The sequence below is a fragment of the Mycobacterium sp. NGS49 genome (genome assembly GCF_059812565.1).
In genome coordinates this window covers 1-54,731 of the sequence record NZ_JCALCX010000036.1, presented here as the reverse complement: position 1 = coordinate 54,731, position 54,731 = coordinate 1, and the positions used below count along the sequence as shown (strand labels likewise).

Sequence of the window (54,731 nt, the reverse complement as noted above, 5' to 3'; positions counted from 1 at the left end):
TGATCGGCGGCACTGTCACCGATGGAATGCTCAGAGCAGGCAGGTTGAAGGCCGGAATAGATATACCGGGGACCTCAAGAGGGGGAAGGGTCAAGTCGGGCGACATGACCGCGATATGCAGGGCGCCCTGGTTCACACCGCGGTAGAAGACACCGTTGTTGGCTTGGCCTGTGTTGAACAGCCCGTTGTTCATATCGCCGAAGTTGAACAGGCCGGTGTTCACATTGCCAGGATTGAGGAAACCGGTGTTGGAGCTTCCGATGTTGAACGAACCGGTATTCGAAGAGCCGGGGTTGAAGCCGCCCATATTGAAGCTGCCGACATTGAAATTGCCGGTGTTGGCATTACCGATGTTGAAGATGCCCGTGTTGAAAGAGCCGCTGTTGAATAAGCCCGTATTGCCCGACCCGGAACTCCAGAAACCGGTGTTGGAGTCGCCGGAGTTTCCGATACCGAAGTTGCCGCTTCCGGAATTGAAGAAGCCGATGTTCCCATTGCCCGAGTTGAAGAAGCCCAAGTTGCCGGCGCCCGAGTTCAGCCCTCCGATGCCGATCTGACCATTGCCGCTCAGTCCGAAACCGATGTTGTTGTTACCGCTGTTACCGAAGCCGATGTTGCCGTTACCGGCGTTGCCGAAGCCAAAGTTGCCACTACCGAGGTTGCCCAGGCCGAAATTATTGCTACCCAGATTCGCTGAACCGAAATTCGTCCCGCCCGAGTTGGCCCAACCAAAATTCAGCTCGCCGAGGTTGCCCCCGCCAAAGTTGGTGTAGCCGACGTTGCCGTTACCGACGTTGCCGCCGCCGATGTTTGCCAGGCCCAGGCTGACGGTGAGGACCCTGTTCGCTGCCGCCGCGGGGGTCGCGGCAGCTGCCGGAACACCGACGGCTGCGGACGCCAGTTGGCCGGCCAGCCCCTGCAGCGGCTGAACAAACGGCGTCAGCGCCGACGCGATCGCCGAGGCACCCGCGTGATAGGCGGACATCGCCGAAACATCCAGCGCCCACATCTCCTCGTAGAGCGCCTCGGTACCCGCGATCGCCGGAGCGTTCTGCCCGAAGATGTTCGACAGCACCAACGAGACAAATTGATTGCGGTTGGCCGCCACCAACTCCGGAAGCACCATCGACAACCGCACCGCGTCGAACTCGGCCGCCATCGCGCCGGCCTGCGTCGCCGATTGTCTGGCCTGTGCCGCCGCTGCGCTTAACCATCCCGCGTAGGGCAGGGCCGCCGATGTCATTGCGGCCGCCGCCGGACCCTGCCATGAACCGTTGACCAGCCCGGACGTCACCGCGCTGAAAGACTCGGCCGCCGAGGACAATTCCGCCGCCAAGCCGTCCCAGGCCGCCGCAGCCGCCAGCATCGGCTCCGGCCCCGCACCGGCGTGGATCAGAGCCGAGTTGATCTCCGGCGGCAGCACTGAATAGTTCATCGTTCCAGACCTTTCCCAGGTGACGTATCGCAAGCCCGTGGCAGCTAGAACTGGGTCCGACTCACGGTCGCCATCGAAGCTGATGTCGTAGCGGACAAGTTACGCGGACACATCGGACCCTAACGGTCGGATTTATCGAAACGAGATATAACCGTTATGCAACTGTGATACTTCCGGCGATCCGCTGACAATGTACTTTACAAAGGCGCTACGGAGCATTGGTTCCATCGCTTTTGTCAACCATGGCGAAGCACTGCCCAGCCTGAAGTAAATAGCGCTGCAGAGGATTTCGGCTCTTGTCCCGATCGACATCGCCTCAGGCGCAAATTGATCTTGAACGATTTGGAGTTATCTGAAGCCAGGAATTCCGCTGAACGCCCGAATCGGGAGAAAGAGTTCGCATGCCGTCGCCGCCGTCGCAAATTAACGCAGCTGACAACCGCGGCCGAGCCGGGTCGATTGCGTCATATTGCCGCCTGTGTACAAGATCCAGGCCCAGCCGCACAGTTGCCGCGCGATATCAGCTGCGGCCGGGTGCCCAACCAGTTTCAGGTAGGCTCATCCTGCCCGATAGGTCCAAACCTGTTGCGTCGCAACCTTTATCGTCCTCAAGCCTGCAGGTGCCGACGCACGAGTTCAGCAATCGCCCTCACTTTAGTTTGGTTCGCAGGCGAAGGGGTAATCGGCCCAAGCATCATGCGAGACCCCTGCGAGACCAGAGTGGAGATTGGTGAGGCTGATGAAAACTGGAGCTAGGACTGCCTTCGCGGTTTTCGGCGGCGGGGCCATGCTTGTCATGGCCGTCGCCTGTGGCGGCGGAGACAATAAGGGACCGAGTAGCAGCACCACCCCGAGCACGACTCAGACGACCGTGTCAAGCACTGTCCCGTCCAGCGGCGCAGCTACCTCGGAGACCCAACCCGGCGGCGCACCCGGGCCGAGCGGTACCGGCGGGCCCGGCGGCGGTGGCGGCACCGTTCCCGGTGGCCCGACCGGCGGCGGCGGGCCCGGCGGCGGTGGCGGCAGCGTTCCCGGTGGCCCGACCGGCGGCGGCGGACCGGGCGGCGGCGGCGGCACGATTCCCGGTGTCGGCGGGGGCGGCGGCGGACCGGGTGGCGGCGGCGGTTGCGTCGGCAACGTCTGCGGCAGCATTCCGTGATCGCACGCCACAACTGAATTCTCCAGACGAGGACCGGGACCAACCCGGTCCTCGTTTGTTGTTCGGCGGGGTTATGGTTCGGACAGCGCCGATCGCAAGGGAGCCCCAAATGGCGAAGCTCAGGTTCGGGTACTTCATCGCTCCATTCCACCGCGCGGGCACCAACCCGACGCTCGCCCTTCAGCGCGACCTCGAGTTCGTCGAGCATCTCGACGCACTCGGTTACGACGAAGCGTGGATTGGCGAGCATCATTCGGCCGGCAGCGAAATCATCAGTTCACCGGAGGTGTTCATCGGCGCAGCGGCTCAGCGCGCCAAGCGAATCCGGTTCGGCACCGGCGTCATCTCGCTGTCCTACCACAACCCGCTGTGGGTCGCCGACCGGTTGATGCTGCTCGATCACCTCACCCACGGTCGCATCATCGGCGGATTCGGGCCGGGCTCACTGCCCACCGATTCGTCCATGATCGGGCTGACTCCCACCGACACCCGAGAGTTGCTGGAAACCAACCTCGACATCGTGGTGCGCTTGCTCGCCGGGGAGACCGTCTCCGCCAAGACCGCAACCCACCAGCTGCACGACGCACAATTGCAGCTCGCTCCGTACTCGGACGGAGGCATTCCGCTGGCGGTTGCGGCGGTCGCCTCACCGACCGGTGCGCGACTGGCCGGCAAGCACGGCATCGGTCTGCTCTCCATCGGCGCGACGCTGACGATCGAAGGTTTCGACGCGCTGGCCTACCACTGGGGCATCGTCGAGGAACGGGCCAAAGCCTTCGGCAGCCGGGTCGATCGCAGCAACTGGAGCCTGGTAGGTCCGATGCACATCGCCGAAACCGACGAACAGGCCCGCGCCGACGTCAAATTCGGCATCGAACCATGGTTCCGCTACTTCCAGAAGGTCGCCGCCTTCCCGCAGATGACGATGCCGGGGGAGCGGCTCGACGAGATGATCGACATGATCAACGAGAACGGTGCCGGAGTCATCGGCACGCCCGATCGCGCCCGCGAGCAGGTGCAGCGGTTGTGGGATCAGTCCGGCGGTTTCGGCTGCATGCTGCAGATGGGTCACGAGTGGGCCAACCCGGCCGCGACCAGACGATCCGCCGAACTGTTCGCCGCCGAAGTCATTCCGCATTTCCAAGGGCAGGCGCAGCCGACGGTGGACGCGGCCACGCGTGCGGGCCAGATGCGCGACGGACTGGCGGCGACGCAGTTGCAGGCGATCGAGCACATGACGAAGAAGTACGAAAGCGAAAAGCAGGGCTGAATGTCTTTGGCCGGCTTAATCGTTGTCCGTGGCCAGGGGGTTGGGATTGGCCGGATTCGTCACGCTTGGTAAAAATTCTCCTGGCTAAGCCGGGGACCTGACATTCGGTAGCCTCACCGCACGGCCACGTATGTGGTGACGGGAGGTGACCTATGGACCGGCCGAACGTCGAAAGCGTTGCGCAACAACGCTATCGAGCAGTAGCCGATTCCCGTTCAGCGGCCTTCACCAGCTGGCCGGCGAAGAATTTGACCGCGCCACCCATCGCCGCGCGGACCACCGGACCGGTGCCGCGGGCCTTCTCCGTGAACGAGCCGCTCCAGCGAATGTCGGTGCCCCCCGACGAAGTGGGCGTGAGAACCACCTCGCCACGGTAGTCCTTGGCGGGCTGCGGCGAGCCGACCAGCTTGTAGACGTGGCGGCGGTCCTGCTCGTACTCGACGGTTTCCTCCTGCACGAACACCGGGAACATTCCCAGCTTGCGTACCGCCCCGACTCCGCCGGGGGCCGGGTCACCCTGTCGCACCCAGCTCGACGAGACGACGATCGGCTTCGCCCAGGACGACCAGTTGCCACCATCGGCCACCAGCCGGAACACCGTCGCGGGAGGCGCGCTGGTGGTCTTGTTGACCTCGAACGTGAACTTGCGACCCGACATGTGCGACTCCCCACCGTGACGACTGCCCGAGAATGTGTTGCCGGGTACCCTACCGGGCCACGACGGGTCGAACCCGCCGGGGATGTGACCGGCAAAAATGATTCCGCAAGACCGTTGACGGAGGCATACTCTCGGTGTGCCAAACGCCGACACCGTTTCCGTTCCGCCCACGCCCACCGAGGCTGACGTCGCAGCGGCGCTGAGCCTGATCAAACCGCTGCGCAAACTGATCAAGCCCAAGGTCTACGGCATAGACAATGTGCCCACCGAGCGCGCCCTGCTGGTCGGCAACCACAACACGCTCGGCATGGTGGATGCGCCGTTGCTGGCCGCCGAATTGTGGGACCGGGGCAGGATGGTCCGATCCCTTGGCGACCATGCGCACTTCAAGGTTCCGGGCTGGGGTGACGCCCTGATGCGCATGGGCGTCGTGGACGGCACCCGGGAAAACGCATCCGAACTGATGCGACGCGGTGAACTGGTCATGGTGTTCCCGGGTGGCGGCCGGGAAGTGAACAAGCGCAAGAACGAGCAATACAAGTTGGTATGGAAGAATCGGCTCGGCTTCGCGCGCTTGGCAATTCAACACGGTTATCCGATCATCCCGTTTGCTTCGGTGGGTGCCGAACACGGCATCGACATCGTGCTGGACAACGAATCGGTGCTGATGGCGCCGGTGCAGTTTCTGGCGGAGAAGGTGCTCGGCACGCCCGACGGGCCGCCACTGGTACGCGGTGTCGGGTTGACCCCGGTCCCACGCCCCGAGCGGCAGTACTACTGGTTCGGCGAACCGATCGACACCTCGGAGTTCAGCGGACAGGAAGCCAACGACAATGCGGCACGCAAGGTGCGGGAGCGCACCGCCGCGGCGGTGGAACAAGGCATCGAGTTGATGCTGGCCGAGCGCGAGGCCGACCCGAACCGGTCGCTGGTCGGCCGATTGCTGCGTTCCGACAGTTAACCCGCCGTCGTTAGGCAGCCGGCGATCGAAGTGCAGATGCCTCGGACAGGGGAGGGTCCCCACCACGTGCAGCAGGTAGGCGAAAGGAATGCGCCGACGTAATGCGCGCCAAAGCTCACGATGGGACGTTGCCGCCGACGATGGCTGCATTCCTGACACGTCCGACCCGGCGCAGGCAATCGACGTTGCGGTGGGCGACACTGCCGATGCTGGCGACGCTGACGCTCGGCGCGTGCACCGGCCCCCCTACCGTGCACACCCCCGCGAGCGGCACCGCCACCCACGCCAGCTCGACCGTTAAAGCAAGCAGCAGCCAGAACGTGCTGGATATCGCCGTGAAAGGTGACGGACCGGGGTGCTCGGCGGCGGTCGGCGTGGAGGGCAAGGTTGCCTGGACCGGAGTGGCCGGGCTGGCAGCCATCACCAACAGCGCGAAGATCACCGCGGACACGGTGTTCGACATCGGCTCGGTGTCCAAGCAATTCACCGCCACCGCCGTCCTGTTGCTGGCTGCCGCGGGAAATCTGGCGATGGACGACTCGCTCGCTCAGTACGTGCCGGAGATGCCGCCGTGGGCCACCAATGTGACTCTCGCGCAACTGATGCACCACACCAGCGGAATCCCCGACTACATCGGCCTCCTGCAGGAACAGGGTTTCAGCTACGCCGACCGCACCACCGAAGCCCAGGCTTTGCAGGCGTTGGTGACCGCCCCGGAACTGGTGTTCAGGCCCGGCAGCCGCTTTCAGTACTCCAATTCGAACTACCTGTTGCTCGGCGAGGTCGTGCACCGGGTGTCGGGTAAGCCACTTCCGGACTACCTGAGCGCCGAGCTCTTCACGCCGTTGAACCTGGCCATGGTGATGGACCCGGTCGCGAGCTTGCCCGATAAAGCGTTGTCCTACAACGAAACTGACGGCCGTGCCGACTACCGGGTCGCGGACTCGAAATGGGAGCAAGTCGGCGACGGCGGCATCCAGACCACACCGAGCCAGCTGGTGCGCTGGGCCGACAACTACCGCACCGGCAAGATAGGCGGGCCGGCGCTGCTCAATGCCCAACTGGAAGGCGCTGTCCCGACCGAGCCGGGCGGCGGCGACCGCTATGGCGCGGGAATCTTCTCCCTCGCCAGCGGCATGCTCGACCACGACGGCGCCTGGGCCGGCTTCGTCACTGCTTTCCGCGTCAGCAGCGACCGGCGCACTTCCGTGGCGATCAGCTGCAACCTGGACAAACAGGATCCCGAAGCCATGGCCGACGCACTCGGCCGCATCTGGATGTAGCGACGCGAGGCAGAAAATTCGCATTCCTGTGCACCGGGCGCCCCCGAGGCTGTAATCATGCACGGTATGGCGAAACCGACCGTCCTCACCACCGGCAATGGCCTTCCGTCCGGCGTGCAGGGGGCCTGCGATTCACACTTCCTCAACGTCATCCGCGCATTTGCCGGACTTTATCCCGGGAAGATGTTCGGTGGCGGCGGCCTCTCGGTGTTCATCGACGGCAAGCCGGTCGTCGACGTCTGGACCGGTTACTCCGACCGCAAGGGCCAGGTGCCCTGGACCGAAGACACCGGCGCCATGGTGTTCTCCGCGACAAAAGGGTTGGCCGCCACGATCATTCACATCCTCGTCGACCGCGGACTGCTCGCCTACGACGTGCCGGTTGCCGAGTATTGGCCCGAGTTCGGCGCCAACGGCAAGTCCGAGATCACGGTCAGCGACGTGCTGCGCCATCGTGCCGGCCTGTCCCACCTCAAGGGCGTGGACAGACACACCATCATGGATCACCTGCAAATGGAGGAGCGGCTGGCCGCTGCTCCGGTCGACCACTCCCACGGCAAGACGGCCTATCACGCGATCACCTACGGATGGCTGCTCTCGGGTCTGGCCCGCGCCGTCACCGGCAAAGGCATGCGCGAGTTGTTCCGCGAAGAACTCGCCCGCCCCCTGAACACCGACGGGCTGCACCTGGGTCGTCCACCCGCCGATGCCCCGACGAAGGCGGCCCTGACATTGCTCCCGCAATCCAAGATTCCTACGCCGCTACTCGACTTCATCGCACCGAAGGTGGCCGGCCTGTCGTTCTCGGGACTACTCGGCTCGATTTATTTCCCGGGCATCATGGGGATGCTGCAGGACGACATGCCCTTTCTGGATGGTGAGTTGCCGGCCGTCAATGGCGTGGTGACGGCGCGGGCGCTGGCCAAGGCGTACGCGGTGCTCGCCAACGACGGTGTCATCGACGGCACTCGGCTGCTGTCGCCCGAGGCGGTGGCGGGCATGAAAGGCAAGGCCGAGCTGTGGCCTGACCTGAACCTCGGCCTGCCCTTCACCTACCACCAGGGCTACCAGTCCTCCCCGGTCCCGGGGTTCTTGGAGGGCTACGGACATATCGGTCTCGGCGGCACGGTCGGATGGGCGGATCCGGAATCCGGCAGTTCGTTCGGTTATGTGCACAACCGCCTGTTGACGCTGTTGCTGTTCGACGTGGGTTCGTTCGCGGGACTGGCCCCGCTGCTGACCAGCGCCGTCAACGCCGCCAAGAAGGACGGCCCGCTCGAGGTACCGCATTTCGGCGCGTCGTACCAGGAGTCCGGCGAGCACGAACCCGCCGCCGGTCAGTGAGGCACGTTTCAGAAGCTCGCCCGGGCAAGAAATCGCCGCAAAGCCGCGGGATCGCCATCGACGTGCACCCGCTGCGGGGGACGACGTCCCCACAACAGCAACACCAGGTCCGACGCGCTCGCGTGCACCGTGGCGTCGACGGGGCCATCTGACGCCAGCCTGCATGTACCGCCGCCGACCTGAACGGACCACTCGGCATCAACGTCGTTGCACCGCAGACAGATCGACTGAGCCGTCCCACTCAGGTCGCGCGACATCCCCGGAAGCACCTCCTCGAGGAACTCCGCAACACCATCAGCGGCCAGCCCCGGTTCGACCGGCTCATCGCGCCCCAGCGCGCCGACGGCATCCCAGCCGTGGATGGCTGTCTCATGCGCGACGCGGCGTTGAATGAAGCCCACGTCCTTTCGGCGCCCCCATGTCCACGCGGGCGTGCCTGCGTCGATCCCGTCGAGCGTGGCAGCGGTCTCGTCCAGGCCGTCGCGAAACCACGCCACAACGGCGCGTTCGTCCGGCCGCGCGGGCTCGCGGTAACTGTCGGGCCCGTCGACGATGCCCGCCGCGACCTGACGCCAGAAGGTGTGGACATTGCCTACGTGCCACACCAATTCGGCGACGTTCCAACCGGTGCAGCTCGGTACCACACTGCCGAGGCCGGCCTCGGCCACCGCGATGATCCGGGCGCCGTCGCGTCGCAGCGCCCGCATGTAGTGAGCCGATTCCATCGCCACCTCAGATCACCGCCGGGGCGATGAGGGTGGCGGCGCCGAGAACGATAAGCCCGATCACGAAAGCGATCACGGTGAATCCCATCACCTGACGGACGTTGAGCCGGGCGATGGCCAGCAGTGGCAGCAGCCAAAACGGCTGGATCATGTTCGCGACGGCCTCGCCGACCGCGACGGACATCGAGATCAGCCCCAGGTACGCCGGCGAGCGCTGCCCGAGGGCGAGCGCGGAGCCCACCGCGACGGGTCCCTGGACCGCCCAATGTCCGCCGCCGGACGGCACGAACAGCGAGATGACGACCGAACCCAGGAACGTCAGGAACGGCAGCGTGTACTGATTGGCACCGGTCACCAGCGCCTGCGCCAGGACGGTCTGCAACGCTTTGCCCGATTGTGTTGGCAGATAAGCCAATAGGCCGACTATGCCGCCGTAGAGCGGGTACTGCAGTAGCAAGGGTCCGGACACCTTCGCACCCCCGGAGAACGCACGGATGAACCGGATCGGCGTGCGATGCAGCAGCGCGCTGGTGACGGTGAACAGCATCACTATGGACGAGATGTTGAGCGCGAATCCGCTGAGCCAGAAATACGCCATCCCCGCGCCGAACACCGCGACATTGAGGATCCACAGATTTTCCAGCCACTCGGCGAAGCTGTGCTTTCCATCGGCGGTCCCGACCGCTTCGTCGTCAGCGAAGATCGCGGCATCCGGTGCCAGGGAGTCCGGCGGTTCCATGCGGCGGATCGCGGCGGCGAGCAGCACGAGCACCACGATGACGGCCACCCAGCTGTAGGGCTGGAATATCGTGAGCGAAAGCCGCACGTTCTGGCCAGTCAGCTTGTGAATCACGTTGATCGGGCTGCTCGCATCGGTGTTCGCCAACGCGATCGACGACGACAAACCCTGCGTCCAGACAATGAACCCCATGAACGCAGCCGCGATGAGATAGCCGAAATGCGTTGTGGTCAAACGCTTCGCGACTTGACGCGCCACCAGAGCCCCGGCCACCAACCCCAGTCCCCAGTTCAACAACGACAGCGCTGCACTGACGCCGAAGCACAGCAGCGCACCCTGTACCTGGTTCTTGGGCCGGCCGGCGACGCGCACGATGGCCCGTTTGACTATCGGCGCCTCGGCCAGGGTGTAGCCGGTGACCAGGATCAGCACCATCTGGAACGCGAAGGTGAAGATGTTCTGCGATCCCCAGACTCCGCCATACCAGGCCGTGACCATTCCGGAGGCCGTCGCGCCCTGGACCAGAAGCGCAACCAGCACAGCCACCACAAGCGTGAGGATCACCGCGAACAGGTAGGGGTCTGGCATGAAGCGTTCGACGTACCGCACACACAGGGCGGTGAGGCGCTGCACGAAGCCGCGTGACCTGACCTCCGGGGTTTCTTCGGTCGTCATCTCCGATCACCTCACAGCTCGTAGATCAACAGCCACACCAGGGCCGCCGCGGCCAGCAACAGGACGGCCATGATTGTCCAGCGAGCGAGGCATGACCGCCGGTGAAACCAGTGGCGCAGTTGCGCGAAGCGCCAATCGGTCCATGCGTACCCCCTTGCGGCCCAATCTGCTTCGACTGCCATCAGACGCAAGGCGACGAGCAGAGCCGGCAGACCCGCCTCGGGAAGCAACACGATCAGTGGGACGGACGCAAGTAGCAATAGACCCCCGAGAAACGCGAGCAACACGCGCAACGGCATCGGCCGGGCGCGGCCCCGGTCCCGGTAGGTGTACACCCGGGCCAGCGCGGCCTGGCGTGTCGTGACCGGGTGATCGCCTGCAGGCACCGGTGCTCCCGTCGTCGATGTCGATCGTGGGCGTTGACGAGCGTCCGGGAACCTCACGGTCCCACATCAGGCCTCGAGTCGGGCCCGGACCGCTTCGAGCCGCCGGCGCAGCTCGTCTTCGCTGATGATGCCGCGCGCCAGTAGCGAGTACGCCAGCGAGACCAGCTGGTTCTCCGGGAATGGTAATCCCGAGTAGCGGCTGGTCGAGAGCTCGTCTTCCTCGTCACGGCGTTCTTTGAACGTCAACGATGGCGGTCCGCCGGAACGGCAGGTCCGGTCGAGTGCATCGCACAGGCCGTCCAGGCTTGTCTTCCACGGCGGCAGTGGGTTTTGCACGCCATACTTGGCTGCCATGACTGGCCAGGTCTGCCGGTGCTCGACGATCTCATCGAGGACAGCGAAGTCGCTTGACAATCTTAAGCTTTCATCTGACATGCAGTCACCCCCCGACGGGGCGGACGGCGCGCCGGAGCAACGGCGTGACGTTGGTGGTCACCCCGGGCTTGGGCAGTGCGACGCCGATGAGGCAGTCGCGGGTGATGATCTCGGCAAGCTGGTCTTCGGTCCAGCCTTCAGTGCCGTCCGGGCGCATCGGCATCACCATGAAGCGGTGCTTCTGGTTCGAGTCCTCGACGCGTACCGCCACTTCGGGGGGCAGCTCGAGGCCGAACTCGGAAAGCACCTGCCGGGGCCAGCGCACGATGCGACGGCGGTAGTTGGGCGTGCGGTACCACTCGGGGGAGTTGCCCAGAATTGGGCGTGGGTAGCAGGAGCACAGAGCGCAAACGATCACGTGGTGCAGTTTGGGCGTGTCCTCCAGGATCTTGAATGCCACGAAGTCGCTGGGGGTACCGAAGCCGGTGGGCTCCAGCCAGTCGACGCCAACCTCCTTGGCCGCGGCCACCGCATCGGTAACCGCCAGCTCCCTGAAGTCCGGGTCCAGCCATGCCCTGGCCACCAGCCGGGCAGCGGGTGTGGAGCCGATCTGCTCGGCGTACTCGGTGAAGATTCGGTGCTCCTGGGCGGTGAACAAGCCCTTCTCGATGCATAATTCGCGCAGTGCGATCTCGAGCACTTCGAAGTCGGTGATCTCGTCGACCATCGGCTTCGCCGTGCGCTCGTGATCGTGATCGTGATCGTGAGCCGTCATCGCGTTCCTCTCAACCGGTGGCTTCCAGCCATCGTTCGGGGATCTCGGTCTGCAGGGTGTCGTTCTCCGGCCCGGTGTAGTTGTCCCACAGCTGTGACTGGTTGAACCGCACGATGTAGAACCACTCGGGTCTGGCATCCTCGCGGTCCCAGGCCTCGTCCTCGGGCGCCGGGCTCTCATAGGTGACCTCGGCGATGATCCCCGGCGCGCCACGCACATACTCCGGGGTGCGGGTGTAGAACATCGCCGGGAGGTCGCGCACCCTGACTCGATCGCCCACGCCGAACTTCGCCTTGCCCGCCTGGCCGGCGAAACGTTGCGGATCACCGACTCCGACGGCGGCGATATGATGTGCGTTGCGCTCGACGTTCGAGCCGTCTCCTTCGAACTTCGGCTGCGCCTCCGGTCGACGCCCGCCCAACCCGCCGGCATACCGCTCCTGCACCTCGGACAGCCGAGCGGTCAGCTCACCCCAGGTGATGTGCTTCTTCTCGAGGAGCAGCCGTCCCACCGACCACAGCCACCGGCTGTAGTACGGCAGACCGAGGTAGATGGCCCGGCCCACATCGACGTTGGCCAACCGGCGCCGCTCCTCGGAGACCCAGATGCCGCGCCAGCCGAGAACTTCGCAGAGTACGTAGGTCATCAACTCCCACTGCTCTTCTTCCTTGTTCTCGTACAGGTGCGGATAGTCAAGCTCTCCGCCGACGTCGTGGCTGGTCTTCATATAGGCCAACCAGTGATCGTGGGTGATCTCGTCGGGAGTCGGCCATTCCGCCACCTCGGGAAAGATCGTCTTGAGCCGGGAAACAAGCGCCAGCGCAGCCGCGCGTTCCGCTGCGGTGCTCAATGAGGTCTCCTTCCGCATGGAACCGTCCACGTGGATGGAGGGTTAAATTACCACCTTTTCGAGCCGGGCGGTGACGTGAAAACTCCGGGATTCACAAGCAAATTCGTTGTGCTGAGCGGAACGTAACCGCCACCACAGCGTGCTTGGCCCGCCAGCCGGCCGACGGTTTATACAATGCGCGGATGGATGGCGGATCGAAGCCTGCGGTGCAAGAAGGCCTGCTGCAGATCGAGGATTGCCTGGACGCTGACGGCAACATCGTCTTGCCACCGGACACCACGCTGATCTCGCTGATCGACCGCAACATCAAACATGTGAGTGACACCATCGCCTACCGCTTCCTGAGCTACAGCGGCTCCGATGAAGGGCATGCCGACGAGATCACCTGGGCCGAGTTCGGCATCCGCCTGCGGGCCGTCGCCGCGTGTGTGCAGGAATTCGCGGGCGCCGGTGACCGGGTTGCCATCCTGGCGCCGCAGAGCATCGACTGGGTCGTCGGCTACTACGCGGCGATCAAGGCCGGCACGGTTGCGGTGCCGTTGTTCGCACCCGAACTGCCCGGACATGCGCAGCGACTCGAAACGGCGCTGCGCGACTCGCAACCGACAGTCATCCTCACGACGGCGGCGGCCAAGGACGCCATTGAGCAGTTCCTGGCCGCCCTCCCGCAGCTGCGCAGACCCCATGTCCTGGTGATCGACCAGATTCCCGACGAGGCGGAGCAGCTGTTCGTGCCCACGCGGCTGGACATGGATGCCGTTGCCTACCTGCAATACACCTCGGGCGCGACCCGGCCCCCTATCGGTGTGGAGATCACGCACCGGGCGGTCGCCACCAACCTGACCCAGATGATCCTGTCAATCGACCTGCTGAACCGGAACACCCACGGCGTCAGCTGGTTGCCGCTCTACCACGACATGGGACTGTCGATGATCGGCTTCCCGACGGTGTACGGCGGTCACACCACGCTGATGTCACCGACGGCGTTTGTGCGTCGCCCGCTGCGCTGGATCCAGGCTCTATCCGAAAGTTCGCGAATCGGCCAAGTGGTCACCGCCGCACCGAACTTCGCCTACGAATGGGCGGCCCAGCGCGGACTACCCGCGGCCGGCGACGACATCAACCTCGCCAATGTCGTGCTCATCATCGGTTCCGAGCCGGTCAGCATCGATGCGGTGACGCACTTCAATAAAGCGTTCGCCCCCTACGCATTACCGCGCACGGCATTCAAACCGTCGTATGGGATCGCCGAGGCGACGCTGATGATCGCCACCATCGATCATGAGGCCGAGACGTCGGTGATCTATCTCGACCGCGAGCAACTGGGGGCCGGTCGGGCAGTCCGGGTTGCCGCCGATGCGCCCAATGCCGTCCCGCAGGTGTCGTGCGGTCAGGTGGCCCGCAGCCTGTGGGCGGTGATCGTGGACCCCGAAACCGGTGCCGAGTTGCCCGACGGTCAAATCGGCGAACCGTGGTTGCAGGGTAACAACGTGGGACGCGGCTACTGGGGCCGACCGGAGGAAACCCGGTTGACGTTCGGCGCCAAGTTGAGCGCGACCCTCGCCGAAGGCAGTCATGCGGCCGGCGCAAAGATCGACGGCTACTGGTTGCGTACCGGCGACCTGGCCGTCTACCTCGATGGCGAGCTCTATGTGACCGGCCGGATCGCCGATCTGGTGACCATCGACGGCAAGAACCACTATCCGCAGGACATCGAAGCCACCGTCGCCGAGGCGTCGCCGCTGGTGCGCCGCGGATACGTGACGGCGTTTGCGGCGGCTGACGGGCTGGTCGTCATCGCCGAGCGTGCCGCCGGTACCAGCCGCGCCGACCCGCAGCCCGCGATCGACGCCATCCGAGCGGCGGTGCTCGCCCGCCATGGGCTGTCCGTGGCAGACGTGCGTTTCCTGCCGGCGGGTGCCATTCCGCGCACCACCAGCGGCAAGCTGGCCCGAGTGGCCTGCCGCGCCGAGTATCTCGCGGGCAAAATCGGCCCGCGGTAGCGATTTACATAGGAAGATCGCTGCACGCCTCCCAACGAGGCCGGAACTAGGAGGCAAAGTGGTCGACCTGCCGCGGACAACCGAACCATTCACCGGGGTGATCAATCCGTCGCTGGCCGACTCCACACCGGTCAAGCCCGCCATCACCTTCCCTCCCGCAGGGGCACCCAACGTCGTCGTAGTCCTGCTCGACGATGTTGGATTCGGGGCGGCCGCCCCGTTCGGCGGTCCGGTGCCGACGCCTGCACTCGACCGTATTGCTCAAAGCGGTCTGCGCTACAACCAATTTCACACCACCGCGCTCTGCTCGCCGACCCGCGCCGCGTTGTTGACCGGCCGCAATCATCACAGCGCGCACATGGGCACGATCTGCGAGATCGCCTATGGCTTCCCGGGTTACGACAGCGTGTTACCGCAGAGCACCGCGACCGTCGCGGAGATCCTGCGAATGAACGGCTACAACACCGCGTTGTTCGGCAAGGCACACTTCACGCCGACCTGGGAGCTGGGCCCCAGCGGACCATACGACCGTTGGCCCACCGGGCTGGGTTTCGAACGCTTCTACGGCTTCCTCGGTGGGGATACCTCGCAGTACGAACCGGCACTGTTCGACCAGACGACCCCGGTGGAGCCCTATGCCGGCCGCGACGACTACCACCTCACCGAAGATCTGGCCGACCAGGCGATCGGCTGGATCCAGCGTCAACAGACTTCCGCGCCCGGTAAGCCTTTTTTTCTCTACTTCGCTCCGGGAGCCACGCACAGTCCCCACCAGGTCTGGCCGGAGTGGTCGGACGCATTCGCCGGGCAGTTCGACGACGGCTGGGATGCGTTGCGCGAGAGGATATTTGCTCGGCAGATCGAACTGGGCATCATTCCGGCCGGCACCGTCCTGACGCCGAGGCCGGAACAGATACCGGCCTGGGCGGACTACGACGACCGCTACAAGCCGGTGGCCCGGCGCCTGATGGAGATCTACGCCGGCTTCCTGGCCCACACCGATGCACAGATCGGCCGGGTCATCGACGCCATCGACGAACTGGGGCAGTGGGACAACACGCTGTTCATCTACATCTGCGGTGACAACGGCGCTTCGGCCGAAGGGACGATCCACGGCGCCTGGAGTTCACCCGCCTTCCAGAACGGGCTGCCCGAGGATCCCGAATGGCTGCTGAGCCATCTGGATGACTTCGGAACGGCGCGGTGCGAGAACCACTACAACGTCGGCTGGGCCTGGGCGCTCGATGCACCCTTCCAGTGGATGAAGCAGGTGGCGTCCCACTTCGGCGGCACCCGCAACGCGCTGGCCATCTCATGGCCGCAGGGGATGGCCGCGGCCGGGCAACAGCGCTCCCAGTTTCACCACGTCATCGACGTCATGCCGACCATACTCGAGGCAGCAGGCATCGAGATGCCCGCGCGTGTCAACGGCGTCGAGCAGAAGCCAGTCGAGGGAGTCAGCATGCGCTACTCCTTCGACCGTCCCGATACCGAAAGCCACAGGACCACGCAGTATTTCGAGATCTTCGGCAACCGGGCGATATACCACGAAGGCTGGATCGCGTCGTGTTTTCACGGCCGGTTGCCCTGGGTGCGAACCGGCGGCCACCCATTCGGCGACACCGAACGCTGGGAGCTCTACCATCTCGCCGAAGACTTCAGCCAGGGCGTCGACCTCGCCGAGCGGTACCCGGCGAAGCTCGCGGAACTACAGGTGGTCTTCGACGCCGAGGCCCGCAGGTACAACGTGTACCCGCTCAGCGACGCCACCCTTGCCCGAGCCCTGCCGGTCAACCGGCCGAACCTGCTGGGCGAACGCACGTCTGTCACGTACTACCCCAGTCACGTGCGGATCCCCGAGACGGCGACGCTGACCTACACCAGCACGTCGTTCCGCCTGCGGGCGCACCTGGTGATCCCGGCGGGCGGGGCACAGGGGGTGATCATCTGCATCGGCGGGGCGATGGCCGGGTGGAGCCTGTATCTGCAGTACGGCGTCCCGATGTTCACCTACAACTACCTCGGCCATGAACTCACCACGGTGACTGCCGTGGACCCGCTGCCGGAAGGCCCTGTCACCCTGGGGCTTTCGTTCGCCTACGACGGCGGGGGACTGGGCAAAGGGGCAACAATCTCACTATCGGTCGACGAGCGCCCGTTGGCAAGTGGCCGCATCGAGCGCTCGGTCCCGTTCCGCTTCTCGATGAGCGGCGAGACGCTGGACGTCGGAGTGGATACCGGTTCGCCGGTCGCGCCTTACGGGCAGGCATTCCGGTTCACGGGGCGCATCGACCGAATCGAGGCAACCATCGACCCGCGTCCCGGCGATCTGGCCGCTGCGTTGGCCGAGGCCGAGATGCGCTCCGCGATGGGTTCGCAATAACGGTGTGGGGCAGCCTCGTCCCGCTGATTCTCGGTGGCGCACTGGAGCCGATCGAAATCATGATCACGATCATGTTGCTGGGTACGCCTTCTCGCCTCCGGGCGGCCGGCGCCTGGATCTGCGGGCATGTCGGCACCAGGCTGCTACAGGGCCTCGTCTTCGGCACCATCCTGCATTGGGGAGCCCGCAGCGGCGACTCGAACCACGCTTACCACTGGGTGATATCGACCGTCCTGCTGGTGGTTGCCGTGCTCTTCCTCGTCACCGCCGCACGCGAGTTGCTGACTGCCGACGACCCGAACGCGCCGCCCCCGAAATGGATCACAATGCTGATGTCGGCGACACCCACCAAGGCCTTCTTCGTCGGGGCGGGTGTCGTCACTGTGTCGGTGAAAGCATGGGTCTTCACCTTTGCGGCGATCGGCGTGATCGGCAGCGCGCAGATGGGGCGATTAGCCCACATGACGTCTTATGTCGCCTTCGTCCTGCTCGCCACCAGCGTGAACCTGATCATCATCGGCGCCGCGGCAATATTCGGCGACCGGTCACGGTCGGTGCTGGACCGGGTGCTGCGCTGGCTGCAGGACAAGCACCGCCCCATCGTGGTTCTCGTCGGTCTGATTTTCGGGATCTGGTTCGGGCTGAAGGCGTTGCGCGGCTTCGGATTCCTGTAGGTGTCACGCGCGCGACGCGGCACCACTACGGCGTAGCCATCGGCTGTACAGGACACCGACCACCGCCGTCACGACGCCATAGAGCGCGACAGCCCCCCGTTCGTCGGCATTGGGAAAATTCGCCGAGGCTATCGTCAACGCGGTCGCCGGGTGACGGCAGGCGCTCGCGAAGGCCACCACCGCCGAAAACTGGCGATCGGGGCCGCCCAGCACATGCCCGATCGCAAAGGCGCCCACGACGAACACGAGCATGGCGACCACGGTGACGTCACCCAACAGCTTCCACATTTGCGGCGCCGCTGCGACCAACAGCACGACCATCGCCACGGGCAACGCCCAGCGCTGCGCGCGCTCGATCGGCCCCCCGATCCGCTGGGACATTGCCGGCCAGAACTTCCCGATCGCCATGCCCGCGGTGAGCGGCAACAACACCGAGACCAACATCAACTTGCCGACCGACCACGGGCTCGATACATACTGCCGCCCGAATACATCGCCCAACACCGTTGCGGCCACGGCCAGCGCGGGGACGGCAAGTACCGCCAGCACGATCACCAGCCCCAGGCCGAACTGAACTTGTCCGCCGGCCTTTTCCCCGCGCCGTGGCAGTAGCGGAGGCAACGGCGAAATGGCCAGCGTGACAAGCGCAATGGCGACCTGTGGCCGAACGTCTACGGCATTGACCAGCAACACTGCCAGGGCGGGTGTAGCGACCAGCACGGCAAGTAGCGAGCGCGCGAGCAACCCCGGGTGTTGCAGCACATATCGAACGTCGGCGAATTGCGCCGTCAGCCCGTAACCCAGGATCACCACGAAAAGGCTTATCTGAAATGCGATCTTCGCCGCTTCTGCCACCGTCACGACGGACAGCCTGCCACGGCGGGACTGTCCAATCAGCCCACTCGCGGGTGATCACCCGCTCGGATCGCGGATTCGACCTCCTCGGCGCTGATCTCTTTGGTGCAGAAGAACCAGTCTTCACACGCGATGCCCTCGGCCCGGCCGTCCATACGCTCACTGGCGACGCCGCACGACCCTGCGGGAGGCACGATCACCCGGTCTCCCGGACGCCAGTCGGCAGGCGTCGCCACGTGGAAGTGATCGGCCGTCTGTAACGCCTTGACCACCCGCAGTAGCTCTTCGAAGTTGCGGCCGAGGCTCAGGGGGTAGTAGATGACAGCGCGGATCTTGCCTTCCGGGTCGATGACGAAGACAGCACGCACCGCCTTGGTGGAGTCCTCGCCCGGCATGATCATGCCGTACTTCTTCGCGATCTCCATCGAGACGTCCTCGATCAGCGGGAAGGTGACCTCGACGTCATGCATGCCGCGGAAAGTGATCTTTTCCTTGATCGTTCGTAACCAGGCGATATGGCTGTACAAGCCGTCCACGGACAACCCCACCAGCATGGTGTTGTACGCCGCGAACTGCTGTTGCATCGAAGCGAACGTGATGAACTCACTGGTGCATACCGGAGTGAAGTCAGCTGGATGGGAGAAGAAGATGACCCACTTGCCGGCGTAGTCGGCCGGAAAGTTGATCGGCCCTTGAGTGGTGGCGGCGGTGAATTCCGGCGCCGGGTCACCGATGCGCGGCACACCTACCGTCGAGGGGGCGGTCTCGGTACTGGTCATGTCGGTCCCTTCACATGTGTTTTGCACCATTGCACAACCCGTGGCCCTGACGCGATAGGGACTAACGCCCTCTGAGGTGAGGCCAACGGTCTTCTGACTCCGTCAGGGACTGGTCGCCTGGCCGATGATCAGCGGCGGTGGCCCGGCCCCCTGGTGCGGGTCGGCTTGCGTCTTGTAGAACGGTGGCAGGGTGCCCCCGGCGTCGAACCTGGAGAGATATTCGGCATCGAATGTCACGTGATACCACTGGATTCCGAGCGAGGCGGAGACATCGGGGTCGCTCGTGGGGGCGTTGGCGATCGATGTTACGCGGACGCACTTCATATGCCGACGCATGTTCGAGGAATAGCTCGCCAGCCCGTCCGCGTCCAGCTCCGGCGACGCCGCACCGTACATGGCACGTACCTGCCGACCGAGGTATCCCCACGCCGTGAGGTAATCCTTGGCGTTGACCGCCGCGAAGTAGTCGACCAGCACCTGCTGTCCCTTACCGGTGGGCTTGGCGTCGGGCTGCCCGTTGGAGCACGCAGGATCGGCGTGAGCGGCCGGCGCAAGTATCGATCCGGCCAACACCAACCCGGCAAGCTGCAGTCGCCTACTTCGGAACCCACGCGTACCCGCCCACATATGGATGACTTTGGCCTCTTATTCGCCGGTGTCAAGGGCGGGACCATCGTGACATCCCTTCATCGAGGAGCCCGCCATGATCGAGCACGAACTCGACTCTGCTCATTCCGTCCTGCTGGTGCGACCGGAGTCTGCACTCAACAAGGACGACTTCGCGCAACTCGCGCAGGTCGTCGATCCCGTGATCGAGGCGAACGGCGACCTCAACGGTCTGATCATCAGCGCTCCCACCTTTCCCGGATGGGACAGTTTCGGTGCCATGGTCACCCACTTCAGGTTTGTTCGGGATCATCAGAAGCACATCAAGAAGGTCGCGGTGGTGACCGACTCGCACCTCGGGGATGTGGCCGAGCACCTGGCGTCACACTTCGTGTCAGCCACGATTCGTCATTTTCCCGCCGGCCGGCAGGACCAGGCACGGCAATGGATCGTCGATGGAGCGTAATGTCCGGCGCTACAACGCGGCACACCGCATGTCCGGCGTGCGTGTCACGATGGTCCGGTGACCGCCACACCTGACCTGCCGGCCGAGAAGGATCCGGTCCTGGCCGGTTACCCGGTGACGCCGCCGCCGCTATCACGTCCAGTCACCTTCGACCAGCACTGGAGCGATCTGACCTTCGTGCACTGGCCGGTGGCGCCGGAGAGCATCGCGCATCTGTACCCGCCCGGCACCCGTCCTGACGTCTTCGCCGACGACAACACCTATGTCGGGCTGGTTCCGTTCGCGATGTCCTACACCAAACTCGGTGCAGCAGTACCGCTTCCGTACTTCGGGCGCTTCCTTGAGACGAACGTCCGGCTGTACTCCATCGACGACGACGGCCGCCACGGCGTGCTGTTCCGGTCCCTGGAAACGGCTCGGCTTGCCGTCGTACCCATCACCCGCATCGGTCTCGGCATCCCGTACACCTGGGCGAAGATGCGAATGACTCGATCCGGGCGCCAGATCACTTATCACAGTGTGCGGCGCTGGCCCCGGCGCGGGCTGCGCAGTCTGATGACCATCACGGTCGGCGAGATCATCGAACCGACACCGTTGGAGATCTGGCTCACCGCCCGCTGGGGGGCGCACACCCGGAAGGCGGGCCGCACCTGGTGGGTACCCAACGAACACGACCCATGGCCGCTGCAGGCAGCCGAAATCTCCGAACTGCACGACGAACTGGTGAACGCGGCCGGAGTACAGCCCGCCGGCAACCGGTTGCGCGCACTGTATTCGGCAGGTGTGCAAACCTATTTCGGTAGGCCGTGCGTGGTGCGGTAAGCACCACCCGTCGAGTGTGCATCTCACGACACGGCTCGCCGCGGCAGCGGCGTGAGTTTCACTGTGGCGGCTGAAAGTCAGTAGACAAGTACATGAAAGTGCCCGTGCGGGCAGTCACCTTCGACGCCGCTGTACGGGTCGTCGTCGAAGTTTCGCCAATTCCAGTGCGCGCCACAGTAAGACGCCGCACAGTCCGGGCAGTGAAACGGGGCATAGCAGTAGCCGGCCCGGTACAGCGCCGACGCATCGGCCTCGGCGATCGCTCGGCTCACCGGCTCGATTTGTTCCGCCGACACGGCCAGGCTGGTGACGCCGAAGAAGGTCTGCACCACCAGTGCGGCCTGACCCTGGGGCCGCTCGAGGACGTCCAACTCGGTCAGCGCTTGCAGAGCGGACGGTGCTTCGCCGGCAACCGCGTCGGCGGGCGTCACGAATCCCACGCGCCCGGCCACCTCGCCACAGATCGCGCAGCGGAACTCAGGGGAGGCAGTATCCACCGTCGATCACCAGGTCCGAGCCGGTCATGTAACTGGAGGCCGCACTGGCCAGGTACAGGTACAGACCGTTGAGTTCTTCGGGCCGGCCGATGCGTCCCAGCGGAATCTTCGGCTCCCACAGCCGGTGGTATTCGACGAGGGGCTCGACGAGCTCGGTCATGATGTAGCCGGGGCTGATGCTGTTGACCCGAATGTTGTGCGACGCAAACTCGACGGCCATCGCCTTGGTCAGGTGGATCACCGCAGCCTTGGACGTGCAATAGTGGCCCACCTGCTGCGGGATGTTGATGATGTGGCCGGACATCGATGCGGTGGTGATGATGGACCCGCCGCGGCCCTGCGCGACCATCGCCCGCGCCGCTGCCTGCGCGGTGAGGAATACGCCCGTCACATTGGTGTTCTGAATGCGCTCGAACTCTTCCAGCGGCATATCCAGCATCGGTGTCACCGATACGATGCCGGCGTTGCACACCGCGATGTCGATCCCGCCCAGCTCCGCAGTCATCCGGTCGACCACGGCGGTCACCTGATCTTGCTGCGTCACGTCGCATGCCAGCGGTACGGCCTTGCCGCCGGCCGCCACGATCTCCTCGGCGAGCGCCTCCAGTGCAGCCGAATTCCTTGCTGCCAGCGCGATTTCGGCACCCGCCTGCGCGTAGGCCAGGGCCACCTGCTTACCGATGCCGCTGGACGCCCCCGTCACCAGTGCCTTCTTGCCGTGCAAGTCGAACAGATCCAACACGCTCATGCCTCTAGTGTGTCCGGTATGGGCAACTACACCAAAGCAGAGATCGAGGAGGCGGTCCGGCACTACACCACCGTCGTGCAGGGATGCAGTGCCTCGGGCGACTGGCGCCCCTTCGCTGACCTGTTCACCGAGGACGTTGTCTATACCGAGCATCACTACGGGGTTTTTCACGGCCGCGAGGCGGTTCGGCAGTGGATCGTCGACGTCATGGCCCCGTTTCCGCACATGCGCTTCCCGTCGGAATGGACCGCTTATGACGAAGACAATGACGCTGTGGTCATCATGATCAAGAACCTGCTCGACCACCCGACCGAGCCGGACGGGGAGCCGTTCTGGTTCCCCAACTGGACGCGGCTGGTCTACGCCGGCGATGGACTGTTCGCCAGCGAAGAGGACATCTACAACCCCAACCGCGACGCGCCGCGGGTGGTCGCAGCGTGGCTGCAGGCCGGCGGCAAACTCGCCACGGACGCGATTCCGGGGCCTAGGCGGGAGAGCTGACCGGTTGCCGCTTGCGACGCCGCGAACGCGCGGCGGACAGCGCCTGCTCCCAGGCCAGCAACGTCGTCGCCTTCATATTGGCCGGCTTGAGGCTGTCCTTGGACAGCAGCGCGGTAGCGGCGGCTTTCGTCGCCGCCGATGCTTTCGACATGTGACCGGAGTCGAACGGCGGCTGTGGGTCGTACTCGATGGCCAGCTGGATCGCTTTCGCACGTCCTTCACCGCCGAGCTGCCCGGCGAGCCACAAGGCGAGGTCGATTCCGGCGGAGACCCCGGCGCTGGTAATGACGTTGTCCTCGTGCACGATCCGCTGGTCGCCGACCGGAGTGACCCCGAAGGCCTTGAGAGCCGGAAGTGCGATCCAGTGCGAGGTGGCGCGCTTGTCCCGCAGCAATCCCGCGGCCGCCAGGATCACCGAGCCGGAGCACACCGAGGCGGTCCAGGAGGCTGTTCGATTGGCCTGCCGCAGCCAGTCGAGCAATTTCTCGTCGCGCGCGTGCACCGGAGTCGCCGGGCCGCCGGGGACGAGAATGACGTCGGGGGAGGGAGTTTCGGCCAGGGAGTGGGTAGCCCCCACTATCAGCACACCGGAGTCGGCGGTGACCGGTCCGGCTTCATGCCAGACGAACCGTACCTCGGTGTCGGGCAACTGCCGCAGCACCTCGTACGGGCCGATCATGTCCAATGCGGTGAACCCGGGGTAGGCCACGAACGCGATCTGAGTCATAACGGTTTCCTTTGCTAGGCGAACGCTTTGCGATATTGGTCGGGCGGGATGCCCACGCGGCGAATGAAGTTGCGCCGCATGGTTTCCGCGGTGCCGAAGCCACAGCGGGAGGCGATCGCCACCACGGTGTCGTCGGTTTCTTCCAGCTGCCGGCGCGCGGCTTCGGTGCGCACCCGCTCGACGTACTGGCCGGGCGCCTCGCCGACCTCCTCGGTGAAGATCCGGGTGAAATGCCGCGGACTCATGGCGGCCCGCCGGGCCAGGTCGTCAATGCTGTGTGCGCCGCCGGGTTCGGCTTCGATGGCTTCCTGCACCTCGCGGATCGACGGTCTTCTCGCGCGCGGCATCCACACCGGGGCGGCGAACTGAGTCTGGCCGCCGGGGCGGCGCAGGTAAAGCACCAGCCAGCGGGCGACCGTCTGCGCGACCTCGGTTCCGTGGTCGTCCTCGACCAGCGAGAGGGCGAGGTCGATACCGGAGGCCACACCGGCGGCCGTCCAGATGCGCTCGCCGCTGCGAATGAAGATCGGGTCCGGGTCCACCTCGACCTTCGGGAACTCGGCTGCCAGGCGGTCGGCGAAGGCCCAGTGCGTGGTGGCGCGATGCCCGTCCAACAACCCCGCCTCGGCGGCCAGGAACGCGCCCGTGCAGACGGTGACCACGCGACGGGCGGTGCGGGCGACTGCCCTGATCCAATTGAGGAACTCGACGTCGGTCCGCGCGGCATCCACACCGGAACCCCCGGGCAGCACCACGGTGTCCACGTGGTCGCCGGGATCGGGCAGCGGTACGCCGAGGAAACCCAGGCCGGTGGCCGTGGTGATGGGCTGACCGCCAGGGGAGGCCACCACCACCTCGTAGCCGCCGCTGGTGAGCAGGGATGCACCGGTGAAGACTTCGTAGGGCCCCACCAGATCCAGCGCCTGCACCCCGGCAAAGCCCACGATCACGACTTTGCGGACCACTTTGCGAGCCATGGGTACAGTCTTGGCCACCGGCGGTCCTGGCGTCTACGCCATGTATCCCACAAATCAGGACATCGGACCTGGGCGCAGGTCAGGGAAAGCGTCTTTGGCAGACTAGGCCCATGGCACAGATAACCTTGCGCGGAAATGCGATCAACACCGTCGGCGAACTTCCCGCCGTCGGGTCACCAGCCCCTGCATTCACGATGACGGGCGGCGATCTGAGCCCCTTCAGCAGCGACCAGTTCAACGGTAAAGCGGTGCTGCTGAACATCTTTCCGTCCATCGACACTCCGGTCTGCGCCTCCAGCGTGCGGACCTTCAACGAGCGCGTCGCCGGAAGCGGCGCCTCGGTGGTGTGTGTGTCCAACGACCTGCCGTTCGCGCAGAAGCGGTTCTGCGGCGCCGAGGGCATCGAGAACGTCAGCGTGGCATCGGCGTTCCGCGACAGCTTCGGCAAGGACTACGGCGTCACCATGGTCGACGGCCCGATGGCCGGGCTGCTGGCGCGGGCGGTTGTCGTGATCGGAGCCGACGGCAAGGTCGCGCACACCGAGCTGGTGCCCGAGATCGCGCAGGAGCCCGATTACGACGCCGCGATCGCTGCGCTGGGCGGCTGACGGTCAGCTGCCCGGAAACTCGACCGGCACGGTCACCGTGTCGGCAGCCCGGGGCTCCAGGGGCGGACCGGCATTGGTTGCGGGGCAGCCGGCTAGCATCATGGCGCCCATGGCTGTCATCAGCACGGCCAAGACCGCGCGGACCACCCGCACCCTGTTCCTGTCACTCATCGCTGACTCCTAATATCGACCACACCCGGCGGCCGCTGGCATAACCAGCGCCGGGGAAATATCGCGACGGCAACAGGTTATCGCCAAACGAGTACCGTTGGAAGAGCCAGGTTTTTCGGAGACACCATTTCCTGATGAATTCGAAAATTGCCGCTTACATCGCAACCCCGCTGGTAGCGACGCTCTTCCGATTGTCAAACCGTTTTACATTGCGTACTTAAAGCCCCAACATCCGCGCCGTTTCCATACGCATGTCGATTTTGCGGACTTTCCCGGTCGCTGTCATAGGGAATTTGTCAACCAAGTGAACATAGCGCGGGATTTTGTAATGCGCGAGCCGTCCCGAGCAGAACGCCCGGACCCCCTCGACATCCAGCGCCGCCCGCCCGGGCCGCATCTTGATCCACGCGCAGACCTCCTCGCCGTAGGTGCTGTCGGGAACGCCGAACACCTGCACGTCTTCGACATCGGGGTGGGTATGCAGGAACTCCTCGATCTCACGCGGTGACAGATTCTCGCCACCGCGGATGATCAAGTCCTTGATTCGTCCGGTCACCACGCAATAGCCGTCGTCACGCATCATCGCCAGGTCACCGGTATGCATCCACCCCTGGTCGTCGATCGCCGCACTGGTCTTCTCGTCGTCGCGCCAGTAACCCAGCATCACCGAGTAGGCGCGGGTGCACAGTTCCCCGGACTGACCTCGCGGCACGACCCGTCCGGTCCCGGGGTCGACGATCTTGACCTCGACATGCGGATGCACCCGGCCCACTGTCTCGGTTCGACGCTCCAGGTCATCGTCGACCGTGGTTTGGCAGGACACCGGCGAGGTTTCGGTCATGCCGTAGGCGATCGACACCTGCGCCATGTGCAGTTCGTCGATGCACCGCTTCATCACCTGCACGGGACAGGGCGCACCGGCCATGATCCCGGTACGCAGCGACGACACGTCGCGGCGGGCCAGGTCGGGGTGTCCGAGCATGGCGATGAACATCGTCGGTACCCCGTAGACGCCGGTGCAGCGCTCCTGCTCGATGGCCAGCAGCGTTGCGGCGGGGTCGAACCCCGCGCCCGGATTCACCATGGTGGCGCCGTGGCTGGTGCAGCCCAGGTTGCCCATCACCATGCCAAAGCAGTGGTAGAACGGCACCGGGATGCACAATCGGTCACCGGGCCCGAGCCGGATCTGCTCGGTGACGAAGAACCCGTTGTTGAGGATGTTGCGGTGTGACAGGGTGACTCCCTTGGGTGATCCCGTTGTGCCGGAGGTGTATTGAATGTTGATCGGATCCGACGGGGACAGGACGGTCATCCGGTCCCGCAACACTGCGCTGCCCGCCCCGGCCGCGCGCTGCCCAAGCCGGTCCCAGTCACCGGTGCCCAGAAACACGACCTCAGCCAGATTTGTTGCGTCGGAGGCTACTTCGTCAACCATGCGGCGGTAGTCGGAGGTCTTGAAAGCGGCCGCGGATACCAGTAGCCGGGTACCGGAGTGACGCAGCACATGCGACAGCTCGTAGGTACGGTAGGCCGGGTTGACGGTCACCAGGATGGCGCCGATCTTGGCGGTGGCGTACTGCAGGATTGTCCACTCCGGGCAATTGGGTGACCAGATGCCGACTCGGTCGCCTCGCTGGATGCCACTGGCCACCAGGGCGATTGCCAATCGGTCGACCTCGGAGTTGAGTTCGGCATAGGTCCAGCACCGTCTGCCTGCTACGTCGACCAGCGCCTCCGCGTCGGGGTGAGCGCGCACCGTGCGCTCGAAGTTGGCACCAATCGTCTCCTCGAGCAATGCGATGTCGACCGGCCCGGCCGCGTAGGAATCCATGCCTAGAGACCGGCGCGGTCGGCGAGCAGGGCACGGTGTTGGGCGCTGCTGCCGAAGATCACTGCGGTGGTCTTGGCGCGCCGGAAGTACAGATGCATGTTGTGCTCCCAGGTGAACGCGATCCCACCGTGGATCTGGATCGCCGATCCGGCGCACACCATGAAGGCGTCCGCCGCCTGCGCTTTGGCCAAGGGCGCGGTGACGTGCAATTCCTGTCTGTTCGTGGCGCTCATCGCGGCAAACATCACCGCGGCCCGGGTGGCATCGATCTCGATCAGCATGTCGGCACACACATGCTTGACCGCCTGGAAGGACCCGATCGGCCGGCCGAATTGCCTTCGGCTTCCGGCGTATTCGACTGCCAGCTCAAGGCATGCCTCGGCGCCGCCGAGCATCTCCGCAGCGAGCAGCACGCGCGCCACGTCGAGCACTGCCTGAAGGTCCTCGGCCGAACCTGCGGTCAAGGGTTCGGCCGGAACCCGGTCGAGCTGCAGCCTGGCCACCGGCCGGGTGATGTCGAAGGAAGGCAGTCGCGTGACGGTCACGCCCGGCGCGTCGGTGGCCGCGACGTGCACCACCACCCGATCGTCCACCAACGCCGGAACGACGATCAGGTCTGCGACATGGCCGTGTAGCACGGGGCTGCACTCGCCGCTGAGCAGACTTCGGCCGCCACGTCTTTCCACTCGAACGGTTGCCCCCTGGGCGATGTCGTGCCCGCCGGCCGCCAGCGTTCCGACCTGTTCGCCGGTGAGCAGGCCGGTCAGGAGCTTCTTCCGCTGCTCTTCGTCGCCCATCCGCAGCACGGCTTCGATCGCGAAAATGTTGGCGGCGAACGGAACTGGTGTCAGCGCCCGGCCGAGCTCGCCGAAGGCGATGGTCATCTCGACCATTGTGGCGCCCAGTCCACCGTATTGGGACGGCGTGTGGAGTGCAGGCAGCTCCAGCTCGCCGCACAACCGCCGCCACAGCTGCCGGTCGAAGCCGTCTGCCGCGGCCACCTCGCGCATCCGCGCCGGTGGAGCGTGTTGGCGCAGAAAGCGGCGCAGTGACGCGCGGAAGTCGTGTTGTTCGGTGCTGTAGCGAAAATCCATCTCAGTTCTTCAGGTCGTGCCGGTGTCTCGACGTGGCTCCTTGGGAAGACCGAGCAGCTGTTCCCCGATGACGTTGCGCTGGATCTGGGAGCTGCCGGCGTAAATCGTGGCGGCGCGAGCGTAGAGCAACTCATCCAGCCAGCAGGCGGCCGAGTTGGGGGTACCCACCGCCGGGACGATCAGCGCCTCCCCGTTGCCCGAACCGTCGGCGCTCAGTGCCTCGAGGCTCAGAATCTCAGCCGCGAGTTCGGTGTAACGCTGGAAGTACTCGCTCCACAGGACTTTGCTGATCGCGGCTTCGGCACCGGGCCGTTGTCCGTTGATCAACGAGGTCAGGCCGCGGTATCCCTGGTAACGCATGATCTGGACCCGCGAGTAGCACCATGCCAACGCATCACGAACGAGGGGATCGGTGTGCTTGCCGCGGTCGCGGGCCAGTTCGCACAACCGGTCGAGGTCACGGCCGAAATTGATAGCAGCGGTGGTGACCTGGGAGGCGCGTTCGAAGCCGAGCAGCGTCATCGCCACCCGCCAGCCATCGCCGACCCGACCGATCACATTGGCGGCCGGGGTGCGCGCGTCGGTCAGAAACACCTCGCTGAACGAGGCGTGTCCGGCCGCGTTGACGATCGGGCGAACCGCCAGGCCGGGCTGGTCCATGGGTACCAGCAGCATCGACAGCCCGTTGTGCCTGGGTCCGTCCGGGTCGGTTCGCGCCAAGACGAAGATCCAGTTCGCGGTAGGTCCCGCCGACGTCCAGATCTTCTGACCGTTGAGTATCCACTCGTCTCCGTCGAGCACCGCCCTGGTTCGCACGGACGCCAGGTCCGAACCCGCTTCGGGTTCGGAAAACCCTTGACACCAGCGGTCCTCGCCACTGAGGATACGCGGCAGGTAATGTGCCTTCTGCTCTTCGGAACCCAGCGCAATCAGCGTATTACCCAGTAGCTGAATGCCCAGCAGGTCGTTCTCCAGCCCTTCGGGCGCGCCCGCACGGGCGAACTCCTCGTCGAGCACCGCCTGCGCCATCACGGACAGACCCGCGCCACCGAATTCCTCGGGCCAGGACACAGCGACCAAGCCGTTGGCCGCCAGCAACTGCCGCCACTGCCGCGCGAACTCGTCGCGCGCCGCCGGTGCCAGCGCCCCGGGTCCCGCCCAATCCTCGGGCAGGTGCTCGTGCAGAAACGCGCGGATCCGGTCGCGGAAGGCTTCGGCCTCCGGCGGATAGGTGATGTCCATTGCCCGGTGTACCTCAAGGGCGGTTTTTGTTCGCGCGCAGGATCTCCGGCGCGTCTCGCCAGTCGTCGAGTCCGTACTCGACGGTGCCGTACGACAGCTTTCCACCCGTGACCTCACCCCAGTGGGCGTGATTGAGCTGATGGATCTTGAAGCAACCGTCCAGGGCGGTGGAAAAGCCCATCGCGTCGACGGTCTGGTTCACCGACTCTTTGATCAGCAGCGCGGCCATGGTCGGCACCTTGGCGACCCTGCGCGCAAATTCGATTGTGCTGTGCGATAACTGGTCGGCAGGAAACACCTTCGAGACCATCCCCAGCGCATGGGCTTCATCGGCGCCGATCGAGTCGCCGGTGAGCAGAAGTTCCTTGGCCTTACGGGGCCCGAACTCCCAGGGATGGCCGAAGTACTCCACCCCGCACATACCCAGGCGGGTGCCCACCACGTCGGCGAACACGGTGTCCGCAGCGGCGACGATGAGATCGCAGCACCACGCCAGCATCAGACCCGCCGAAAGGACGGTGCCGTGCACCTCGGCAATGGTGATCTTGCGCAGGTTGCGCCATCTCTTCGTGTTCTCGAAGTAGTAGTGCCATTCCTGCCGGTTGCGTGACTCCACCCCGCCGAAGGTCCCGCCGTTGCAGTGGTAGGTGGGGTGCTGGTCCGGCCCCGGTGCCCGCTCTCTGACGTCGTCGGACGATCCGAGGTCATGGCCCGCCGAGAAGGCGGGACCGGCACCCCGCAGGATCACGACCCGGACGGTGTCGTCGGCTTCGGCGAGTTCGAAGGCGGCGCCCAACTCCACGAGCATTCCGCGGGTTTGCGCATTGCGCTGCTTGGGGCGGTTCAGGGTGATGACGGCAATCAGCCCATCGTCACGCGTCTCATAGCGGATGAAATCGAAGCCCTGCACGGGATGCTCCCCATTGGACCGGCGATCGACCGGACCGAGCCCGGTGACACTCATGGTGACTCCTTGCTGCTCACTGAGCGCAGAACCTCTGACCCGTGCGAGGTTACGCGGAACTTCGCCGCTATGTCCATAGCCAATACGCCATATATCGGCATACGAACAGGAGAATCCCCAAGCAAAAAGCATCTTGTGTACAACGAAGTATCTTGCTAGTACTGTGTTAGCGAGAGAACAAGCCAACCGCGGCGCGCCGGAATCCCGGCGGGGGCACATACGACCAAGAAGGGTTAACGATGGAGATCGGAATCTTCCTCATGCCGGCCCATCCACCGGAGCGCACTCTGTACGACGCGACCCAGTGGGACCTCGACATCATCGAGCTGGCCGACCGGCTCGGATATGTAGAGGCCTGGGTCGGTGAACACTTCACCGTGCCGTGGGAGCCGATCTGCGCCCCCGATCTGCTGCTGGCCCAAGCGTTGTTGCGCACCAAGCACATCAAGGTCGCTCCAGGCGCCCACCTGTTGCCGTATCACCACCCGGTCGAATTGGCGCACCGGGTCGCCTATTTCGATCATCTCGCCCAGGGCCGGTTCATGCTGGGCGTGGGGGCCAGCGGGATTCCCGGCGACTGGGCGCTGTATGACGTCGACGGCAAGAACGGCGAACACCGCGAAATGACGCGCGAGGCGCTGGAGATCATGTTGCGCATCTGGACCGATGACTCCCCCTGGGAGCATCGCGGAAAGTACTGGAACGTCAACGGCATTTCCCCGATGTTCGAGGGCTTGATGAAGCGGCACATCAAGCCGTTCCAGAGCCCGCACCCACCCATCGGGGTAACTGGTTTCAGTGCCGGCTCAGAGACACTGAAGCTGGCCGGTGAACGCGGTTACATTCCCATGAGCCTGGATCTCAACGCCGAGTACGTGGCCACCCACTGGGACGCGGTGCTGGAAGGTGCCGAGCGCAGCGGCCGCACCCCGGATCGCCGGGATTGGCGGCTGGTACGTGAGGTCCTGGTGGCCGAAACCGACGAGCAGGCGTTCCGTTACGCCGTCGACGGCGCAATGGGGCGGGCCATGCGCGAATACACGCTGCCCACCTTCCGCATGTTCGGGATGACCAAGTTCTACAAGCACAACCCGTCGGTGCCGGACGATGACGTGACTCCGGAGTACCTGGCCGAGAACGCATTCGTCGTCGGCTCGGTGGAAACGGTCGTGGACAAACTCGAGGCCACCTACGACCAGGTGGGCGGATTCGGCCACCTGCTGGTGCTCGGGTTCGACTACCTGGAGAACCCGGGTCCGTGGAAGGAATCGCTGCGTCTGCTCGCCGAAGAGGTCATGCCCCGACTCAATGCCCGAATCGCCAAGAAACCGGTCGCCCTGGTCGTCTAGCGCGACCACACAGTCGAGGAGAGGCACCACGATGACGGTTCGCCAAGTCACCGTTGGCTATTCAGACGGAACGATCAGGACGATGCCGGTGCGTCCGGACCAGACGATGCTGGATGCCGCCGAGGAACACGGCGTCGCCATCGTCAACGAGTGCCAGAGCGGAATCTGCGGCACCTGCGTGGCCGGCTGCGCCTCCGGCCAGTACGAGATGGGACGCACCGAGGGACTGTCCGATGTGGAGCGCGCGGCGCGAAAGATCCTGACGTGTCAGACTTTCCCGACCTCGGACTGCCGCATCGAACTGCAATACCCGGCCGACGACAACGCGGCGCTGCTGATCACCGGTGAAGGTGTGGTGACCGAGGTCGACCTGGTGTCACCCACTACGGCCATACTGCGGATCGATGTCTCGGGTCTGGGCGCCACTCTGCGATACAAGGCCGGCCAATTCGCGCAATTGCAGGTGCCCGGCACCGACACCTGGCGCAATTACTCCTATGCCCAACCCGACGGCGGCCCCGATCTGGAGTTCATCATCAGGCTGCTGCCCGACGGTGTGATGTCGAACTACCTGCGCGACCGGGCGAGGCCTGGTGATCGAATTGCCATGCGCTGCAGCAAGGGCAGCTTCTATCTGCGCCCCGTGGTGCGACCGGTCATCCTGGTCGCCGGTGGCACCGGTTTGTCGGCGATCCTGGCCATGGCCGAGAGCCTGCCCGCCGAGACCGGCCAACCGGTCTATCTGCTCTACGGGGTCACCGCGGCCGAAGACCTCTGCAAGCTCGACGAACTCACAGCGTTGCGGCGCCGCGTCGCCGCCCTGGAGCTACATGTCATCGTCAGCAACCCGGACGCCGCCTGGGACGGGCCCACCGGCCTGGTCACCGATCTGCTCGACGAGCGGATGCTGGCCGGTGGTGACGCCGACGTGTACCTGTGCGGTCCGGCAGCGATGGTGGAAGCCACCCGGTTGTGGCTGGACAACAACGGCTTTCAGCGTGTCGGGCTTTACTACGAGAAGTTCGTTGCCAGTGGCGCCGCTCGCCGGCGCACGCCGGCACGCGTCGACTACACCAAGATGGACATCGGTGAGGTGCGCCGGCGCGGCCGTGGGACTGCCGTGGTGATCGGCGGCAGCATCGCGGGTATCGCGGCGGCCAAGGTGTGCAGTGAGACCTTCGAGCGGGTGATCGTGCTGGAGAAGGACGATCCGCACCGCCGACGGGAGGGCAGGCCGGGCGCAGCCCAGGGCTGGCATCTGCATCATCTGCTCACCGCGGGACAGATCGAACTGGAGCGATTCTTTCCCGGCATCGTCGACGACATGGTCCGTGAGGGGGCCTTCAAGGTCGACATGGCGGCTCAGTACCGGATTCGGTTGGGTGGGTCCTGGAAGAAGCCGGGCACGAGCGACATCGAGATCGTCTGTGCCGGAAGACCATTGCTCGAATGGTGTGTGCGACGCCGGTTGGACGGCGAATCACGGATCGACTTCCGTTACGAATCCGAGGTCACCGATCTGGTGTTCGACCGCGCCCAGAACACCGTCATCGGGGTGGCCGTAGGCTCCGAACCCGTGGTGATACCCGCCGAGTTCGTCGTCGACGCGTCCGGCAAGAACACCCGGGTCCCGGAGTTCCTGGAACGCATCGGCATCGGCGCACCCGAGGTGGAGCAGGACATCATCAACTGCTTCTACTCGACCATGCAGCACCGCGTTCCACCCGAGCGTCAGTGGCAGGACAAGGTCATGGTGATCTGCTATGCGTACCGTCCGTTCGAGGACACCTACGCCGCGCAGTACTACACCGACAGCTCGCGCACTCTGCTGTCCACCTCACTGGTGGCCTACAACTGCTACTCGCCGCCCCGAACAGCCAAGGAGTTCCGGGAATTCGCCGATCTGATGCCCTCACCGGTGGTGGGGGAGAACATCGACGGTCTGGAGCCGGCCTCGCCGATCTACAATTTCCGCTACCCGAACATGTTGCGGCTGCATTACGAGAAGAAGCGTAATCTGCCGCGTGCACTGCTGGCCGTCGGCGACGCCTACACCAGCGCCGACCCGGTCTCGGGGCTGGGAATGAGCCTGGCGCTCAAGGAAGTCCGCGAAATGCAGGTGCTGCTGGCCAAGTACGGACCCGGGCACCGGGACCTGCCGCGCCGCTATTACCGGTCGATAGCCAAGATGGCGGATACGGCTTGGTTCGTGATCCGCGAACAGAATCTGCGGTTCAACTGGATCAAGGACGTGAACAAGAAGCGGCCGTTCTACTTCGGGGTGCTCACCTGGTATATGGACCGTCTGCTGGAGTTGGTGCACGACGACCTCGACGCCTACCGCGAGTTCCTGGCCGTCGTCCACCTGGTTAAGCCACCGCTGGCGCTGATGAAGCCGGGCATCGCCGGCCGCGTCATCGGCAAGTGGGCACGAACCCGGCTGTCGGGGGAGAAGACGTTGATCGCCCGCAATTACCAGAATCGCCCGATACCGGCCGAGCCTGCCGAGCAACTCGTGGGCGCGGCCGCAGGTCACGGGCGCTAGAGGGAGCTGGAGGAGACGTGAGCATGGTTCATCGGAGCTTGAACTGCCGGGGCACCCGCATCCATGCGGTAGAAGAGGGTGACGGCCCCTTGGTGGTGCTCATTCACGGTTTCCCGGAGTCGTGGTATTCGTGGCGCCACCAGATTCCGGCATTAGCCGCCGCGGGCTACCGGGTAATTGCCATCGACCAGCGCGGCTACGGGCGATCGTCGAAGTACTTCCTGAACTCCGCTTACCGCATCAAGGAACTGGTCGGCGACATCGTGGGTGTCGTCGGCGCCTACGGTCAGGACAAGGCGTTCGTCGTCGGGCACGACTGGGGAGCACCGGTCGCCTGGACCTTCGCCTGGTTGCACCCCGACCGGTGCTCCGGCGTGGTCGGCATCAGTGTTCCCTTCGCCGGACGGGGCGTAATCGGTCTGCCGGGCAGTCCTTTCGGCGAACATCGGCCCAACGACTACCACCTGGAACTGGCCGGCGATGGCCGCGTCTGGTATCAGGACTACTTCTCCGCACAGGACGGCATCATCGCCGAGATCGAAGAGGACGTGCGTAGCTGGCTGTTGGGTCTGACCTACACCGTCTCCGGTGAAGGGATGATCGCGGCGACCAAGGCGGCAGTGGACGCCGGCGTCGACCTGGCCGCCATGGACCCGATCGACGTGATCCGCGCCGGCCCCCTGTGCATGGCGCAAGGCGCAAAGCTCAAGGACGCGTTCGTTTATCCCGAGACGATGCCGTCCTGGTTCACCGACGCCGATGCCGATTTCTACACCGCAGAATTCGAGCGCTCGGGTTTCGGCGGCCCGCTCAGCTTCTATCACAACATCGACAACGACTGGCACGACCTGGCCGACCAGGAAGGCAAGCCGCTCACCCCGCCCGCACTGTTCATCGGCGGCCAGTACGACGTGGGCACCACCTGGGGCGCCGAAGCCGTCGAACGCGCCGATGAGGTGATGTCCGACTACCGCGGCACCCACATGATCGCCGACGTCGGTCACTGGATTCAGCAGGAAGCTCCCGATGAGACCAACCGGTTGCTGGTGGATTTCCTGGACGGGTTGCGCTGAAGATGGTCGTCGAGGTAACCACCGATCGTCTCGACGGGGCTACGCTGCGCAGGGCCTTCGGCTGTTTCCCCTCCGGCGTGATCGCCGTCTGTGCCGCAGTGGACGGGGTGCCGATCGGCATGGCCGCAAGCGCTTTCACACCGGTGTCCCTCGACCCGCCGCTGGTATCGGTCTGCATCCAACACACATCGACGACGTGGCCGCTGTTGCGCCGGCGGCCCTACCTTGGTGTCAGCGTGCTGGCCGAAGGACACGACGAAGCCTGCATCAGTCTGTCCCGCAAGACCGGAGACAGGTTCGCCGGAGTCGGCTGGACCGAGCTACCGGACGGCAGCGTCATCGTTCACGGATCAACCGCTGCGCTGGACTGCCGGCTGCGTGACGAGATCCCGGCCGGCGACCACCTCATCGTCCTGCTTGAGATCTGTTCGCTGCAAGCCGATCTCGACCGTGCACCGTTGGTGTTTCACGGTAGCCGGTTCCGCCGACTCGCAGCTGCGCAGCGGGAGCCCGCATGAAAACCACCGATGTGCGAGTGCGACGCGCCCTCACCGCGATAGCCGCGGGGCAGCCCGTCGTCCTCAGCGACGGTGCCGACGGTGACGGCTTCCTGGTGTTCGCCGCCGGCGCCGCCACTGCGCACCTGCTGCACTTCACCATCCGCCACACCACCGGGTACGTCCGAGTTGCCCTGCCGGGCAACGAGTGTGCCCGGCTTGGGTTGGCACCAATGTGCCACGGCGACAGCCCGGATTGCGTGTCCGTCGACGTGCGCGGGACGGGCACCGGCATCTCGGCGGCCGATCGGGCGAGAACCATCGCGGCGCTGGCGGCGCCTGACACGGTCGCGTCCGATCTGCAGCGCCCGGGTCACGTGCTCCCGGTTCAGGCCCGCGCCGACGGCGTGCTGGGCCGGCGCGCCGCCGCCGAGGCAGCCGTCGACCTGGCAGGCCTGGCCGGGCGGGGAAGGGCGGCCGGCTTCTGTGAGATCGTGTCGCGCCGCAACCCGGTGCTGGTCGCCCGCGGTGCCGAATTGCTCGAGTTCGCTGTCGAACACGGGCTCGCTGTGGTGTCCATGTTCGAACTGGTGGCGTATCGGCGCCGAACCGAACCTCAGGTGGTCCGATTGGCCGAAGCCGTCCTGCCCACCTGGGCCGGTACCTCTCGGGTGATCGGGTTTCGCGACGTGCATGACGGCGGAGAGCATCTGGCGGTCATCGTCGGAGCCGCCGGACCAGGGGTACCGGTACCGATACACGTGCACGTCGAGTGCCTGACCGGAGATGTGTTCGGCTCCAAGGCTTGCCGGTGCAGCGGCGAACTCGAGGGTGCCCTGACCAGGATGTCGGCGCAGGGCAGTGGTGTCGTACTGTACCTGCGGCCGGCGGGACAGCCGCGGGCCTGTGGCTTGTTCGGGCGCAGCGAAACCGCTGACCCCGCCGCGGAGACCGTCGGGTGGATGCTGCGTGATCTCGGGGTGTATGCCCTCAAACTCGCCGACGACATGCCAGGATTTGGTCTTGTGCTGTTCGGGGCGATCCGTGAACGCGGCATCGAAACCCAGACTTGGGCAGCGGCGGGCTGAAAATCTCAGTACGACAGACACATTCACGAGGTGACCGATGACGCACCCAGACCTGGCCGGAAAAACAGCGATCGTCACCGGGGCCGGGGCCGGGATCGGCCTGGCAGTGGCGCAGCGGCTTGCGACCGAGGGGTGTCAGGTGCTGTGCGCGGACATCGACGCCGCGGCCGCCGAGACCGCGGCTACCAAGGTCGGTCACGGCGCGGTCGGTCACCAGGCCGATGTCAGTGACGAGGAACAGGTCATCGCCATGGTGCAGTCCTGCGTCACGTTGTTCGGTGGGGTGGACAAACTCGTCGCGAATGCCGGTGTCGTTCACTTCGCTTCGCTGATCGACACCACCGTCGAAGACTTCGACCGCGTCATGTCGATCAACCTGCGCGGCGCCTGGTTGTGCACCAAACATGCTGCGCCCAGGATGATCGAGCGTGGTGGCGGAGCGATCGTCAACATGTCGTCGCTGGCCGGCCATATCGCGGTCGGTGGCTCCGGGGCGTACGGCATGTCCAAGGCGGCCATCAGCCACCTGAGCCGCATCACCGCCGCGGAATTGCGTTCGTCGAACATCCGGGCCAACGCACTGTTGCCCGCCTTCGTCGACACCCCGATGCAACAGACCGCGATGACGATGTTCGACGAAGCCCTCGGGGAGGGCGGCGCGCTGGCATTGATCGCCCGCCTGCAGGGACGCATGGCCGCTCCGGAGGAGATGGCCAGCATCGTCGCGTTCCTGCTCTCCGACGACGCCTCGATGGTAACCGGCACCACTCAGATCGCCGACGGCGGAACCGTCGCCGCGCTGTGGTGAACCCCCCGTTGTCCCGCACGGACGTGGCAAAACTCGACATTGACAGCACCGCAACGTGCGCCGGCGACCCGGAATCCGTCAGGACCGGCTGGTCAAGATCGCCAAGGCGAGCGCGGTGATTTCGTCGGCGACTCCGGAGTATCGGGTCAGATGCCAGGTGCGGGCGACGTCTTCGATGAAGGTGATCGCCGCGGCGATGAGCAGTCGCGCCTCGATGATCGTCGTCTCCGGGACCAGCTGGACGATCAGATCCATCCAGACCGACTCGCGGTCCGCCTTGCTCCTCAGATGGCCGTCGCGAACTTCGCCGGAAGCGTGGGACAATTCGGTGACGCAGACGGCCACCAGGTCTGGCGCATCCAGGCTGATCCGGACATGGCCCTCGACCAGGCCGCGTAAGCGTTGCGCCGGTTCGAGATTCGCACGTATGGCCCGCACGCATTCCAGGCTCCGCCACTCATCGAGGCGGCGAAGAAGCGCGTCCAGGATTGCCTGCTTGGACGAGAACGAGCGGTAGAGCCCCGGACCTGCGATGCCCGCGCCTCTACCGATCTCACTCGTGCTGACCGCCGGGTAGCCCTGCGCACGAAACAGTCGCGCGCCGGTCGCCAGCAGGGTTTCGTACCGCGAGAACAACACGTCCTCGTTGCCACCGGACGAGTCCAGCGGCCGTAGATCGCTGACCGGAGGGGTCCTTGCCGCCGCCATACATGCCCGCGACAGACATCTTTCGAGTTCGTCCGCGGGCAGGGTGAGATTGTGCCCGCCCAGTCCGGTCAAGGTGCTCGACACCGCCCACGCCCGCAGTTCGGCGTGCCGGGGGCTGAGTCCGGGCACCTCGAGCAGCACGTTTTCTCGCATACCGGCGACGATCGCGTTGATGCGGCGGCGGACCTCGACGCGGTCGTCCTCGTTGAGGTAACGGGCCTCGCGCTGCCACAACACCATCAGAGAGCGGGACTCGACGGCCGCAGCGATGAGATCAGGCAGTTCGACATGCAGCGGCCGCGGCGTCGGCTCAGCCTCACCATCACTGAGCCGGCGCGCGCTCTGATACTGGTCCTGACCGGTCCGGATCACTTCGGCGAGCAAGGCCTGTTTGTTGTCGTAATGGCGATACAACGCCCGCGCGGTGACTCCGGCCGCCTCGGCTATGTCTTCCAGCTTCACCGAATGGAAGCCACGCTCGATGAACAGCCCTACCGCCTGCTCGAGAATCTGCTGTTTTCGATCCTTCGGCCGGCGCTTAATGGGTTGGACCGTGGTTCCCGTCAACTCAACCCCCCTTTCTGCCCATCGTCAGCCGAGCATCCTGCCGGCAACACCTACAGCTTCATTCCGCTCTGCCCCTCGAAGTCCGCGAGGTCAAAATAATCGCTGAAGCGCGTGATCTTGCCATTCTTTACTTCGAACACGCCGGTCACCGGTAGCACCACTTTGCGGCCGTCGTTCATCGTGAAGTAGTCCACGCGCTCGACGAGCACCCGGCCCGGCTCAGCGGCCAGCGTAACGATATCGAGCTTGGCATCGGAGAAGGCAGCCAAGAACGCCTCGAATATTCCACGAATTCCGGCGATGCCCTCGATCGGTGCGACCGGAACGTTGTGGTAGACCGCATCGGCGGCGAAGCCGCTGCAGATCGTTTCCAGACTGCGTCCCTCCCAGGATCCGAGGAAATCGCGAACGACCTTCTCGCTGGCTTCTTTGGTGTCGGTCATCCCTACTGCTCCTCCTCAGGGCGCACCAGCCCGTCAGCTGCTAATGGGGTCTCGTCGAACTGTTAAAATACATCAATCGTCGAAAATACGCTATTACGTCGTATTTCACACCTACCAGCGGCGACCATCTACATATTGCTCATGGACATCAGCTCGTCGGCCGTCCTCTCTCGGGACCGCCGGCGAGTGGCCGCGCCTGTGATAACAGCGACTTTCCCTACCTCAGCGTCCACGTCCCGCCGCCGCCGAAACACCGTCGGCCGTCAGCGGCAATCGTTATGTCGCCGTAGAGATCTGCGCTTCAGCCGAAGTCCGACACGCTCGCCAGCCGCACATATGCCGACGCCGCCTCCGCGCGGTTCGTGGCGCGCAGTTTGCGCAGCACCCGCTTGACGTGCGACTTGACCGTGCCCGCCGAGATCACCAGCTCGTCGGCGATCTGTTGGTTGGTGCGGCCCGCCGCCATCAGTCGCAGCACCTCGACCTCGCGGCGGGTCAGCACCGCCATCACCTTGGTTTCAACCTCGGCCAATGACCGTGCCGCGGGACCGCGCTCGACCGGTTCGATCTTGCGAAGATCCAGATCGGCATCCTGAAGTGCACGGGCCGCCTCGTCCGCGGAGGCCAACGCACGGCGCACCTCAACGTGCTGGCGGCGCATCCGCTCCAGCAGCACCGTGCGTTCGTAGGCGTAGCCGAAGCCCTCGGCGAACGCCCAGACCGTGTCCCGATCGATCTCGTCGACCACCCGCCCGGAATACAACCGGTCGGCATGCAGGAACCCAATGACCTTGCCGGTAGGCATGACTGGCGCCGCCACATAAGAGCGGGTCAGCGAAAAGTCGATGATCGGCCGGTTGACGCGCGGATCGGTGCGGGCATCCCGCACGATCGCCGGCGCGTGCCGGCGAATCATCTCCGTTTCCAGCAACATGTGGTCCAGCGGCGGTGCCACCGCCTGCGCGAAGGCGACCATCTTCTCCGCACCCGCGCGGTCCTCACCGAAGTACGCGGATTCCATCACCATCCGGCCTTCGTGGACCCGAAACAGAACGGCGCGATCAAATCCGCACGACTCCACCAGTTCCCGCGGCGCCCGGTCGACGATCATCGCGACATCGTCCACTGCGCGCAGCTTGCTCAAGCCTTCCTGCACCTGCAACAGCGAAAAGGTGCGCCGCTTGGCACCGTCTTCGAGCAGATCCCGCTCCAGCGACGACAGGTCCAGTACCGCCTCGAGAGCGCTCAGTGCGCGCACGTCACCGATCGCCTCCAGCACCGCGCGAACCACGGCCGCTTTGGCGTCGATGGCCTCGGCGACCACGGCTAGCGGGTCATCGGTGGGGTCCACCGCACAACCCTCGAACGCTTCCCGATAGTGGCGTGCGGCATCGGTTTCCCGCACTGGGCGAGACGCCCACCCCGGGTGGTCCCCGTCAGTCAAGGTGGCGAACGTGTCGGGATCGGGCGTGTCGCTGACAACCATCACGTGCTCACTGTCCTCCCAGAGAGGGTGCCACCGGGGCGAAAAGTCTCAATTGCCCTCCTCCGGGGGGAGGAGTCCTCTCCAACGGGGGATCGCTTTACGGGCGCACTCGGCCGAGGCTGGTCGGCATGTCATCTGCGACCGCGTCCGAAACCACATCTGTGCGCCGAGCTCTGGAACTGTTGACCACGCCCCAGGGCATCGCCAACCCCTACCCGCTCTACGACCAACTCAGAGAACACTCACCGGTGGCGGGTTACCGGGACTGGCCTCCGGGCACCGTTCCCGGTGCAGACGAACCTGTCACCGCGTGGGCGTTGTTCCGCTATGACCAGGTCTTCGAGGCCGCACGCGACAGCACGACATTCTCGTCGCGGGATCCGCTGCAGGAGGCCTCCTCTGCCCCGAGTCTGATGCTGGTCAACACCGATCCGCCCAAACACGAAGTGGAGCGAAAGCTGGTCAGCCAGGCGTTCTCGCCCCGTCGCGTCAAACGACTCGGAGGCTGGCTCAACGAGCTGATCCCACGGCTACTCGACGACTTCGGCGCGGCCTCCCGCGAAGGCGACATCGAGGTGATGGAGTTCGCCGCCGAAGTTCCGACCCGGGCCATGGTGCGACTGCTGGGCTTACCCGAGGGTGACCACGTACGTTTTCGCCGCTGGGCCAACGCTTTCATGCTGTCGTCGTCGCTGACCCCGCAGGAACGCATCGCCAGCAACGAAGAGATGGTGGCGACATTCGCCGCCCGCCTGGCCGAACGCACCGAGCAGCTGGCCCAGGGAGGCGGGTGCGCCGCCACTGCAGACATCGACGAGGCCGAAGACCTGATCTCTGCGCTGTTGCGCGCCGAGGTGGACGGGCAGCGGCTGACCCCGGCGGAGATCGTACGATTCTGCGTCACGTTGGTGGTCGCCGGCAGCGAGACGACGACCTTCCTGATCGGCAACCTGTTGCACGCGCTGGCGCGCGAGCCGGAGATCGCCGCCCGCATTCGCGCCGACCGCACACTACTGAATCTGTTTGTGGAAGAGGAGCTTCGGCTCGACGGGCCGCCACAGCGGCTGTTCCGCATCGCCACCCGCGACGTCGAGGTCGGCGGTAAGTCGATTCGTCGGGGGGAGTGGGTGGCGCTGTTCTTCGGAGCGGCCAACCGCGACCCGGGCGTGTTCTGTGAACCCGGGCGGCTTGACATCGACCGACCCAATATCCGACAGCAGCTCTCGCTGGGTCACGGCGTGCATTTCTGTCTCGGCGCTGCCCTCGCGCGCCTGGAGGTGTCGGCCGTGCTCAACGCCGTACTGGACCGCTACCAACGCATCGCGCTGACCGACGACCCCGGCACCAAACAGACTGCCAGCCTGCTGACCCACGCCTATGTCCGCCTACCCCTTAACTTTTCATGAACGAAGCGCGAAACATCGCGGCAACCAGGGCCATCTATCAGGCCGTGCCGACGGGTGACCTGCCCACCGTGCTCGCAAATCTGGATTCGGAGGTGCGGATCACCTATTACGGCACTGAGACGATTCCCTATGCAGGTGATTACCGGGGCATCGACGAGGCGATCATGTTCCTGGAGAAGGTCGGACAGGCAATCGAAATCGTCGAGATGGATCCATGGAAATTCATCGCGCAGGGTGACGACCTGGCCACCTGGGGACGACAGCGGTTCCGGCGTCGCACCACCGGCCGCGAGTGGGAGTCGGAGTTCGCCCACATCATCACGCTGCGTGCGGGCCGCTGGTTGCACTTTCGCGACTTCGCGAATTCCGCTCTGGCGTTGGAGGTGTTCCAGCCATGACGGTCACCGTCGACCGCGCGGCCTGCGTGTCCGCCGGCATCTGCGTGATCACGGCCGATGCGGTGTTCAGCCAGGACGCCGACGGCTGGTGGTCCTCGTCCGCGAGGACGCGCTTGCGGGTGCCGGTCGGTGTGCGCGCGACGCTACCGCCGACCATCGTTGCGACACGTCGATCCAACGGTACTAGCAAGATACATCATCACACATAAGTAGCTATTTGCATCGATATTTGGCGAAATGACAAGTTCAGATATGCGTATCGGCTATGGACATGATGGTCCCGCGCCGCGTACCCTCGCCAATGTCACTTCGTCCACTTCGACCGGTCCGGGGGCCCAGCGTGAGCCACTGCACGCCACGACACTGCGCCGGCATCAGGCGGTGCGCGCCCTCATGGTGATGGTCCTGGATCAGGCCTCGAAACCCATCCGCGCGATGGGCGACTTCTTCGCCATGACGATGGACACCTTCGTGGCCATGTTCCGGCCACCTTTCGCGTGGCGTGAATACCTGTGTCAATGCTGGTTCGTAGCCAGGGTGTCGACGCTGCCGGGCCTGTTGATGACTATTCCGTGGGCGGTGATTTCGGGGTTTCTCTTCAATGTGCTGCTGACCGACATCGGCGCCGCGGATTTTTCCGGCACCGGTTGCGCGATCTTCACCGTCGACCAAAGTGCCCCAATAGTCACCGTTTTGGTGGTGGCAGGCGCCGGAGCCACCGCCATGTGCGCCGATCTGGGCGCACGGACCATCCGCGAAGAGCTCGACGCGCTGCGGGTGATGGGCATCAACCCCATTCAGGCGCTGGCGGTTCCGCGGGTGCTGGCGGCCACCACCGTTTCACTGGCCCTCAGTTCGATAGTGATGGCAACGGGTCTCATCGGCGCGTTCTTCTGTTCAGTGTTTCTGATGCACGTCTCGGCCGGCGCCTGGGTGGCAGGTCTGACCACGCTCACCCACACCGTCGATGTCGTCATCTCGTTGATCAAGGCGACGTTATTCGGACTGATGGCCGGTTTGATCGCCTGCTACAAGGGCATGTCCGTCGGCGGCGGTCCGGCCGGGGTGGGCAGGGCGGTCAACGAGACCGTGGTGTTCGCCTTCATCGTCCTGTTCGTGATCAACATAATCGTCACCGCCGTCGGCATGCCGTTCATGGTGTCGTGAGGTGAAGCCATGACGGTAAGTGTCCCCAGCGGCCCCAACCGAGTGCAGCATTTGTCGAAATCGTTCGCCGCCGAATGGAATCGGCTCGGCTCCCAGATGCGCTTCTATGTCAGCACGCTGGCCGGGATTCCCGATGCGGTGATCAACTACCGAGGCGAGTTGCTGCGCGTGATCGCGCAAATGGGGCTGGGGGTCGGGACACTCGCCGTGATCGGCGGAACGGTGGTGATCGTCGGATTCCTGGCTATGACGACCGGCGCCATCGTGGCGGTGCAGGGCTACAACCAGTTCGCCTCGGTCGGTGTGGAAGCTCTGACCGGTTTCGCCAGTGCGTTTTTCAACACTCGGGAGATCCAGCCGGGAACGGTCATGGTCGCGCTGGCGGCCACGGTCGGCGCCGGGGCCACCGCGCAGCTGGGTGCCATGCGGATAAACGAGGAGATCGACGCGCTCGAGGTGATCGGTATCCGCAGCGTCAGCTATCTGGCCAGTACCCGGGTGGTGGCGGGTGTGGTGGTCGCCATTCCGTTGTTCTGCACCGGACTCTTGACGGCCTATCTGGCTGCCCGCCTGGGCACTACGTTGGTCTACGGTCAGGGTTCCGGTGTGTACGACCACTACTTCAACACGTTCCTGCGCCCCTCTGATGTGCTCTGGTCGTCGTTTGAAGTCGTCATCGTCGCGCTGATGATCATGCTGGTGTGTACGTATTACGGCTTCAACGCACACGGTGGGCCCGCCGGGGTGGGCGAAGCCGTCGGCCGGGCCGTGCGTGCCTCGATGGTGGTGGCGTCAATCGCAATTGTCATCATGACGTTGGCCATCTACGGCCAATCTCCCAACTTCCACCTGGCGAGCTAGGGCGATGAAGCAGAGGCACGGCCGGCATCGCCTGCACGACGGGTGGTGGACACTGATTCTGCTGGCGGTGATAGGTGCGGTGGTCGTGGTGACCGCCACGTCCTTCGACGGCACCTTGCGTTCCTACGTGCCGGTGACGCTGACGTCCGACCGTTCCGGGCTGGTGATGGACACCGGGGCCAAGGTCATGATGCGCGGTGTACAGGTCGGTCGGGTCAGCCAGATCGACGCCAAGCGCGGAGCCGACCTCAGCCTGGAGATCGACCCCGACCAAATTCGATACATCCCCGCCAACGTCGAGGCGAAGATCAGTGCCACCACCGCCTTCGGCGCCAAGTTCGTCGAACTGGTGATTCCGCAGAATCCCGCTCAGGCAAGGCTTTCCGCTGGCGCGGTACTGCATTCGAAGAACGTCAGCACCGAGATCAACACCGTCTTCGAAAATGTGGTGGACCTGCTCGGCATGATCGATCCACTCAAGCTCAACGCGGTCCTCAGCGCCATGGCCGAGGCCTTGAGGGGACAGGGTGAACGGATCGGCGAAGCCACCACCGACCTCAACCAGGTGCTGCAGGCACTCAACGCGCGCAGTGAAACCATGCGCCAGAACTGGCGATCCTTCAAGAACTTCAACGACACCTACGACGAGGCCGCGCAGGACATCCTCACCATCCTGAACGCGGCGAGCACCACCAGCGCCACCGTGACGAATCACGCGTCGCAGCTGGATGCGTTGTTGCTGAACGTGATCGGTGTATCGAACACGGGAGTCAACCTGCTCGCCCAGAGCAGGGACAATCTCGTCTCTTCGGTCAACATCCTGGAACCGACCACCAATCTGCTGATGCGGTACAACCCCGAGTACACCTGCTTCCTGCAGGGCACCAAGTGGTACCTGGACAACGGGGGCTATGCGGCCTGGGGCGGCGCTGATGGCCGGACCCTGCAACTCGACGTCGGGCTGTTGTTGGGCAACGACCCCTACGTCACCCCCGACAATCTGCCGGTGGTCGCGGCCAGGGGCGGTCCCGGTGGTAGACCGGGGTGCGGGTCGTTGCCCGACGCCTCCAAGAATTTCCCGGTGCGCGAATTGGTCACCAACACCGGCTGGGGTACCGGGATCGACATCCGGCCCAACCCCGGCATCGGGCACCCGTGCTGGGCCGATTACTTCCCGGTGACCCGCGCCGAACCCAAACCACCGTCGATACGTGCCTGCATTCCGGGCCCGGCGATCGGGCCCGACCCGGCGGGCCCGCCATACGGGGCAGCCCGCTACGGCCCCGGCGGAGTTCCGCTGTGGCCGGGAATGCCTCCGGCGGAGACGGATTCGCCACCACCGTGAGCCTGGGCATGACCACCATCACCGACAACGAGGAGAACGGCAATGAGGGAGAACCTGCGAGGCGTGGTCATGCGCTTCGGCGTCTTCCTGACGGTGTGCGTGCTGACCGCGTTCTTGCTGTTCGCCGTCTTCGGCGAGGTGCGGTTCGGCGAAGGGAAGACCTACTTCGCCGAGTTCAACAACGTGTCCAACCTGCGGGACGGCAAGTTGGTCCGTATCGCCGGCGTGGAGGTCGGCAAGGTCACCAAGATATCCATCAAACCCGACGCGACGGTGCGGGTGGAGTTCACCGCAGATAACTCGGTCGTCCTCACCGAGGGCACGCAGGCGGTGGTGCGATACGACAATCTGTTCGGCGACCGCTACCTGGCACTCGAGGAAGGTGCCGGCGGGCTGAAGGTTCTGCCTCCCGGACAGACGATTCCGCTCTCCCGTACCAAGCCGGCACTCGACCTGGACACTTTGATCGGCGGTTTCAAGCCGTTGTTCCGCGCGCTGAACCCTGATCAGGTCAACGCGTTAAGTGAACAATTGCTGCACGCGTTCCAGGGACAAGGCGCCACCGTCGCGTCATTCCTGGAACAGGCTGCGGCAGTGACCAATACGTTGGCCGAACGGGATGTGCTGATCGGACAGGCGATCGACAATCTCAACGTGGTGCTCGGTTCGCTCGGTGGACAGAGCGACCAGCTGGACAGGGCGGTGACGACGCTCTCGCAGCTGGTACACGGACTTGCCGAGCGCAAGGCCGACATCTCCAACGCGGTCGCCTACACCAACGCTGCCGCCGGTTCGATCGCCGACTTCATGTCACAGGCCCGGACACCGTTCACCAAAGTGGTGCACGAGGCAGATCGGGTCGCCGGCATCGCGCTCGACGACCACGACTACCTCGACAACCTGCTCGAAACATTGCCGGACCGATACCAGGCCCTGGTCCGCCAGGGCATGTACGGCGACTACTTCGCCTTCTACCTCTGCGACGTCGTGTTGAAGGTCAACGGTAAGGGTGGCCAGCCGGTGTACATCAAGGTGGCCGGGCAGCCCACGGGACGGTGCGCGCCGAAATGAAAACATTCGCCGAACGCGGCAACCTGGCGACCGGCGCCGTCGGCCTGGTGGCCGTCGCCGGAATTGTGCTGGGCGCCATGCAGTACCGGGAACTGCCCTTCTTCAACGAGGGCAGGACTGTGTCGGCGTATTTCGCCGATGCCGGCGGGCTGCGCACCGACAACACCGTGGAGATCTCCGGGTACCCGGTGGGAAAGGTTTCGAGCATTGAACTCGACGGGTCCGGTGTGCTCGTTAAGTTCAACGTAGACAACGATATTCGGCTCGGTGAACGCACCGAGGTCGCGATCAAGACCAAGGGTCTGCTGGGCAGCAAGTTTCTCGACGTGACCCCCCGCGGCGAGGGCCAACTCAAGGGGACGATCCCAATGGAACAGACCACGTCGCCTTACCAACTGCCGGACGCACTGGGCGATCTGGCCACCACGATCAGCGGATTGAACACCGGTCAGCTGTCCGACTCATTGGGGACGCTGGCCCAGACCTTTGCCGATACACCGGCGCAGTTCCGCGTTGCGATCAATGGGGTGGCCAGGCTGGCGCAAATTCTCGACGAGCGCGACGCGCACCTGCGCGGTCTGCTCGACAATGCGGCCAAAGCCACCGCAGTGCTGTCCGAGCGCACCGACCAAATCGTCGAACTCGTGCGCGACACCAGTGCCTTGCTGGCACAGCTGCGAACTCAGAGCGCCGCCCTGGACCAAATCTGGGCCAATATCTCCGCGGTATCAAAACAATTGGCGGGCTTCATCGCCGAGAACCGCGAGCAGCTGCGACCCACACTGGACAAGCTCAACGGGGTGCTGGCGATCGTGGAGAACCGCAAAGAGCGCCTGCGACAAGCCATCCCACTGGTCAATAGCTACGTCATGTCACTGGGCGAGTCACTGTCGTCAGGGCCGTTCTTCAAGGCGTACGTGGTAAACCTGCTGCCGGGCCAGTTTGTTCAGCCATTCATCAGTGCCGCCTTCTCCGACCTGGGTCTGGACCCGGCCACGCTACTTCCATCGCAGCTGACCGACCCGCCGACCGGCCAACCCGGGACTCCAGCGTTGCCGGTGCCCTACCCGCGGACCGGCCAGGGCGGCGAGCCGCGGCTGAACCTGCCCGACGCGATCACCGGCAACCCCGGCGATCCCCGGTATCCCTACCGGCCCGAGCCGCCGGCCCCGGCCCCGGGCGGCCCGCCGCCCGGCCCACCCGCGCAGCAGCCGGGGGAGCACTCGTGACGGCGACGCTGCGACGCGCACGCTCGGTACTGGCGACCGCTCTGGCCCTGGTGCTCGTCGCAGGTGTCATTGTCGCGATGCGATCCGCCGGGGGTGGCACCCGAACGGTGGTGGTGGCCTACTTCGACAACAGCAACGGCGTCTTCGCCGGCGACGACGTCCGCATCCGGGGTGTGCCCGTCGGCAAGATCGTCAAAATCGAGCCGCAGCCCTTGCGATCCAAGATCTCGTTCTGGTTCGACAGCAAATACAAGGTGCCTGCCGACGCCAAGGCCGTGATCCTGTCGCCGCAGCTGGTCACCGGCCGGGCCATCCAGCTCACACCGCCCTACACCGGCGGACCGACCATGGCCGGCGGCGCGGTCATCCTCCAGGACCGCACCCTGGTACCGGTCGAGTGGGATGACTTGCGCACCCAGGTTCAGCGGCTCACCGAATTGCTGAAACCCACGCAGCCGGGCGGCGTCAGCACGCTCGGTGCACTGATCAACACCGCGGCCGACAACCTGCGCGGCCAAGGCCCCGCCATTCGCGACACCATCATCAAGCTGTCCCAGACGGTGTCCGTGCTCAGCGACCACAGCAAAGACATCTTCGCCACGGTGCGAAACCTGTCCACCTTGGTGACCGCGCTGCACGACAGCGCGGACCTGCTCGTCCAGCTCAACCACAACCTGGCCGCGGTATCGGCCATACTGGCCGACAACCCGAACAAGGTCGCTGCTGCGGTCGAGGACCTCAATGCCGTTGTGGGTGACGTGCAGAGTTTCGTCGCAGCCAACCGCGAGGCGGTCGGCACCACCTCGGACAAGCTCACCTCGATCAGCAACACTCTGGTCGCCAGCCTCGACGACCTCAAACAGACCCTGCACATCAGCCCGACGGTGCTGCAGAATTTCAACAACATCTTCGAACCGGCCAACGGCGCGCTGACCGGCGCGCTGGCCGGCACCAACATGGCCAATCCGATCAGCTTCCTGTGTGGCGCAATTCAGGCCGCTTCGCGGCTGGGCGGCGAGCAAGCGGCCAAACTCTGCGTCCAGTACATGGCGCCGATTGTGAAGAACCGCCAGTACAACTTCCCGCCGATCGGAGAGAACCTCTTCGTCGGCGCGCAGGCCAGACCCAACGAGATCACCTTCAGCGAGGACTGGATGCGGCCCGAATACGTTCCGCCTGCTCCCAATACGCCACCCCCGGCGGCCATCGAGCAGCCCGCCGAATCGGCGGTGCCCACCGACCCGGCGGCCGGACTGCGCGGCATGATGCTGCCACCGGGGGGTGGCTCGTGAGGATCCGCCGCTCGATCGCCGGCCTGACGATCCTGGTGACGATCGTGGCCGGGATGTCCGGTTGCGGCTGGCAGGGGCTGAACTCGCTGCCGCTACCCGGCACCGAAGGCAACGGTGCCGGGTCGTTTTCGATCCAGGTGCAGATGCCGGAAGTCAACAATATTCAGTCGAATTCGCGGGTGCGACTGGCCGACGTGACGGTCGGCCATGTCACCAGGATCGAGCGGCAAGGCTGGCATGCGTTGGTGAGCATGAGGCTCAACGGTGACGTCAACCTGCCCGCCAATGCGACAGCCAAGATCGGCACCACCAGCCTGCTCGGCTCTTATCACATCGAATTGGCAGCGCCCAAAGATGAACCGCCGCAGGGCAAACTGCGCGACGGCTCGGTGATTCCGCTGTCCCGCGGCAAGTCCTACCCCAGCACCGAGCAGACGCTGGCGGCATTGTCGCTGGTGCTCAACGGCGGCGGGCTGGGCCAGATTCAGGACATCACCGAAGCTTTGAGCACGGCGTTCCGTGGACGCGAGCAAGACCTGCGCAGCCTGATCGGGCAGCTGGATACGTTCGCCGCCAACCTCAACGCGCAATCGGGCGACATCATCGCGGCCACCGACAGCCTGAACCGCCTGGTCGGCAAGTTCGCCGCGCAGCAACCGGTGCTGGATCGGGCATTGGCCACCATTCCCGACGCGCTCGGGGTGCTTGACGACGAGCGGGCCAAGCTCGTCGAAGCGGCCGATCAATTGAGCAAATTCAGTGCGCTGACTGTCGATTCGGTCAACAAGTCCAAAGCGAACCTGATCAACGAACTTCGGCAGGTCGGTCCGGTCTTGGAGTCACTGGCCAATGCGGGCCCGGCCCTGACCCGGTCGCTGTCCCTGCTGGCCACCTTCCCGTTCCCGAACGAGACATTCCAGAATTTCCAGCGCGGCGACTTCGCCAATCTCACCGCGATAGTCGACCTGACGCTCAGCCGAATCGACCAGGGCCTGTTCACCGGCACCCGGTGGGAATGCCATCTGACCCAGCTCGAACTGCAGTGGGGCCGCACCATCGGCCAGTTCCCCAGCCCGTGCACCTCGGGGTACCGGGGCACCCCCGGCAACCCGCTGACCGCCGCATACCACTGGGATCAGGGGCCCTAGATGCTGCACCTACCGAGACGAATCATCATCCAGCTCAGCATTTTCACCGTGATTGCCGTCGGGGTCGTGGCCATCACGTTTCTGCACTTCGTCAAACTGCCGGCCATGCTGTTCGGCCTCGGCCGCTACACGGTGACCATGCAATTGACGCAGAGCGGTGGGCTATACGGCACCGCCAACGTCACCTACCGCGGGTTCGAAGTGGGCCGGGTCGAATCGGTGCGACTCACCGACGCAGGGGTGCTGGCGACACTGTCCCTGAAATCGGGCATCGAAATTCCGTCAGACCTCAAAGCCGAGGTGCATAGTCAGACAGCGATCGGCGAGACCTATGTCGAGTTGTCGCCCCGCAATGCGACATCGCCGCCGCTGAAGGACGGTGACGTCATCACGCTGGCCGACACCTCGGTGCCACCCGACATCAACGATCTACTCGGCGCCGCAAACACCGCTTTGGCGGCCATACCGCGCGAGAACCTCAAGACCGTGGTCGACGAGTCGTATACGGCGGTGGGTGGGCTCGGTCCCGAGTTGTCCCGCTTGGTCATGGGATCGGCCACCCTGGCCATCGATGCACGCAAGAACCTCGACCCGCTGGTGGCGTTGATCGACCACGCCCGGCCGGTGCTTGATTCGCAAACGCACACCTCGGCCGCCATCTCCGAGTGGGCAGCACACTTGGCCACCGTCACCACCGAACTGCAGACGCACGACGCCGCGGTGGCCGGTGCCATCGACCGGGCCGGCCCGGCCCTGGGGGAGGTGCGCGGGCTGATGGAGCGGGTGCAACCCACCCTGCCCATCCTGCTGGCCAACCTCGTCAGCGTCGGCCAGGTCGCGCTCACTTACCAGAACGACATCGAACAGCTGCTGGTGGTGTTCCCCATGGCGATTGCCGCCGAGCAGGCGGGCATTCTGGCCAATCTCAACACCAAACAGGCCTACCGGGGTCAATACCTGAGCTTCAACCTCAATCTCAACCTTCCGCCGCCCTGCACCACCGGCTTCCTGCCGGCTCAACAGCAGCGCGTCGCCGCTACCGAGGACTACCCGGACCGCCCCGCCGGCGACTTGTACTGCAGGGTCCCGCAGGACTCGCCGCTCAACGTGCGCGGCGCCCGCAACATTCCATGTGAAACGGTGCCGGGCAAGCGCGCTCCCACGGTCAAGTTGTGCGAGAGCAATGAGCAGTACGTGGCGCTCAATGACGGCTGGAACTGGAAGGGCGATCCCAACGCCACTTTGTCGGGTCAGGGCATTCCGCAACTGCCACCCGGTTCGCCGCCTCCCGTCCGGTCACCCGCACCGCCACCGCCGGTCGCCGTCACCGGGTACGACCCGGCCACCGGAGCTTTCACCGGACCTGACGGACAGCAGTACGTCCAACCCGACCTGGCGCTGTCGGCCCCGAAAGACAAGACATGGCAATCGATGCTGCTGCCCCCGGGCAGCTGACCGGAAAGATGGAGGGACGCAATGTCGGTAACCACCGAACTGGTCCACGATGAGGACGCCGACGACCTCGCCGCGGCCGACCGTGCGGAGGCTGTCACCGAATCCGAAGTGGCGGAATCGGACAATGAACCTGCGGCCCGGCCGGAGACACCCGTTGCTGCCCCGCGCCGAGCGATGGCTTTCGGTTTGGTGGTCGCCATCTCACTGGCGGCGTTATTGTGCTGGTACGGATTTCACGTCCACCAGGGGCAGCAGACGCAGACTGCGCGGAGTGCGTTTCTACAAGTAGCCAGACAAGGCGCGCTGAACTTGACAACCATCGACTGGCGGCATGCCGATGCCGACGTGCGCCGTATTCTGGACGGCGCGACCGGCGAGTTCTACAACGAATTTACCAAGCGGTCGGGGCCTTTCGTCGAAGTGCTGCAACAAGCCAAGGCCACCACCGTCGGAACGATCACCGAGGCCGGGCTGGAATCGGTGACCGGCGACACTGCCCAGGCATTGGTGGCCGTTTCCGTGCGTACCTCGAACGCCGGTGAGGCAGACCCGGTGCCGAGAATCTGGCGAATGCGCGTCACTGTCCAACGAGCGGGCGACCAGGTGAAGGTGTCCAACGTGGAGTTCGTACAATGACCGAAAAAGAAACTGCGCCAACGCGAAACGAGAGGTTGCCGCGCCACGACGACCGCTGGACGCGGGTGATCGCATACGGGCTGCTTCCTGGGCTGGCCATGCTGTTGGCATCCGGCACCGGTTACCTGAAGTGGCAAGACGGTTCGCTGTGCGACGCCCCAGCGGCCCGCACGGCCTCGGTGCAGGCCGCTACCGAGAGCACCATGGCGCTGCTTTCCTACCGCCCCGAGACGGTGCAGCAGGACCTCGAAGCCGCGCGGGGGAGGCTGACCGGTACGTTTCTCAACGCATACACGCAGCTGACCCATGACGTCGTGATCCCGGGAGCAAAGCAGAAGCAAATCTCGGCCGTGGCCACAGTTCCCGGTACGGCGTCGCTGTCGACTTCCGCCGACCACGCCGTCGTCCTGCTATTCGTCAATCAGACCATCACCGTCGGTCAGGACGCACCGACCAGCACCGCATCCAGCGTTCGCGTCACCCTCGACAAGATCGAGGGTCGTTGGCTGATCTCGCAGTTCGACCCGGTCTGAGGTGATGCCGTTGTACCGCTTGACGTTGACGCTCGCAGCCGCCGTCTTCGCCGGCTCACTGCCTGTCGCGGGTGCGGCACCGCGGGCGAACGCAGATGTGGTGGCCTACCTGGTGAACGTGACGATGCGTCCCGGATACGGCTTCGCCAGCGCCGACGACGCCTTGAGCTACGGACATGGCCTGTGCGACAAATTGTCCGCGGGACACAGCTATGGCCAGCTGATCGGCGACATCAAGGCCGACTTCAACACCGTCGACGAATACCAGGCGTCGTATCTGCTCAGCCAGGCGACCAACGAGTTGTGCCCTGCGCTGATCTGGCAACTAAGGAACTCCGCGGCCCACTGAAGGAGATCGAAGTGTGGTACCGATTGCTCACGCTCTCAGCGGTATTGACCGGCACGGTGTTGGGCATGCCGTCAGCTCATGCGGATAACAAGCGTCTCAACGACAGTGTGGTCGCCAACGTGTTCACCGTTCAACATCAGGCAGGTTGCACCAACGACGTCAAGATCAACCCGCAGTTGGCGACGGCCGCCCAATGGCATGCTGTCGACGTCCTGAACAACCGCGCGGTCACCGGCGACATCGGTTCGGACGGATCAGCTCCGCAGGACCGTGCCGCTGCCGCCGGCTTCCGCGGAAAGGTCGCCGAAACGGTGGCGATCAACCCCGCCATAGCGATCAGCGGGATCGAATTGATCAACCAATGGTATTACGAGCCAGCCTATTTCGCGATCATGTCGAATTGTGCCAATAGCCAGATCGGGGTGTGGTCGGAGAACAGCCCGGACCGCACCGTGGTGGTGGCGGTTTACGGACAACCCGATGCAGCGGCCCCAACACCGCCGAAACCGCCGTCCGTGGTCGCGCTGCAAGACAACGTTCCCCTTGATCCCCACCCGGACTACGACGCCAGCGACGAAGTCGAATACGCGCTGGACTGGTTCCCGTGGATCCTGCGCGGCGTGAACCCGCCGCCGGGCATACCGCCGAAGTAGCCGCAAGTTTCTCGGTAAGCGAAATGTTCTGTGCGGCTTGA

The 54,731-nt window shown here is 64.8% G+C and carries 56 protein-coding genes; 33 read left to right on the top strand and 23 right to left on the bottom strand.

The annotated features are described in order from the left end of the window. The coding region (locus AC5Y7D_RS26560) for a PPE family protein (protein ID WP_499928754.1) at positions 1-1,435 on the bottom strand (1,435 nt) is incomplete at its 3' end. Positions 1,436-2,174: 739 nt separating this feature from the next. Between AC5Y7D_RS26560 and AC5Y7D_RS26555 the strand changes: the two genes are divergently transcribed. Together AC5Y7D_RS26555 and AC5Y7D_RS26550 are read left to right on the top strand one after the other, a co-directional pair. Then, entirely contained in the window at positions 2,175-2,594 is a 420-nt protein-coding gene (locus AC5Y7D_RS26555; RefSeq protein WP_499928753.1) for a hypothetical protein, read from the top strand. A 109-nt stretch (positions 2,595-2,703) separates the two neighbouring features. Then, positions 2,704-3,864 carry an LLM class flavin-dependent oxidoreductase gene (locus AC5Y7D_RS26550; protein ID WP_499928752.1) on the top strand — a complete coding sequence of 387 codons (1,161 nt, stop codon included), beginning with the start codon at positions 2,704-2,706 and terminating at the stop codon, positions 3,862-3,864. Positions 3,865-4,054: 190 nt separating this feature from the next. Here the strand turns inward: AC5Y7D_RS26550 and AC5Y7D_RS26545 are convergent, their stop codons facing one another. Further along, positions 4,055-4,522, bottom strand: a complete 468-nt coding sequence (locus AC5Y7D_RS26545; RefSeq protein WP_499928751.1) for an SRPBCC family protein — start codon at positions 4,520-4,522, stop codon at positions 4,055-4,057. A gap of 136 nt (positions 4,523-4,658) precedes the next feature. On the opposite strand from AC5Y7D_RS26545, the gene AC5Y7D_RS26540 reads away from it, so the two are divergent. From AC5Y7D_RS26540 to lipL, 3 genes are all read left to right on the top strand, one after another. After that, positions 4,659-5,483 (top strand): lysophospholipid acyltransferase family protein, encoded by an 825-nt coding sequence (locus AC5Y7D_RS26540; protein ID WP_499928750.1) that lies wholly within the window; start codon positions 4,659-4,661, stop codon positions 5,481-5,483. 206 nt (positions 5,484-5,689) lie between these two features. Next, positions 5,690-6,766, top strand: coding sequence for a serine hydrolase domain-containing protein (locus tag AC5Y7D_RS26535; RefSeq protein WP_499928759.1), 1,077 nt, complete (start codon positions 5,690-5,692; stop codon positions 6,764-6,766). Positions 6,767-6,832: 66 nt separating this feature from the next. Continuing rightward, positions 6,833-8,110 (top strand): esterase/beta-lactamase LipL, encoded by a 1,278-nt coding sequence (gene lipL, locus AC5Y7D_RS26530; RefSeq protein ID WP_499928749.1) that lies wholly within the window; start codon positions 6,833-6,835, stop codon positions 8,108-8,110. 8 nt (positions 8,111-8,118) lie between these two features. On the opposite strand, the gene AC5Y7D_RS26525 is transcribed toward lipL, so the two are convergent. The 6 genes from AC5Y7D_RS26525 to AC5Y7D_RS26500 form a co-directional block, all read right to left on the bottom strand. Continuing rightward, complete coding sequence (locus AC5Y7D_RS26525) at positions 8,119-8,835, bottom strand: maleylpyruvate isomerase family mycothiol-dependent enzyme (protein ID WP_499928748.1); 717 nt, start codon at positions 8,833-8,835, stop codon at positions 8,119-8,121. Between the two features lie 7 nt (positions 8,836-8,842). Next, positions 8,843-10,249, bottom strand: a complete 1,407-nt coding sequence (locus AC5Y7D_RS26520) for a TIGR00366 family protein (RefSeq protein WP_499928747.1) — start codon at positions 10,247-10,249, stop codon at positions 8,843-8,845. An 11-nt stretch (positions 10,250-10,260) separates the two neighbouring features. Then, positions 10,261-10,635 (bottom strand): hypothetical protein, encoded by a 375-nt coding sequence (locus AC5Y7D_RS26515; protein WP_499928746.1) that lies wholly within the window; start codon positions 10,633-10,635, stop codon positions 10,261-10,263. A gap of 66 nt (positions 10,636-10,701) precedes the next feature. Further along, positions 10,702-11,070 (bottom strand): thiocyanate hydrolase, encoded by a 369-nt coding sequence (locus tag AC5Y7D_RS26510; protein ID WP_499928745.1) that lies wholly within the window; start codon positions 11,068-11,070, stop codon positions 10,702-10,704. Positions 11,071-11,074: 4 nt separating this feature from the next. Next, positions 11,075-11,785, bottom strand: a complete 711-nt coding sequence (gene scnC / locus AC5Y7D_RS26505; RefSeq protein WP_499928744.1) for a thiocyanate hydrolase subunit gamma — start codon at positions 11,783-11,785, stop codon at positions 11,075-11,077. Positions 11,786-11,795: 10 nt separating this feature from the next. Further along, the gene (locus AC5Y7D_RS26500) at positions 11,796-12,635 is read right to left on the bottom strand and encodes an SH3-like domain-containing protein (protein ID WP_499928743.1); all 840 of its coding nucleotides are present in this window, start codon (positions 12,633-12,635) and stop codon (positions 11,796-11,798) included. A 182-nt stretch (positions 12,636-12,817) separates the two neighbouring features. Between AC5Y7D_RS26500 and AC5Y7D_RS26495 the strand changes: the two genes are divergently transcribed. Genes AC5Y7D_RS26495 through AC5Y7D_RS26485 form a run of 3 tightly spaced genes read left to right on the top strand, consistent with a single transcriptional unit; the run spans position 12,818 to position 17,695 of the window. Further along, positions 12,818-14,638, top strand: coding sequence for a fatty acyl-AMP ligase (locus AC5Y7D_RS26495; protein WP_499928742.1), 1,821 nt, complete (start codon positions 12,818-12,820; stop codon positions 14,636-14,638). Positions 14,639-14,696: 58 nt separating this feature from the next. Beyond that, entirely contained in the window at positions 14,697-17,021 is a 2,325-nt protein-coding gene (locus AC5Y7D_RS26490) for an arylsulfatase (protein ID WP_499928741.1), read from the top strand. Between the two features lie 2 nt (positions 17,022-17,023). Next, a complete protein-coding gene (locus AC5Y7D_RS26485; protein WP_499928740.1) occupies positions 17,024-17,695 on the top strand; it encodes a GAP family protein in 672 nt (223 codons plus the stop codon). A gap of 3 nt (positions 17,696-17,698) precedes the next feature. Here the strand turns inward: AC5Y7D_RS26485 and AC5Y7D_RS26480 are convergent, their stop codons facing one another. From AC5Y7D_RS26480 to AC5Y7D_RS26470, 3 genes are all read right to left on the bottom strand, one after another. Then, entirely contained in the window at positions 17,699-18,556 is an 858-nt protein-coding gene (locus AC5Y7D_RS26480; RefSeq protein WP_499928739.1) for a bile acid:sodium symporter family protein, read from the bottom strand. A gap of 32 nt (positions 18,557-18,588) precedes the next feature. Next, positions 18,589-19,329: a peroxiredoxin gene (locus AC5Y7D_RS26475; RefSeq protein WP_499928738.1), complete on the bottom strand. Its 741-nt coding sequence runs from the start codon at positions 19,327-19,329 to the stop codon at positions 18,589-18,591. A gap of 102 nt (positions 19,330-19,431) precedes the next feature. Beyond that, the gene (locus AC5Y7D_RS26470; protein WP_499928737.1) at positions 19,432-19,956 is read right to left on the bottom strand and encodes a hypothetical protein; all 525 of its coding nucleotides are present in this window, start codon (positions 19,954-19,956) and stop codon (positions 19,432-19,434) included. Between the two features lie 76 nt (positions 19,957-20,032). Here AC5Y7D_RS26470 and AC5Y7D_RS26465 point away from each other — a divergent pair, with 76 nt between their 5' ends. Both AC5Y7D_RS26465 and AC5Y7D_RS26460 read left to right on the top strand, forming a co-directional pair. Next, positions 20,033-20,401, top strand: coding sequence for a SpoIIAA family protein (locus tag AC5Y7D_RS26465; RefSeq protein ID WP_499928736.1), 369 nt, complete (start codon positions 20,033-20,035; stop codon positions 20,399-20,401). A gap of 57 nt (positions 20,402-20,458) precedes the next feature. Continuing rightward, complete coding sequence (locus AC5Y7D_RS26460; protein WP_499928735.1) at positions 20,459-21,223, top strand: YqjF family protein; 765 nt, start codon at positions 20,459-20,461, stop codon at positions 21,221-21,223. A 77-nt stretch (positions 21,224-21,300) separates the two neighbouring features. On the opposite strand, the gene AC5Y7D_RS26455 is transcribed toward AC5Y7D_RS26460, so the two are convergent. Then, complete coding sequence (locus AC5Y7D_RS26455) at positions 21,301-21,663, bottom strand: hypothetical protein (protein ID WP_499928734.1); 363 nt, start codon at positions 21,661-21,663, stop codon at positions 21,301-21,303. Positions 21,664-21,700: 37 nt separating this feature from the next. Further along, positions 21,701-22,468: an SDR family oxidoreductase gene (locus AC5Y7D_RS26450; protein ID WP_499928733.1), complete on the bottom strand. Its 768-nt coding sequence runs from the start codon at positions 22,466-22,468 to the stop codon at positions 21,701-21,703. A gap of 18 nt (positions 22,469-22,486) precedes the next feature. Here AC5Y7D_RS26450 and AC5Y7D_RS26445 point away from each other — a divergent pair, with 18 nt between their 5' ends. Next, on the top strand, positions 22,487-22,969 hold the full coding sequence (locus AC5Y7D_RS26445; RefSeq protein WP_499928732.1) for a nuclear transport factor 2 family protein: 483 nt from the start codon (positions 22,487-22,489) through the stop codon (positions 22,967-22,969). Here the strand turns inward: AC5Y7D_RS26445 and AC5Y7D_RS26440 are convergent. Together AC5Y7D_RS26440 and AC5Y7D_RS26435 are read right to left on the bottom strand one after the other, a co-directional pair. After that, a complete protein-coding gene (locus AC5Y7D_RS26440; RefSeq protein ID WP_499928731.1) occupies positions 22,953-23,696 on the bottom strand; it encodes a DJ-1/PfpI family protein in 744 nt (247 codons plus the stop codon). The two genes, AC5Y7D_RS26445 and AC5Y7D_RS26440, sit on opposite strands and share 17 nt — an antisense overlap. Positions 23,697-23,710: 14 nt before the next feature. Continuing rightward, positions 23,711-24,661, bottom strand: a complete 951-nt coding sequence (locus AC5Y7D_RS26435) for a GlxA family transcriptional regulator (protein ID WP_499928758.1) — start codon at positions 24,659-24,661, stop codon at positions 23,711-23,713. A 122-nt stretch (positions 24,662-24,783) separates the two neighbouring features. On the opposite strand from AC5Y7D_RS26435, the gene tpx reads away from it, so the two are divergent. Further along, positions 24,784-25,281 carry a thiol peroxidase gene (tpx, locus tag AC5Y7D_RS26430; protein ID WP_499928730.1) on the top strand — a complete coding sequence of 166 codons (498 nt, stop codon included), beginning with the start codon at positions 24,784-24,786 and terminating at the stop codon, positions 25,279-25,281. Between the two features lie 3 nt (positions 25,282-25,284). Here tpx and AC5Y7D_RS26425 read toward each other — a convergent pair whose 3' ends face one another. The 5 genes from AC5Y7D_RS26425 to AC5Y7D_RS26405 form a co-directional block, all read right to left on the bottom strand. Next, the gene (locus tag AC5Y7D_RS26425) at positions 25,285-25,452 is read right to left on the bottom strand and encodes a hypothetical protein (RefSeq protein ID WP_499928729.1); all 168 of its coding nucleotides are present in this window, start codon (positions 25,450-25,452) and stop codon (positions 25,285-25,287) included. Positions 25,453-25,669: 217 nt separating this feature from the next. Further along, positions 25,670-27,283, bottom strand: coding sequence for an AMP-binding protein (locus tag AC5Y7D_RS26420; RefSeq protein ID WP_499928728.1), 1,614 nt, complete (start codon positions 27,281-27,283; stop codon positions 25,670-25,672). A gap of 2 nt (positions 27,284-27,285) precedes the next feature. After that, positions 27,286-28,377 (bottom strand): acyl-CoA dehydrogenase family protein, encoded by a 1,092-nt coding sequence (locus AC5Y7D_RS26415; RefSeq protein ID WP_499928727.1) that lies wholly within the window; start codon positions 28,375-28,377, stop codon positions 27,286-27,288. Positions 28,378-28,386: 9 nt separating this feature from the next. Beyond that, entirely contained in the window at positions 28,387-29,619 is a 1,233-nt protein-coding gene (locus tag AC5Y7D_RS26410) for an acyl-CoA dehydrogenase (RefSeq protein ID WP_499928726.1), read from the bottom strand. A 13-nt stretch (positions 29,620-29,632) separates the two neighbouring features. After that, positions 29,633-30,583, bottom strand: a complete 951-nt coding sequence (locus AC5Y7D_RS26405; RefSeq protein ID WP_499928725.1) for an enoyl-CoA hydratase — start codon at positions 30,581-30,583, stop codon at positions 29,633-29,635. A 239-nt stretch (positions 30,584-30,822) separates the two neighbouring features. Here AC5Y7D_RS26405 and AC5Y7D_RS26400 point away from each other — a divergent pair, with 239 nt between their 5' ends. The 6 genes from AC5Y7D_RS26400 to AC5Y7D_RS26375 are packed head-to-tail and all read left to right on the top strand — an operon-like array spanning position 30,823 to position 37,943. Beyond that, positions 30,823-31,932, top strand: a complete 1,110-nt coding sequence (locus AC5Y7D_RS26400; RefSeq protein WP_499928724.1) for an LLM class flavin-dependent oxidoreductase — start codon at positions 30,823-30,825, stop codon at positions 31,930-31,932. Between the two features lie 31 nt (positions 31,933-31,963). Continuing rightward, positions 31,964-34,477 carry an FAD-binding oxidoreductase gene (locus AC5Y7D_RS26395; RefSeq protein WP_499928723.1) on the top strand — a complete coding sequence of 838 codons (2,514 nt, stop codon included), beginning with the start codon at positions 31,964-31,966 and terminating at the stop codon, positions 34,475-34,477. A gap of 17 nt (positions 34,478-34,494) precedes the next feature. Next, positions 34,495-35,550, top strand: a complete 1,056-nt coding sequence (locus AC5Y7D_RS26390) for an alpha/beta fold hydrolase (RefSeq protein ID WP_499928722.1) — start codon at positions 34,495-34,497, stop codon at positions 35,548-35,550. A 2-nt stretch (positions 35,551-35,552) separates the two neighbouring features. Then, positions 35,553-36,068, top strand: coding sequence for a flavin reductase family protein (locus tag AC5Y7D_RS26385; protein ID WP_499928721.1), 516 nt, complete (start codon positions 35,553-35,555; stop codon positions 36,066-36,068). Then, positions 36,065-37,135, top strand: a complete 1,071-nt coding sequence (locus tag AC5Y7D_RS26380) for a 3,4-dihydroxy-2-butanone-4-phosphate synthase (RefSeq protein ID WP_499928720.1) — start codon at positions 36,065-36,067, stop codon at positions 37,133-37,135. Before AC5Y7D_RS26385 ends, AC5Y7D_RS26380 begins: the two co-directional genes overlap by 4 nt. A gap of 37 nt (positions 37,136-37,172) precedes the next feature. Then, positions 37,173-37,943, top strand: coding sequence for a glucose 1-dehydrogenase (locus AC5Y7D_RS26375; protein WP_499928719.1), 771 nt, complete (start codon positions 37,173-37,175; stop codon positions 37,941-37,943). Between the two features lie 78 nt (positions 37,944-38,021). Here the strand turns inward: AC5Y7D_RS26375 and AC5Y7D_RS26370 are convergent, their stop codons facing one another. From AC5Y7D_RS26370 to AC5Y7D_RS26360, 3 genes are all read right to left on the bottom strand, one after another. Continuing rightward, a complete protein-coding gene (locus AC5Y7D_RS26370) occupies positions 38,022-39,218 on the bottom strand; it encodes a TetR/AcrR family transcriptional regulator (RefSeq protein ID WP_499928718.1) in 1,197 nt (398 codons plus the stop codon). A gap of 50 nt (positions 39,219-39,268) precedes the next feature. After that, positions 39,269-39,661 (bottom strand): limonene-1,2-epoxide hydrolase family protein, encoded by a 393-nt coding sequence (locus AC5Y7D_RS26365; protein ID WP_499928717.1) that lies wholly within the window; start codon positions 39,659-39,661, stop codon positions 39,269-39,271. Between the two features lie 301 nt (positions 39,662-39,962). Then, positions 39,963-41,147, bottom strand: a complete 1,185-nt coding sequence (locus tag AC5Y7D_RS26360; protein ID WP_499928716.1) for a LuxR C-terminal-related transcriptional regulator — start codon at positions 41,145-41,147, stop codon at positions 39,963-39,965. Positions 41,148-41,275: 128 nt separating this feature from the next. Here AC5Y7D_RS26360 and AC5Y7D_RS26355 point away from each other — a divergent pair, with 128 nt between their 5' ends. From AC5Y7D_RS26355 to AC5Y7D_RS26285, 15 genes are all read left to right on the top strand, one after another. Continuing rightward, positions 41,276-42,553 (top strand): cytochrome P450, encoded by a 1,278-nt coding sequence (locus AC5Y7D_RS26355; protein WP_499928715.1) that lies wholly within the window; start codon positions 41,276-41,278, stop codon positions 42,551-42,553. After that, complete coding sequence (locus AC5Y7D_RS26350; RefSeq protein ID WP_499928714.1) at positions 42,550-42,951, top strand: nuclear transport factor 2 family protein; 402 nt, start codon at positions 42,550-42,552, stop codon at positions 42,949-42,951. Before AC5Y7D_RS26355 ends, AC5Y7D_RS26350 begins: the two co-directional genes overlap by 4 nt. After that, positions 42,948-43,160, top strand: a complete 213-nt coding sequence (locus AC5Y7D_RS26345; protein WP_499928713.1) for a ferredoxin — start codon at positions 42,948-42,950, stop codon at positions 43,158-43,160. Before AC5Y7D_RS26350 ends, AC5Y7D_RS26345 begins: the two co-directional genes overlap by 4 nt. A gap of 184 nt (positions 43,161-43,344) precedes the next feature. Next, complete coding sequence (locus AC5Y7D_RS26340; protein ID WP_499928757.1) at positions 43,345-44,118, top strand: MlaE family ABC transporter permease; 774 nt, start codon at positions 43,345-43,347, stop codon at positions 44,116-44,118. 9 nt (positions 44,119-44,127) lie between these two features. Further along, positions 44,128-44,979, top strand: coding sequence for an ABC transporter permease (locus tag AC5Y7D_RS26335; RefSeq protein WP_499928712.1), 852 nt, complete (start codon positions 44,128-44,130; stop codon positions 44,977-44,979). A 4-nt stretch (positions 44,980-44,983) separates the two neighbouring features. Continuing rightward, complete coding sequence (locus tag AC5Y7D_RS26330; protein ID WP_499928711.1) at positions 44,984-46,324, top strand: MCE family protein; 1,341 nt, start codon at positions 44,984-44,986, stop codon at positions 46,322-46,324. Between the two features lie 42 nt (positions 46,325-46,366). Continuing rightward, positions 46,367-47,395 carry a virulence factor Mce family protein gene (locus tag AC5Y7D_RS26325; protein ID WP_499928710.1) on the top strand — a complete coding sequence of 343 codons (1,029 nt, stop codon included), beginning with the start codon at positions 46,367-46,369 and terminating at the stop codon, positions 47,393-47,395. Then, a complete protein-coding gene (locus tag AC5Y7D_RS26320) occupies positions 47,392-48,624 on the top strand; it encodes a virulence factor Mce family protein (protein WP_499928709.1) in 1,233 nt (410 codons plus the stop codon). The genes AC5Y7D_RS26325 and AC5Y7D_RS26320 overlap by 4 nt, the downstream gene beginning before the upstream one ends. Next, positions 48,621-49,916 (top strand): virulence factor Mce family protein, encoded by a 1,296-nt coding sequence (locus AC5Y7D_RS26315; protein ID WP_499928708.1) that lies wholly within the window; start codon positions 48,621-48,623, stop codon positions 49,914-49,916. Before AC5Y7D_RS26320 ends, AC5Y7D_RS26315 begins: the two co-directional genes overlap by 4 nt. Before the next feature lie 14 nt (positions 49,917-49,930). Continuing rightward, positions 49,931-51,064, top strand: coding sequence for a virulence factor Mce family protein (locus AC5Y7D_RS26310; RefSeq protein ID WP_499928756.1), 1,134 nt, complete (start codon positions 49,931-49,933; stop codon positions 51,062-51,064). Continuing rightward, on the top strand, positions 51,065-52,519 hold the full coding sequence (locus tag AC5Y7D_RS26305) for an MCE family protein (RefSeq protein WP_499928707.1): 1,455 nt from the start codon (positions 51,065-51,067) through the stop codon (positions 52,517-52,519). Positions 52,520-52,540: 21 nt separating this feature from the next. Further along, on the top strand, positions 52,541-53,155 hold the full coding sequence (locus AC5Y7D_RS26300) for an Rv1363c family protein (RefSeq protein WP_499928706.1): 615 nt from the start codon (positions 52,541-52,543) through the stop codon (positions 53,153-53,155). Further along, positions 53,152-53,688 (top strand): hypothetical protein, encoded by a 537-nt coding sequence (locus tag AC5Y7D_RS26295; protein ID WP_499928705.1) that lies wholly within the window; start codon positions 53,152-53,154, stop codon positions 53,686-53,688. The genes AC5Y7D_RS26300 and AC5Y7D_RS26295 overlap by 4 nt, the downstream gene beginning before the upstream one ends. A gap of 4 nt (positions 53,689-53,692) precedes the next feature. After that, positions 53,693-54,037, top strand: a complete 345-nt coding sequence (locus AC5Y7D_RS26290; protein WP_499928704.1) for a DUF732 domain-containing protein — start codon at positions 53,693-53,695, stop codon at positions 54,035-54,037. A gap of 65 nt (positions 54,038-54,102) precedes the next feature. Next, positions 54,103-54,690 (top strand): CAP domain-containing protein, encoded by a 588-nt coding sequence (locus AC5Y7D_RS26285; RefSeq protein WP_499928755.1) that lies wholly within the window; start codon positions 54,103-54,105, stop codon positions 54,688-54,690. The last annotated feature ends 41 nt before the right edge of the window (positions 54,691-54,731 follow it).

Bases quoted from the DNA above. Each gene is read 5' to 3' on its own strand.
- AC5Y7D_RS26555 (WP_499928753.1), top strand. From the start codon at position 2,175: ATGAAAACTGGAGCTAGGACTGCCTTCGCGGTTTTCGGCGGCGGGGCC.
- AC5Y7D_RS26550 (WP_499928752.1), top strand. From the start codon at position 2,704: ATGGCGAAGCTCAGGTTCGGGTACTTCATCGCTCCATTCCACCGCGCG.
- AC5Y7D_RS26545 (WP_499928751.1), bottom strand. From the start codon at position 4,522: ATGTCGGGTCGCAAGTTCACGTTCGAGGTCAACAAGACCACCAGCGCG.
- AC5Y7D_RS26535 (WP_499928759.1), top strand. From the start codon at position 5,690: ATGCTGGCGACGCTGACGCTCGGCGCGTGCACCGGCCCCCCTACCGTG.
- lipL (WP_499928749.1), top strand. From the start codon at position 6,833: ATGGCGAAACCGACCGTCCTCACCACCGGCAATGGCCTTCCGTCCGGC.
- AC5Y7D_RS26525 (WP_499928748.1), bottom strand. From the start codon at position 8,835: ATGGAATCGGCTCACTACATGCGGGCGCTGCGACGCGACGGCGCCCGG.
- AC5Y7D_RS26520 (WP_499928747.1), bottom strand. From the start codon at position 10,249: ATGACGACCGAAGAAACCCCGGAGGTCAGGTCACGCGGCTTCGTGCAG.
- AC5Y7D_RS26510 (WP_499928745.1), bottom strand. From the start codon at position 11,070: ATGTCAGATGAAAGCTTAAGATTGTCAAGCGACTTCGCTGTCCTCGAT.
- scnC (WP_499928744.1), bottom strand. From the start codon at position 11,785: ATGACGGCTCACGATCACGATCACGATCACGAGCGCACGGCGAAGCCG.
- AC5Y7D_RS26495 (WP_499928742.1), top strand. From the start codon at position 12,818: ATGGATGGCGGATCGAAGCCTGCGGTGCAAGAAGGCCTGCTGCAGATC.
- AC5Y7D_RS26475 (WP_499928738.1), bottom strand. From the start codon at position 19,329: ATGACCAGTACCGAGACCGCCCCCTCGACGGTAGGTGTGCCGCGCATC.
- AC5Y7D_RS26470 (WP_499928737.1), bottom strand. From the start codon at position 19,956: ATGTGGGCGGGTACGCGTGGGTTCCGAAGTAGGCGACTGCAGCTTGCC.
- AC5Y7D_RS26465 (WP_499928736.1), top strand. From the start codon at position 20,033: ATGATCGAGCACGAACTCGACTCTGCTCATTCCGTCCTGCTGGTGCGA.
- AC5Y7D_RS26450 (WP_499928733.1), bottom strand. From the start codon at position 22,468: ATGAGCGTGTTGGATCTGTTCGACTTGCACGGCAAGAAGGCACTGGTG.
- AC5Y7D_RS26445 (WP_499928732.1), top strand. From the start codon at position 22,487: ATGGGCAACTACACCAAAGCAGAGATCGAGGAGGCGGTCCGGCACTAC.
- AC5Y7D_RS26440 (WP_499928731.1), bottom strand. From the start codon at position 23,696: ATGACTCAGATCGCGTTCGTGGCCTACCCCGGGTTCACCGCATTGGAC.
- tpx (WP_499928730.1), top strand. From the start codon at position 24,784: ATGGCACAGATAACCTTGCGCGGAAATGCGATCAACACCGTCGGCGAA.
- AC5Y7D_RS26425 (WP_499928729.1), bottom strand. From the start codon at position 25,452: ATGAGTGACAGGAACAGGGTGCGGGTGGTCCGCGCGGTCTTGGCCGTG.
- AC5Y7D_RS26420 (WP_499928728.1), bottom strand. From the start codon at position 27,283: ATGGATTCCTACGCGGCCGGGCCGGTCGACATCGCATTGCTCGAGGAG.
- AC5Y7D_RS26415 (WP_499928727.1), bottom strand. From the start codon at position 28,377: ATGGATTTTCGCTACAGCACCGAACAACACGACTTCCGCGCGTCACTG.
- AC5Y7D_RS26410 (WP_499928726.1), bottom strand. From the start codon at position 29,619: ATGGACATCACCTATCCGCCGGAGGCCGAAGCCTTCCGCGACCGGATC.
- AC5Y7D_RS26405 (WP_499928725.1), bottom strand. From the start codon at position 30,583: ATGAGTGTCACCGGGCTCGGTCCGGTCGATCGCCGGTCCAATGGGGAG.
- AC5Y7D_RS26400 (WP_499928724.1), top strand. From the start codon at position 30,823: ATGGAGATCGGAATCTTCCTCATGCCGGCCCATCCACCGGAGCGCACT.
- AC5Y7D_RS26395 (WP_499928723.1), top strand. From the start codon at position 31,964: ATGACGGTTCGCCAAGTCACCGTTGGCTATTCAGACGGAACGATCAGG.
- AC5Y7D_RS26385 (WP_499928721.1), top strand. From the start codon at position 35,553: ATGGTCGTCGAGGTAACCACCGATCGTCTCGACGGGGCTACGCTGCGC.
- AC5Y7D_RS26380 (WP_499928720.1), top strand. From the start codon at position 36,065: ATGAAAACCACCGATGTGCGAGTGCGACGCGCCCTCACCGCGATAGCC.
- AC5Y7D_RS26375 (WP_499928719.1), top strand. From the start codon at position 37,173: ATGACGCACCCAGACCTGGCCGGAAAAACAGCGATCGTCACCGGGGCC.
- AC5Y7D_RS26365 (WP_499928717.1), bottom strand. From the start codon at position 39,661: ATGACCGACACCAAAGAAGCCAGCGAGAAGGTCGTTCGCGATTTCCTC.
- AC5Y7D_RS26360 (WP_499928716.1), bottom strand. From the start codon at position 41,147: ATGGTTGTCAGCGACACGCCCGATCCCGACACGTTCGCCACCTTGACT.
- AC5Y7D_RS26355 (WP_499928715.1), top strand. From the start codon at position 41,276: ATGTCATCTGCGACCGCGTCCGAAACCACATCTGTGCGCCGAGCTCTG.
- AC5Y7D_RS26350 (WP_499928714.1), top strand. From the start codon at position 42,550: ATGAACGAAGCGCGAAACATCGCGGCAACCAGGGCCATCTATCAGGCC.
- AC5Y7D_RS26345 (WP_499928713.1), top strand. From the start codon at position 42,948: ATGACGGTCACCGTCGACCGCGCGGCCTGCGTGTCCGCCGGCATCTGC.
- AC5Y7D_RS26340 (WP_499928757.1), top strand. From the start codon at position 43,345: ATGGTGATGGTCCTGGATCAGGCCTCGAAACCCATCCGCGCGATGGGC.
- AC5Y7D_RS26335 (WP_499928712.1), top strand. From the start codon at position 44,128: ATGACGGTAAGTGTCCCCAGCGGCCCCAACCGAGTGCAGCATTTGTCG.
- AC5Y7D_RS26330 (WP_499928711.1), top strand. From the start codon at position 44,984: ATGAAGCAGAGGCACGGCCGGCATCGCCTGCACGACGGGTGGTGGACA.
- AC5Y7D_RS26325 (WP_499928710.1), top strand. From the start codon at position 46,367: ATGAGGGAGAACCTGCGAGGCGTGGTCATGCGCTTCGGCGTCTTCCTG.
- AC5Y7D_RS26320 (WP_499928709.1), top strand. From the start codon at position 47,392: ATGAAAACATTCGCCGAACGCGGCAACCTGGCGACCGGCGCCGTCGGC.
- AC5Y7D_RS26305 (WP_499928707.1), top strand. From the start codon at position 51,065: ATGCTGCACCTACCGAGACGAATCATCATCCAGCTCAGCATTTTCACC.
- AC5Y7D_RS26300 (WP_499928706.1), top strand. From the start codon at position 52,541: ATGTCGGTAACCACCGAACTGGTCCACGATGAGGACGCCGACGACCTC.
- AC5Y7D_RS26295 (WP_499928705.1), top strand. From the start codon at position 53,152: ATGACCGAAAAAGAAACTGCGCCAACGCGAAACGAGAGGTTGCCGCGC.
- AC5Y7D_RS26290 (WP_499928704.1), top strand. From the start codon at position 53,693: ATGCCGTTGTACCGCTTGACGTTGACGCTCGCAGCCGCCGTCTTCGCC.
- AC5Y7D_RS26285 (WP_499928755.1), top strand. From the start codon at position 54,103: ATGCCGTCAGCTCATGCGGATAACAAGCGTCTCAACGACAGTGTGGTC.